Genomic DNA, 54,744 nt, shown 5'->3' on the forward strand with positions numbered 1-54,744 from the left:
CGCGCCCGCGGCCGGGTCGCCGAGCTGGTCGGCCATGGGCGCGCAGATGCGATGCAGCGCGGCGGAGGTTTCGTAGTCGCCTTGCCCGAAGGACACCAGCCCGCGGGCCCACAGGGCCCAGAAACGCTCCTGGCCGGGCCCTGCGTCCGGTTCCTTGCCCAGGGCCCGGTCCAGGTAGTGGCGGCCTTCGCGCAGGAAGCCGCAGCCGAACCAGAAGAACCACAGATTGCCCGTCAGCTCCAGCGCGTAGCGCGGGTCCGGGTCGGCGAGGCAGTGCTCCAGGGCTGTGCGCAGATTGGCGTGTTCGGCGGACAGGCGCTCGGACCACGCCACTTGGCCGGGGCCGAACCACTCCCGGTCGCCGGTGCGGGCCAGCCAGCGGTAGTAGTCCCGGTGCCGCTCCTGGGGTGCGGGCCGTTCACCGAGCCTTGCCAGCCACTCCTGGCCGTACTCGCGCACCGTGTCCAGCATCGAATAGCGCGGGCCTCGGGCGGTGGCCACCCGCCGCAGCACCGACTTGTCCGCCAGGGCGGACAGCAGACCGGCCACTTGCCGGGTGCCGAGCGGGCCGCCGGCGCAGACCCCTTCCGCCGCTTCCTGCTCGAAGCCGTCGGCGAAGACCGACAGGCGGGCCCAGGCCAACCGCTCCAGCGGGGTGCACAGTTCGTGGCTCCAGCCGATCGTGGTCCGCAGCGTCTGGTGCCGGGGCAGCGCCAGCGGCGACATGGGTGCCGACTCTGCGGTGAGCACCTCGAAGCGGGACTGCAGCCGCTTGAGCAGTTCCGGCACGGACAGGATGGCCAGCAGGGCGGCGGCCAGCTCCAGGGCGAGCGGGATGCCGTCCAGGCGGCGGCAGATCTCTTCGACCTCCGCCTGCTCGGTCTCGGTCAGCGCGAGGCCCGGTAGGGCGGCCGTGGCCCGTTGGAGGAACAGGGCCACCGCCTCGCTCGGCTCCTCCCGCCCCTGCTCCGTCCCTGCCGCGGAGGGCGGGGGCAGGGCCAGCGGAGGCACCTGCAGTACCTGCTCGCCGCGGGCCATCAGGGGCTGGCGGCTGGTGGCCACGATGCGCAGGTGGGGCGCCTCGGCCAGCAGCACCTCGACTGCCTGCGCACAGGCCGGGAGCAGTTGTTCGCACCCGTCCAGAAGCAGCAGCAGGCGCCGCCCGGCCAGCCACTCGCACAGCACCACCCGCTGTGGACGCGTGGTCTGATCGGCCAGCGGCAGCGCCTCGGCCACCACGCCGTACACCATCTCGGGCTGGCGCAGGTCGCCCAGCTCGACCAGCCAGACGCCGTCCGGATACTCCTCGCCCATCTGCTCGCACGCCTGCCGGGCCAGGCGGCTCTTGCCCACCCCGCCCACGCCCGTCAGCGTCGTGAGCCGGGACGCGGCGAACAGGCTACCCAGTGCTGCGAGTTCGGTGCGGCGCCCCACGAACCCTGTTGGCTCGGGACGAAGATTTCCCCTCGCCCCCGCCGCGTCCGCCACAGCCACCGAAGGCACTCCCCGCGTCAGAGGAGGCCAGTGTGGCGGATACCGGCGTGGCACAGGGGCTTTGTCGGAGCTCGCACACAACAGAGGAGGAATTGACCGCACGGGACCGACTCATGACTGGCTTTGTGCTCCGGTTCGTGGATCTCGTCGATCATTACCAGGCGCATGCCTGCCTTGTTGTAGGTGTGGCAGACGGCGTCGGTGATCTGGGTCTGGGCCATCCGGGTAGGCTGCCGATCAGGTGCCGTCCGACCAAGAGCCAACAGAAACGGCCTAGTCCTGGGCTTCGCAGGTCGTTGATGTGTATGGCGTGACCGGCTTGGGGCGTCCCCAAGCCGGGGTGTGACGTCGGCCGGGATGCGTCGTAGTCCGCCGACGGCGCATCCGGGGGAGTGCGACCCGCTGGTGAGTGGCCCGGATCGCCTTCCTCGGGCGTTGCCGCGCCTGCCTCAAGTGCGCTGATTCGTCGGGGCCTTGAGGGACCTGAGGACCGAGGCGGCTTGGTGCTCGGCTCCCAGTTCATTGGGGTGAAGCGGGACGGCGAGGCCCGGAGGGTTGACGGTCAAGGGTGTGAAGCCTTCGACCCATTTGGTGCCGGGCTTCTGGCAGGCGTCATGGCCGATGCTGCCGGTGTAGGTGTCGACCAGCCGTACGTCCAGGCCGTTGACATCGCGGTCGGCGCGGGCGACGGCTTTGGCGAGGGCGGCGTTGATCTCTTTGAGCTTCTCGCCGATCCACATCAAGTCGCCGTTATTGGCCTGCACATAGGGGTAGCAGCCGTGGTCGGTCGGCGCCCCCGCGAGGTAGTCCACCACCAGCACCGTGGCATGAGGGGACAGTTCATGTACGCGCCGTACAGCGGCGTAGACCTTGTCTCCGGCCCGGGCGATGCGCTGGGACATCGTGTCCACACCGCCCTTGACCCATTTCTTCTTGCACTGCCCGCCGAACGGTGCCGGTAGCTCCGCTCCCGGGAGCAACCGCAGCGAGGGCAGCAGGTTGAAACAGTCAGCGGCGGCCCCGCCGAGGCCGGCGTCGTTGCCGCCGATGCCCATGGTGATCAGGTCTGTGGTGGGGGTGAGCCGGTCGAACTGCGGCGGGTTGTGCCCCCTGAACACGCCCAGGCGGCTGAGGTTCTGGGCCTTGGTGAAGTCCTCTGTGGTGGCGCCACCACAGGTAGCGTCACGGAAGGTGGGGACGTTGAGTTCCTTGGCTACTTTCTTCGGATAGTTCCATGTGGACTGAAAACAGGCGTACGGGACGTGCTTCCTCGATACGTTCGTCAGCAATGCGACATCCGCGGACCAGGAGTCGCCGAGGGCCACGTACTCCTTGTAGGTCCTGTGCGGTGCATCGTGCGTCGGTTCGGTTGCGGCCTGGGCAGGCAGCGGGGTGGCAAGCAGCGCGCTCAGCAGCGCAGCGGTGGATGTGGCCAGGGGCGGGCGGCGCAATCTCACGAACACTCCGGACGGTGGGTGGGAGGGGGTCGGTCACCTCCTATCCAGGCATCCGCACGAGGCTCCGCCGAGTGTTCGCCGTGTCTTTCACCCCAGGGAACAGGACCTGGCGGCCAACTGTGCGATCACCTCATTCGGCCCCCTCCTTTGGGGCTAGGTGTATTGCCCTGTGAGGTCGCTTCTGGTGGCTCTCGGACGGTGTCGCGGAGCCAGATGAGGATCGCGGCGGCGGCCAGGGCGTGGGCGCTTCGGCGTGATGGCCAGGGCCTCGCAGGTGTCGCGCCAGAGGAAGGACCGGTACGCGCCTCCGTTGTCCGACAGAATTCGCTCGATGGTAACGCCGTGTTCGGCGAACCACGCCACTGCTCGATGCAGCACCCCGACGGCGGTGATGGCGGTCTCGTCGTCGTGTACCTCGGTGTATGCGACGCGTGAGTGGTCGTCGATGATCGTGTGCATGAAGGCGTAGCCGAGTTTCGGGTTGCCCCACTTGCTCTTCAGCTTGTCGGGAGTGGCCGAGCGGTTCTTCTCGCCTTGCCGTCGCCCGACGTAGCGCCATCCACCGCCGTCAGGGATGTTCCCGAATTTCTTAACGTCCACGTGCACCAGCGAGCCGGGGTACGGGTGCTCGTAAGCGCGGATGGGTTCTCCAGTGGCACGGTCGAGATAGGACATCCTGTTCAGCCGCGCCGCGGTGAGGATACGGTGGACTGTCGACGCGGCGATGCCGAGTCGTGTCGCGAGTTGAACTGGGCCCTCCCTCAATCGCCTCCGCAAGCTGACGCATCGCATCGATACTGCCTTGGGCGTCTTCTTCGGCGAGGTCTTCGGTCGGGACGAGCGGTCTTGCATTGACTCGCCAGCAAGGTGGCGGGTTGTCCCAGCGCTTCACGGTGGGCCAGGAGACCTGGAAACGGGCCGCCACTTCGCTGATTGGCCAGCCGTCGTCAACGACGCGTCGCGCGAGTTTCAGACGGTGGCGCGGGGTGAGGGCAGCGTTCGGATGTGACATGTCTGAGCTCCTGGACAGGTTGAAGGGCCGGCCATCGTGTGGGGCCGGCCCTTCGAGAACGAACATAGTGGGTAGGGGTCGTGCAGCTCAGTCCACCGGGGAGACCCGGATGAGGTTGCCGTCGGGGTCCGTGATCACGAACGTGCGGCCGAAGACAGCGTCGTACGGCTCCTCCACGACATGGACTCCCTTCGAGACCCAACTCGTGAAGATCTCGTCAACTGCGGACGCTGCTCCCGGCACCATCAGCCCGACTTCGCTCGTGCGAGGGGTGCTCGGGACCGCGTGTTCGCTGCCCCCCGTCCACAACGCGAACAGGACGCCGGGGGCTACCTCGAAAGCCACGTAGTGGGGACTGGTGAAGGTCGGTTCGATCTCGAACAGGTCGCTGTAGAAGGCCGTAGCGGCCTCGGCGTCGCGGACGTAGATCAGGAACAGGTTGGGGGCGGGCACAGAGCGCTCCTCAGATCGTTGAATTCTCGGTACCGCTCCAGTTGATCGCCTAACCGCGACAGAACCTGTCACCTTTTTTGCGAACACTGGTCAGCATGAAGGCTTCGAGGCTGTTGCACCTCTTGCTGCTCCTGCAGACCCGTCAGCGCATCACCACCACCGAGCTCGCCAAGCGTCTGGAGGTGTCCCGGCGGACTGTGCTGCGGGATGTCGAGGCGCTCTCTACAGCAGGTGTGCCTGTTTATGCCGAACGCGGGCGGAACGGTGGGATCGTTCTGCTCCCCGGTGCACGGCTCAACGCATCCCATCTGGAACCACCAGAGCTGGAGGTCCTCTCCGTGGCTGGTTTGGACAGCGCGCAACTTGAGCGCATGGGCCTGTCTGCGGTGCAGGAGTCGGCCGCGCGCAAGATCGCCGCCCGTCAGGCCGCAGCACCTGAGTCGCCGAGCCTGCTGCGACTGGCGGACCTGGTACTGGTGGACAGCAACGCGTGGCTTGCTGACTCAAAGCCAGCGGTGGACGTATCGGATCTAGCCTCGGCCCTGCGACACCGACGCCGGCTGCGAGTCCAGTACCGGCGCAGCGCCGAGAAACAGGCCTCGGCGCGGGTGGTCGACCCGTACGGGATCGTGGCGAAATCAGGCCGCTGGTATCTCATCGCCGACGATCAGGGGACCGGTCGGCTGTTCGCTCTGGAACGGCTCTCGGCCTACGAACAACTCGACGCGCCAGCTGTTCTCCGACCAGATGAGACCCTCCGCACCAGGTGGGCTGCGTTGAAGGAACGCACCGAGAGGCCAGGTCGCGTGAGCGTGACCGTCCGTCTGCGAGAAAATGGCCTCGACCTGGCACGGCGCATCCTCGGCACCCGCATCCACGATGTCTCCGACACGGAAAACGGCTGGTGCACCGTCGTCGTCCGTTACCCCGACATCGAGTCAGTGCGTCAGCTCCTCCAGTTCGGCAACCACATCGAGATACTCACCCCAGAGACAGCCCGCAAACGCATCAGCCAGCTTGCCAAGGACCTGGCTGAAAGACACTCGGCCCCAGCCTCGTGACTGCTAAGCGGCACGCCCTGCTCTCGATCAATGTGCCCGGTCGGTACAGCCGTGTCTGGCTCTGACGTTGTTCAGCGGACTCTGGCACCGATGTTGGGGACCGGTCGCGGAGCGCCACCCATCAGTTCGATTTCGTTGGGCTGCTGCCGGGTGAGGCCGCGTGCGCCTCGTCGCCGAACCGAGGTTGGTGACGCTCCATCAGGTGACCGCCGAAGCGCCTCTGGGTCGGGTGTCTCCGATGACGGTGCTGTTCATGGAGGCCAACGCATCGTTCTGGGAAACGCTGGTGTTCGCCGGTATCGACGAGGTGGCCGTCGAGACGGCGGGCGCCGTCTTCGGCACGGTCGACATCATGGTGAGAGGACGGGCGGCCGGCGCGGCATGCCCGGACTGCGGGCAGTTCTCCCAGCGGGTGCACGACGCCTACCGGCGCCGACTGCGGGATCGCTCGGCGGGCAGTATGTCGTCATCCACCTGCGGAACCGCCGCTTCATCCGCTTCATCTGCGACTCACGGCGCTGTCCGCGCCGCACTTCCGCGGAACGGTTCTCCCACTCCGCACCGACCCCGCACGCGCCACCCGACTTCTACGCGCTCTGCTCGTCCTGGCGAACCTCGAAGTCAACCGCTGACGGATGATCTTTTCCGTGGGCTTACGCACGCGACCAGCAGGAGTATCCAAGAACCGATCACACCAGCCCTGCGACCTGCGTCTTCAAGTTGGCGGAGGCTCACGGTGACCTACTCCACGAGTGCGTGCGGGAGGTCCGGTGCGCAAGGATGGGTAACCAACGAGGCCCCCGGGCCGGTGAGTTGAGACGTCAGGCATCTCGCTCAACCGTCCGAGGGTCTCACTCGTTGCGCAGCTGCTGCCCATCATCGATCGGTGGAACGCCTGAAGAAGCTGAGTGCGTGTCAGCAACCGCTGGGTTGGGGTCTCGTGCCGCGCTCTTCAAGTGGTCTCGGTACCACCTTCCCCAGGTCTCAAGCTGGTCGATCGTCTCTCGCAGGCTTTCCCCGGCCTCGGTGAGCGAGTACTCCACCCTCGGGGGGACTTCTGGGTAAACCGTGCGTGATACGAGGCCGTCGTCCTCCAATTCCCGAAGCTGCCGGGCGAGCATCCGGTGAGTGACGGTCGGCATATGGCGTTGGAGTTCGCTGAAGCGGTGTGTTCCTGACAGGAGATACCTGACGATCAGTAGCTTCCATTTCCCGCCGAGGACCGACAGAACGACCTCGGTGTTGCACCAGTCGGCCATCTCGTCCACGCGCTCGCGTACTCGCCTCATGACCAACACTGTAACCAGGTATACCGAGCGACACTATGGGGCCGGAATGGCACCGAAGCACATCAAAGACCGTACTTGTGTCACAAGTTTCATACGGCACACAGTGGTTGTGTGCTGACAGAGACTGAACAGACGACGCCGCACCGGTGGGCAGCGCTAGGTGTGCTGTGTGCCAGCCTGCTCATGGTCGGGATGGACCTGACGGTGCTGCATGTGGCCGTTCCGACGATCTCCAGAGAGCTCTTGCCGAGCGGATCCGAGCTCCTTTGGATCGTCGACAGCTATGCGCTTACCGTCGCCGCCGGGCTGATCACCTGCGGAACGCTCGGGGACCGGTTCGGCCGCAAGCGGATGCTGATGTGTGGCTTCGCGGTCTTTGGTCTCGCGTCGGTGGGGGCAATGCTGTCCGTCACGCCGGTGCAGCTGATCGCCGCTCGGGCGGCGCTTGGTGCCGGGGGCGCGATGATCATGGCGAGTACGCCTGCGATCATCAGGGCTGTCTTTCCCGACAGCCGCGAACGGGCGCTGGCCATCGGCCTGTGGACCGCTGCGAACAGCGTGGGAGTGTCGGTGGGCCCGCTGTTGGGTGGCGTGCTGGTCGAGCTTTTCTGGTGGGGTTCGGTTTTCCTGGTCAATGTGCCGGTCGTGGTGCTCGCCTTGGTCGGCGGTGCCCTGCTGGTCCCGGAGTCGCGCAATCCCCGCCCACACCGGTGGGACGCAGTCAGTGCCGTGCTGTCGGCCGCCGGACTCGCTGCCGTGGTGTTTCCTTTCAGCAGTTGGGAGAGCATGACGGGGTGCCGTCGGCGGTCTGGGGGGTCGGGCTCGTCGGAGCAGCGCTGCTGGTCGGTTTCGTCGTACGGCAGCGCCGGATCGCCGATCCGCTGCTGGATGTCACACAGTTCACCGACCGTCGCTTCTCGGTATCGGCGCTGTGCATCATGGGGTGTTATGGCGCGTACACCGCACTGTTGTTCCTGCTCACTCAGCGCTTCCAGCTGGTGGACGGCTATTCCCCTTTGAGCGCAGGGCTGGCGCTGGTGCCGCTGGCGGTCGCCAACGCCGTCGGCGCGGCCCTCGCGCCGCGCTTCGCGGCGCGGTTCGGCCACCATCGCGGCTTGTGCAGCGGACTGCTGCTGTGCGCGCTGGCGCTGGCGGCGTTCGCGGTGTTCGGCGCCACGGGCAACTACGCGGCCCTGGTCGTCGCAGGGCTCGGTTCCGGGATGGTCATGACGCTGGGGTCGGACTCCATCTTGGGTGCGGCGAAGCCCGGGCGTACCGGTGAGGCCGGAGCCGTTCAGGAGACGGCCTTCTCTCTGGGGGCGGGGCTGGGACTCTCCTTCTTCGGGACCGTGCTGTCCCTGGTGTACCGCTCCGACTTCGATCCAGTGGCCGGCGCCTCGGCGCAGCAGTGGGATACCGCTCGCAGCTCGGTGGGGGCCGCGTCCGAAGTGGCCGCGCGCGTCGGGGGACGGGTCGGCGATGCGCTGCTGAACAGTGCGGAGCACGCCTACGACACCGGCTTCGCAGTGGCGACCGGAAGCGCTGCTGCTGCCCTCGCGCTCCTGGGCATCCTGGCCTGGAGAGCATTGCGCGTGCCCGGCAAGCACGCTCCCGAGTGAGCGAGCGCGCGGGTAGGGTACGGGGCTGGATCACCGCGTCGCGTTTTCCCTTTCTCGCTGATTCCGCTCATTAATTCTGGCCGCTTCACTGGCTGGTTAATCCATCACCCCTGACCGCCATTCGGCATGCCCAGGTGACTTCATTTCTGAAAGATGAACGTTCCTCTTGGGGGTGTTGACAGTGAGTTGATCACCGTGTTTCAGCGATCTTGCCGTTGCCTGCGGTTCCCGGGATTTCACCTGCCCGAGGAAGCAGGAACGAGAAAAGGGTTCGAGGGGTCGAGAGGACAGATCGCACATGACGACTTTTGAGCAGGCTCCGGTGCACGAAGAGAAGTCCACGGTAGAGCGGGAGACCGTATACAGCAGTTCCCTGTGGGAGCCGCAGATGGGGTACGCCTGCGGCGTATGTGTAGGCAACCAGATCTTCGTCGCCGGCGCGGTCGCCTCCGATGGCGAGGGGCGGGCCCAGGGTGACAACGTCTGCGACCAGACCGACTTCAGTCACTTCGACGACTACTGCCGCGCCCACAAGGAGCACTTCGGTGACACGCCGCCGGTCCTCGGTCCCGTCGGGTGCGCGGTCGGCGCTCAGGCCCAGCGGACCGGCAGGCGGTGCGGGCCGCGGAGGAGCATGCCGGTGCGCCACGACAGCGCCCCGGCATCGGAGTCCAGGGCCAGACCGGGGCAGCGTTCCAGGAGGGCGCGCACGGCGATACGGCCCTCCAGCCGGGCCAGCGGGGCGCCCAGACAGTAGTGGATGCCATGGCCGAAGGCGATATGGCCGCGGGCGTCGCGGGTGATGTCGAAGCGGTCCGGGCCGGGGAAGCGGCCGGGGTCACGGTCCGCGGAGGCGAGGGCGATCAGCACGAACTGCCGGTCGGGGACGACCGTGCCGGCGATGTCCACAGGACCGTCCGTGAAGCGCCAGGTGGCCGACTCGATCGGCCCGTCGTAGCGCAGCACCTCCTCCACGGCCCCCTCCAGAAGGCCGAAGTCGGCCCGCAGGGCGGCCAGTTGGTCGGGGTGGTCGAGCAGCGCCCGGACGCCGTTGGTGATGAGGCTGACGGTCGTCTCATGGCCGGCGACCAGCAACAGGGAGGCCATGCCGATCAGTTCTTGCCGCGAGAGCCGGTCGGGGTCCGGGCCGCTGCCGTCCCCGTCGCCGCTCCCGTCCCCGTCCCCGTCGCCGCTCCCGTCCGCGGTGCGGACCAGCGCGCTGAGGAGGTCGTCGCCCGGCTCCCGGCGCTTCCGCTCGATCAGGCCGTCGAGGTAGCCGGCCATGCCCAGGACGGCGGCCCGGCCCGCCTCCTCGCTCGTCGGGGCGACGAGTTCGTTGGACCAGCCGCGGAACTCGGCCCGGTCCATGTCCGGGACGCCCAGCAGTTCGCAGATGACGATGAGCGGGAGCGGGAAGGCGAGCGCCTCGACGAGGTCGGCACGGCCGTCGGGGGCGGCCAGCATCGCGTCCAGCAGCCCGTCGGTGATCTGCTGGACGCGGGGGCGCAGCGCCTCGACCCGGCGGGTGGTGAACTCCCGTGCCACCAGCTTGCGCAGGCGGGTGTGGTGCGGCGGGTCGAGCTCCAGCAGGTTGCTGGACAGCGGGGTCTGCTCCTCGCGCACGTCCCACATGCCGGTGGCACGCCAGTCCTTGGCGAGGCGGGGGTCGGCGAGCGCGGCCCGCGCCGCGTCGTGGCCGACCACCAGCCACACCTCCTTCCCGTCGGGCAGCCGCACCTGGTGCACCGGGCCGCGGTCGCGCAGCTCGGCGTAGTAGGGATACGGATCGGCCGTGAAGTCCTCGCCGTACGCGCCCAGATCAACGATGACGGCCATGCGCTGCCCGCCCTTCCGGCCCGGCCTCTGTCACGGCCCGGGCCCGCTTTTCGGTCTGACTCGACCTTAATCGGCCCGCGCCCGGACTGCATCGGCCGCCAGGAGGAGGCGAACCGGACGCAGGACTCATCGCGTCTCCGCCGTCATAGATACGGGCGTCATAGACACGGGAGACATAGACACGGACGACATGAACAAGGACGACTTGGACACGGGCGACATGGTCACAGACGGCCGATCGGCGGACGGGGCTCAACATGCGGTGCGCATACGGGACGCCGGGAAGCCGGACCTCGACGCCTTGGTGGAGTTGCACAGTCAGGCCCGGGCCCGATGCTACGCGGCCGGGGGCGTGCCCGCGGCCGTGCTCTTCGACCCGGTGGAACGTACCGCACCCGTCCGCTGCCGGAAGAGAACGCCGTTGATCACTCTGCGATGGCTCTTCCAACGCCCGCCCCGTCCCACGTTCTTCGGAAAGTGCGGCTCCAGACGGGGCCACTCCTGATCCGGTAGATCGCCCCGCCCCACACCGAGCGGAACGGCGCGAACGCCAGCAGGTCACACGACCCATCGGGCCGTGCCTAGGCCAAGGCCACCTCCACCGGCAGTTCCTTCAGGCCGTTGACGAAGTTGGAGCGGACCCGGCGGGGGCGGGCGGTGAGGCGGATGTCGCGGAGGCGGGGGAGGAGCTCTTCGAACATCACCCGCAGTTCCAGGCGGGCCAGTGAGGCGCCCAGGCAGAAGTGCGGGCCGCCCTTGCCGAAGGTGAGGTGGTCGTTGGCGGTGCGGGTGACGTCGAAGCGGTAGGGGTTATCGAAGACCGACTCGTCGCGGTTGCCGGAGGCGAACCAGACGACGACCTTGTCGCCCTTCGCCACCCGCCTGCCGCCCAGTTCGGTGGCGCGGGTGGCGGTGCGCCGGAAGTGGTAGACGGGGGAGGACCAGCGCAGGAACTCCTCGACGGCACCGGGCATGAGGGCGGGGTCCCGGCGCAGCCACTCCCGCTGTTCGGGGTGGTCGATGAGGGCGAGCATGGTGTGGGAGATGGCGTGGCGGGTGGTCTCGTTGCCCGCCACGACCAGCAGCAGGAAGTAGTTGTCGAAGTCCCGTGCGGAGAGTGGGACTCCGTCGCAGGGCGGCTGGTTGACGAGCCGGCTCACCAGGTCGTCGCCGCCGGTGCCCTTGCGGCGGGCGGCCAGTTCCCGCCCGTACGCGAAGACTTCGAGCGTCGCGGGGCTGCGGAAGGGCAGATCGCGGTAGCGCTCGCTCTCCTCGCTGCCGAGCAGGACGTCCGCGTAGTCGGGGTCGGTGTTTCCGATGATGCGGTTGCCCCAGTCGATGAGCCGCCGGGTGTCGTCACGGGGGACGCCGAGCATCCGGGCGAGGACGTTGATGGGGAAGTCGGCCGACACCTCCTCGACGAAGTCGAAGCGGCCCTTGGCGAGCGCCGAGTCGAGGGTCTGTGCGGTCAGCCCGCGCAGAAACACCTCGTACGCGGCGACGGCGCGCGGGGTGAACTGCTGCTGGAGCAGCCGGCGCATGGCCCGGTGGCGCAGCCCGTCGGTCTCCAGGAGGGAGCGGCGGATCGCGCGGTCGGGCGCCTCGACCTCTTCGAGGTTGGTGAACTCGGTGGAGGTGAAGGTCTCGGGGTCGCGGCCGACGCGCACGATGTCGGCGTGCCGGGTGACGGCCCAGAAGCCGCTGTTGGGCGCGGGCTCGGGCTGCCAGTGGACAGGGTCCTCGCGGCGCAGGGTGTCGAACATCCGCCAGGGGAGCGCGCCGTCGGTGAAGTTGTCGGGGTCGGCGAGGTCGATCGCGTCGAGGGGCAGCGGTTCGGGGGCGGTGGGGGCGAGGGGCATGGTCGGCTGTCCTTCGGGCCGGGCGGATGGCGGGGCGGCGCTCCTGCGTTGGGAAGGCCCTCACAGGAGGAAGGCGTATTCCTTGAACTCCCAGTCAGTGACGTACTGCCGGAACCGCTCGATCTCGTTGCGCTTGTACGCGAGGAAGGAGCGGGTGAAGCCGGCTCCCAGGACCTCGGTCAGATCCGTGTCGGCCTCCAGCGCGTCCAGCGCCTCGTCGAGCGTGCCCGGCAGCCGCGCCGCGGCGTCCTCGCGGTAGCCGTACCCCGTCAGCGGCTCGGGCGGCTCCCGCTTCTCGCGCAGCCCGAGCCCGACGGCCGCGATCGCGCCCGCGACGGCGAGGTAGGGGTTGGCCGTGGCGTCCCCGAGGCGCAGTTCGAGGCGGGTGCCGGCGCCGCGCTCGGGCGGTATGCGCACCATCGCGCTGCGGTTGTCCAGCCCCCAGTCGATCAGCCACGGGGCGAGGGTGTCGGGGCCGAAGCGCTTGTAGGAGTTGACGGTCGGGTTCATCAGCGCGGTGAGCGCGGGCGCGTGGGTGAGCACTCCGGCGATCGCGTGCCGGGCGGTGGTGGACAGCCCGTGCGGATCGACCCCGTCGCGGCCCTCGAAGACGTTGCGCCCGTCGGCGCCCACCATCGACAGATGCAGATGGAAGCCGGAGCCGCCTTCCTCGTTGAAGGGCCGGGCCATGAAGGTCGCCAGCCGGCCTTCGGTGCGGGCGATCTCCTTGACGGCCGACTTGAAGCGGAAGGCGCGGTCGGCGGCGTCGAGGGCCTGTGAGTGGTCGAGGTTGATCTCGAACTGGCCGCTGCCGAACTCGCGGTTCCCGGCGGTCGCGCCGATCTCCAGCTGCTTCAAGTGCCGCAGCGTACGCAGGAGATGGCCGTCGGGGTCGCCGCGCAGCCCCGCGCTGTAGACGTTGCCGGGGGCGCGTCCGTAGGGCGACCAGCCGGCGGCCACGGCCTCGTCGCGCTCGCACAGGTAGTACTCCAGCTCGGGGCCGATCACCGGGCGCAGGTCCGTGCCGCTCCAGTCGATGACGGCGCGCAGCAGGTCGCGCGGGGACTCGGTGGCCGGGCCGCCGGTCACCGGGTCCAGGGCGTCGCCCAGGCACCAGGCGACACCGGGCTCCCAGGGCAGGCCGCGCAGGGTGTCCAGGTCGGGCCGGACCGAGATGTCCGGCATGCCCGCCGCCAGCCCGCCGGGCATGGGGATCACATCGCTCTGCGGGCTGGTGTGGTAGACCGCGCGACAGAACGCCAGGCCGTGGCCGGCGGCGGTCGGCAGGTGGTCGAGGAGGATGTCGCGGGCGCGCTCGGCGCCGAGCAGATCGGGGTAGACGACGCGTACCACGTCGATGTTCTGTGCGCGCAGCGCCGTGACGGCCTGACGGGCCTGGTCGCGCTGTGCCGGGCTGCTCTCTTCGTTCACCCTGTCCAGCCTTCCTGCGGGGCCTGTACCGGGACCGGTGCGCGGGCTCGTCCGGGACGTCGCCGGGATGTCGTTTGGGATCAAACAATAGAAACGGTCCGGGTGGCGCGCAAGGGGGTGTGGCGAATCGCCGGCCGATCCGGCCCGTCCCGGCGGTAGTCGAGGCCCGTGTCGTGACAACCCGGCGCCGGCGGGCATATCGTACGGGCCCAAATGAAAAGTCGAACGAAGCGCCCGAGGAGTCCGCTGTGTCCACCGTGCCGACCGCGCCCACCGTCCAGGGGTTCTTTCCGCCCAGGACCGCCACCGGCCGGGCCGCGCTGATCCCGGCCCCGCCCTGGTACTACTCGGGCGATCTGCTCACCGTCGAGTACCGCACCGACCCCGCGCGGGTGCGCGAACTGCTGCCGGCGCCGCTCGCGCCCGCCGAGGAGGATCCCGGCGCCGTCGCGCTGATCTGGGCCGACTGGCAGTCCTGCGGCGCGGGCAGGGAGGAGCTGCTCGACCCGGTGCGCGGCCAGTACAAGGAGTGCTTCGCGGTGGTGCGCTGCGGCTACCGCGGCCGCACCTACTCGCGCTGCGTCTACATCTGGGTCGACAAGGACTTCGCCGTCGCCCGCGGCATCCACCAGGGCTATCCGAAGAAGCTCGGCTCCATCCACCTGACCAGGCCCCACCCGTACGGGCCCGCGCCGCGTATCGAGCCCGGCGCCGTCTTCGGCGCGACGCTCGCGGCGGGCGACCGGCGGCTGGCGCAGGTGGTCGCCACGCTGCGCGAGCCCTCGCGGAGCAACGGCTTCGTCAACGCCCATCCGATGGCCCATCACCGCTGGCTGCCCGCGATCGACGGCAGCGGGCTCGCCCTGGACGAGCTCGTCGAGAGCGGAGCCGCGTCCTTCGAGGCGGGCCCGGCGTGGGCGGCCGATGCGGAGTTGGAGCTGTTCTCGTCGCCGACGGAGGAGCTGGCGGCCCTCGGCGTCGAGGAGCCGATCGGGGCCTACTACCGCCAGGTGGGGGTGTGCTGGGACGGGGGGACGGTGCTGGAGCGGGGGGGGGGGGGGCGCGCCCCCGCCCCCCCCCCCGCGCGCTGACGCTCTGTCAGCCACTCGCCGTCACCGTGAAGTCGAAGGGCACCCGCCCCGCGTCGACCATCGTCATCCCGCCGTCCACCGTCAGTGCCGCCCCGTTGACGTACGAGGACCGCGGGCCGAGGAGCCACAGCACGGCGTCCGCGACCTCCTCGGCCCGCGCCGCGCGCCGCTGCGGCACCAGTGCGGTGGCCCGGGCGTACGCCGCGTCCAGGGGGAGGTCCTCGGCGAACTCCCGCATCTCCTCGTCGGCCATCTCCGTGCGGGTCCAGCCGGGGCAGACCGTATTGGCCCGCACCCCGCTCGGGCCGAACTCCGCCGCGATGACGCTCGTCAGCATGGCAGCGCCCGCCTTGGCCGCGGCATAGGCGCTCGCGCCGACGGCGGCGCGCAGCCCGGCGACCGAGCCCACCGTCACGAACGCGCCCCGTGCGGCGGCCAGATGGGGCAGCGCGGCGCGGGCGAGCAGGAAGACGGAGGTGAGGTTGGTGCGCAGGGTCAGGTCCCAGTCCTCGTCGCTGAGTTCGAGCAGTCCGCCGGGGCGGATGACCCCGGCGTTGGCGACGACGCCGTCCAGCCGGCCGTGGTCGCGCACCACGGCCGCGACCAGCTCCTCGACCTGGCCGCGCACGGTCACATCGGCGACGTACGCCGTGGCTCCGCAGCCGTCCGCGACCGCGCGCAGCGCCTCGGCGCGTCGGGCGCACACGGCGATCCGCGCTCCGTCGGCCGCACCGCGCGCGGCGACGGCCGCTCCGATCCCGCTGCTGGCCCCGGCCACGAGCAGGACGGGCCGGTCGGACGGGGCGGGGGAGCCGGGGGCGGGGCGGCTGGTGCGGTCGGGCTGCTGCATGGCGAACTCCCTTTCGCGAGAGGGTACGGGCCGCTCGGGCCGGGAGCCGTAGGGAGCTTCCCGCGGGGGCGTCCCGTGGGGGAGGGCCGGAGCGGTCCGGGTTATCGTTTGAGTCCGTAAGGGTCGCAAACGGCAATGCTCGTACAGAAGTGAGCGGGACCCGGCAGGGGCTTGCTGCAGACGGCGAGAGAGGCGGGAGAACCAGACGTGACGGGGCACCGTTCCATCCGGGAGACCGAGAAGGCCGTACAGGCCAAGCTGGGCGACACACCGATCCAGCACGTACAGATGGTCGCGGTGGCGAACATCTACCGCGCCGCCGCCGCGGTGCGCCAGCACTTCGAGAACTCCGTGCTGCGGGGCGCCGAACTGACCTGGACCTCGTTCGTCGTGCTGTGGGTCGTGTGGATCTGGGGCGAGATGGAGACCCGCCATGTGGCGGAGGAGGCGGGCATCTCCAAGGGCACTCTGACCGGCGTGGCCCGCACGCTGCAGAGCCGCGGCCTGCTCGAACGCAACGGTCACCCCTCCGACGGCCGCCTGGCACTGCTGCGCCTGACGGACAAGGGCGAGGAGCTGATGGCCGAGGTCTTCCCCGCGTTCAACGCCGAGGAGGTCTTCGTCGCCGACCGGCTGACCGAAGCGGAGTGCCGGACGCTGGCCGACCTGCTGCGCAAGATCGTGATGCAGACCGAGGAGCACGGGGAGGAGCGCCGGCTCGCCCTCCTCGACGGCGCCGACCCGCGGCCCCGGCGCAGCGGCCGCCGCCCGTCCAAGGGCTGACCGCGGCCGCCGCCCCTCCAAGGGCTGCGCCACGGCCGCCGCTCAGCGCGCCCGTGCGCGGCTCGCCGCGACCAGCGCCTCGAACAGGCCCTGCTGGGCCGGGTCCGCGCCCGCGGTGTCCTCGGGGTGCCACTGCACCGCCGCGAACCACGCGCCGTGGCCGGGCAGTTCGAGGGCCTCGACAGTGCCGTCCGCGGCACGCCCGGCGACCGTGAGCCCCATGCCCAGCCGGTCCGTGCACTGGTGGTGGTAGCACGAGACCTCCACGTCGCGGGGGCCCTGGGCGCCGTCGTGCCGGGGCGCCGCCATCGCCGCCGCCACCGCCGACCCCGCCGTGAGCGCGACGCGGTGGACGCGGTGGCGGTGGTCGCGGTCCGAGCCGCCCATGTCCTGGCGGAGCGAGCCGCCCAGCGCGACATTGACGACCTGGAGCCCGCGGCAGACGGCCAGCAGCGGCAGCCCGGCCGCCAGCGCGTGCCGCGCCACCGCCAGGTCGAAGGCGTCCTGCTCGGCATCGACGTCGTAGACCCTGGCGTGGACCTCGGCGCCGGTGTCGTACAGGTGCGGTGCCAGGTCGCCGCCGCCCGGCAGCAGCACGCCGTCGCACCGGGCCAGCCGCGCGGCGGCCTCCTGCGGCGGGCCCGGATGCATCATGAACGGCTCGCCGCCCGCGCGCAGGACGGCCTCCGACAGTGCCCGCGCGCTCACCACGGCGCCGTGCCGCAGCGCCGAGGCCGAGGCGGAGAAGCGCTGGGGCAGGGCGATGAGCGGGCGGAGGGCGCGCCGGGCGCCGCGCGGCGGCGGGTTCCGCGGGGCGCCGAGTGGACGGCGGTGCGCGACGGCGCCGGTGCCGTTGGCCGGGGCGGCGCTCACCACTGCCTCCACGTCGTCTTGAGCTCGGTGTACTTCTCCAGCGCGTGCACGGATCTGTCGCGGCCGTGGCCCGACTGCTGGCAACCGCCGAAGGGGACGGAAAGGCCGCCTTCCTCATAGCGGTTGACCCAGACCGTGCCCGCGCGCAGGGCGCGCGAGAGGCGGTGGGCGGTGCCCAGGCCGGCGGTCCACACGGCGGCGGCCAGGCCGTACTCGGTGTCGTTGGCGAGCGCCACCGCCTCGTCCTCGGCGTCGAAGGTGAGCACCGGCCCGAAGCTCTCCTCGCGCGCCAGGGGCATGTCCGGTCTCACCCGGTCGAAGACCGTCGGCTCCAGATAGCTGCCGCCCGGGACCCGCTCCAGTCGGGCGCCGCCGGTGCGCAGCCGGGCGCCCGCCTCCCGCCCGGCCCGTATGTGGCCGAGCACGGCCTCGGCGCGGGCCTCGCCCGCCACCGCGCCCATCTGCGTCGCCGGGTCCAGCGGGCCCCCGACGCGCAGCTTGTCGGCGAGCTGTCCGTACCAGCGGAAGGTGCCCGCCGCGGCGCGTAGTTCGACGCCGTACGCCTCGCTGACCGGCTTGCCGTTCTCCAGGCTGACGGCCAGGGCGAGTTCGCTCCGGTGTCCCTCGATGAGGTCGGCGAGCCGGAGCAGGGCCCGGCGCGGTCGGCGGGGGAGAGGCGGGGCCAGGGGCCGGTGCCGAAGGCGCGGCGGGCCGCGGCGACCGCGCGGTCCACCTCCTGCTCGCCGGCGTCCGCGACGACGGCGAGCACGCGGCCGTCGCGCGGTGAGCGGACGCGGAAGGACGCGCCCGAGCCGTCCTCGTCCGCGCCCACGATGCGGTGGCGGGTGGGCGGCGTCCAGCGCTCCGCCCGGCGCAGCCACGCCGCGTGGCCGCTGTCGCTGTCGTTCTCGCGGTCCGTCATGGGCACTTCTCCTGGAGGGAGACGGGGATGACTCGGCTGACTGGGATGGCCCGGCGACGGGGATGGCCCGGCTAACGTTTGGGGTCAAATGATAACCGTACGGCCCCGCCGGGGAAGGGGGTTGACCACCTCGATCGCGGCTGCCTATTTTGTTTGGACTCAAACGAAATGGAGGTTGTGATGGCTCCCCCCGCGCCCGCACCAGGCCCCCCCGGCGCACCCGGCAGCCCCGGCACCGACGGAGCGCCGGGACCCCGCGCCCACCGCCACCGTGGCCGGGGTCACGGTCGACACCCGCCACTGGATCGGCGGCGAACGCCTGGCCTCCGCCTCCACCTTCACCGACCGCTCGCCCATCGACGGCACACCGCTCGCCGAGATCGCCCGGGGCGGCGCAGAGGAGGCCCGTGCGGCCGTCGCGGCGGCCCGCGCCGCCTTCCCCCAGTGGGCCGCGACCCCGCCCGCCGAGCGCGCCCGGCTGCTGCACGCGATCGCGGACGGCATCGACGCCCGCCGCGCCGAACTCGCCGCCGTCGAGACCGCGGACAACGGTGCGCTGCTGCGCTCCCACCGCCGCGGCGTCATGCCCCGCGCGGCGCACAACCTCCGCTTCTTCGCCGACCGGCTGCTCGCCCTCGGGCACCCCGACTTCGCCACCCGCGGCCACATCAACCGCATCGCCTGGGACCCGGCGGGGCCCGCCGCGCTCATCACACCCTGGAACGCCCCGCTGATGCTGGCCACATGGAAGATCGGCCCGGCGCTGGCCGCCGGCGACCCGGTGATCCTCAAGCCCGCCGAGTGGACCCCGCTTACCGCTTCGCTCTTCGCCGACATCGCCGCCGAAGCGGGGCTCCCGCCGGGGGTGTTCAACCTCGTCCAGGGATACGGCGACGAAGCCGGCGCCCCCCTCGTCGCCGACCCCGGCGTCCGCCGCATCAGCTTCACCGGCTCCGTGCCCACCGCGCGGCTGATCGCCCGGGCCGCCGCGGCGAACCTGGTGCCCACCAGCTTCGAACTCGGCGGCAAGTCCCCGCTGCTCGTGTTCGCCGACGCCGACCTCGACCTGGCCGCCGACCTCGCCGTCGAGCAGTACGACAACGCGGGACAGGTCTGTCTCGCCGCCACCCGGCTGCTCGTCGAGGAGTCCGTGCGCGATGCCTTCCTGGAGCGCTTCCTGGACCGGGCCCGCGCCCTCGTCCAGGGCGACCCGCGCGAGGAGTCCACCGGCATCGGCCCCTGTGTCCACCCCCGGCACCTGGAGCGGGTCGACGGCTTCGTCCGGCGGGCGCTGGCCGACGGCGCCACCGCGCTGCTGGGCGGCGGCCCGCACACCGCCCTCAACGAGCGCACCGGCGGCAGCTATTACCGCCCGACCCTGCTCACCGATGTCGCACAGGGCTCCGAGATCGTGCAGGAGGAGGTCTTCGGCCCGGTGCTCACCCTGCAGACCTTCACCACCGAGGACGAGGCGGTGGCCCTGGCCGACGACACCCGCTTCGGGCTCGCCGCCACCCTCGCCACCGGGGACCGCGAGCGCGCGGACCGCGTCGGCGCGCGGCTGACCGCCGGGACGGTCTGGGTCAACTGCTTCTTCGTCCGCGACCTCGCCGCGCCCTTCGGCGGCGCCCGCGAGTCCGGCATCGGGCGCGAGGGCGGCGACTGGAGCTTCGACTTCTACTGCGACCTCAAGAACACCGTCACGGCGCCGCAGGGGTGGCAGCGCCATGGGTGAGGTCGTCGGGGCCGGACTCCTCGCCCACGTCCCCACCATCGTCCTGCCCGAGGCGGGCCGGCGGCAGCTGAACGGGGGCCGGGAGGTCAGCCTGGTGCCGGGGCTGCGCCGACTGCGCCAGGACGTCTTCGAGAGCCTCGACTACGACACCGTCGTCGTCCTGGACTCGCACTGGGCGACCACCGTCGAGTTCGTCGTCGCCGCGCACAGCCGCAGGGCCGGGCTCTTCACCTCCGAGGAGCTGCCCCGCGGCATGTGCCGGATGCCCTACGACTTCCCCGGCGACCCCGAACTCGCCCGCGCCACCGCGGCCTTCGCCGACAAGCACGGCACCTGGATCACCCCCATCGACGACCCCTGCCTGCCGATCCATTACGCCACCGTCAACCTCTGGACGTATCTGGGCCGGGGCCTGCCCGACAAGCGGTGGCTGTCCGTCGGCGTCTGCCAGACCGGGGACGCCGAGGACCACCTGCGGCTCGGCCGCGCGCTCGCCGACGGCATCGCTGCCCTGCCCGGCCGCAGGGTCCTGCTCATCGCCTCCGGCGCCCTCTCCCACACCTTCTGGCCGCTGCGCGAACTGCGCGAGCACGAGGCGAGCGACCCCGTGCACATCCGCACCCCCCAGGCGCGCGCCGCCGACGAGGAGCGGATCGCCTGGCTGCTGCGCGGCGACCACGCCCACGTGCTCGCCACCATGCCGCAGTTCGCCGCCCACAAGCCCGAGGCGGGCTTCGGGCACTACCTGATGATGGCCGGCGCCCTGGGCGAGGAGCGGCTGACCGCGCCCGCGCGTGCCTACAGCGCGTACGAGAACTCCGTCGGCACGGGACAGATCCACCTGTGGTTCGACCGCCCCGCGGCCGGCTGGACCGCCCAGCAGCCGCCGTCCGACTCCTGGGAGGACACCCCGACATGAGCAGCGCCGCACCCGCCACCGAACACCGCCGCATCCTGCTGGACGGTGCCGTCGTCCACACCGTCCGGGAGGGCGACGAGCTGATCGCCGGCGACGGCCGCCGGATCAAGGCCGCCCAGGCGCACCACCTGCCGCCCGTCGAGCCGACCAAAGTGATCGCGGTCCACCTCAACCACCGCAGCAGAGTGGAGGAGTTCGGCGTCCCGCTGCCGCCAGCCCCCACGTACTTCCACAAGCCCCTCTCCGCGCTCAACGCCCACGGGGGAGCCGTGGTGCGCCCCGAAGGCTGTCGGTACCTCAACTACGAGGGCGAGATCGCGCTCGTCATCGGCAGGGTGTGCCGCAACGTCGCACCGCGCGACGCCGGGCACTACATCGCCGGGTACACCGTCGCCAACGACTACGGACTGCACGACTTCCGCGACACCGACGCCGGTTCGATGCTCCGGGTCAAGGGCTCCGACACGCTCTGCCCGCTGGGCCCCGGCCTGGTGACGGGGTGGGACTTCCGCGGCAAGTACCTGCGGACGTATGTCAACGGCGAGCTGGCACAGGACGGTTCGACCGACGAGATGACCTGGGGCATGCACTACCTCGTCGCCGACATCGCCCGCACCATCACCCTCGTCCCCGGCGACGTCCTGCTGACCGGCACCCCCGCCCACTCGCGCCCGGTGCGCCCCGGCGACGTCGTGGAGGTCGAGGCGGAGGGCCTGGGGCGGCTGACCAACCACATCGTGACGGGCCCGGTGCCCGTCCGGGACGACTGCGGGGCCCAGCCGACCGCCTCGGAGGAGGTCCTGTCCACCGCCCTCGGCGGCGACTGGGAACTGCGCGGCATCCGCCCTCCCCGCAAGTCGTAGCGCCCGCCGGTCCCGCGGCCGTCAGCCGCCTGGCCGTCCGCCGGCCGCCCCGGCGCACGAACGCCGGGGCGGCTGACGCCCTTTCGGCGCGCCGGGAAATTCGATCGCCCGGCCCGGGGCGCCTCCCTACACTCCCGGGCATGGCATGCCGCATCAGTGAACTGATCCTCGACGCCGCCGACCCCGAACGCCTCGCCGCGTTCTGGAGCGAGGTCCTCGGCTATGTCGAACTGGGCCGCGAGGACGACGGAAGCATCGAGATCGGACCGCCCGACACCGGCTTCGGCGGCCCGCAGCCCACGCTGATCCTCAGCCCCACCAACGACCCGCGCAGCGCGAAGCTCCCCCTGCACATCGACGTCAGCGCCACCGACCGCGACCAGGACGCCGAGCTGGAGCGGCTGCTCGCACTCGGCGCCCGGCACGCCGACGTCGGCCAGGACGGCACCGAGAGCTGGCACGTCCTGGCCGACCCGGAGGGCAACGTCTTCTGCCTGCTGCGCGCCCGGCTCCAGCCCCTGTGAGCACGGGCGGACCCGGTCACGCCTGGGTGGGCTCCGTCGGCACGACAACCGGGCTGCCCGGCGCGGCCGCCGTGCCGGGGGACCCGGCCGTGGCGGCGAACAGCCCCTCCACCCGCTTCTTCTCCTGCGCGCTCTGCGGGAAGAGATACGCACAGGCCACGTAGACCACGAGGTTGAGGGCCATCCCGAGGACCCCCGACGTGAGGCCGCTCAGCCAGGGGATCGAGGTGGGGTAGACGGCGGAGAGCCCGGCGGCGGTGCAGAAGCCGGCCACCGTACCGGCGACCGTGCCGACCCGGTTGCCGCGCTTCCAGAACAGCCCGAGGAACTGCGGGACGGCGAGCTGCACCACACCCTGGTACGCCATGATCGACAGCGTGATGAGGTTGCTGAGCCCGATATTGGCGACCAGCGCGGAGGCCACGGTGTAGACGGCGATGGAGATCTTCGCCGTCAGCAGCCGCCCCTTGTCGTTCATCGGCCGGCAGACCGCCACCAGGTCGTTGGAGATGAGCGTGCCCACGGACTGCAGCACCCCGTCGGCCATTCCGATCTGCGCGGCCAGCACACACAGCGCGAGGGCGATGATGATCCACGGACCGCCGATCTGCTGACCGAGGGTGAACAGCGCGTGGTCGGGGTTGTCGGAGACCCCGGGCAGCGTTCCGGTCAGCAGCGCGGCGGTCAGCAGCAGCCCGGCGAAGATCAGCGAGCAGGGCATCGCGAACACCGCCGAGCGCTTGACGCCGCGCACCCCGTCCGCGGTGAACAGCCGGACGAACATCCCCGACAGACACCAGCCGCCCACCGCCCCGGTGAAGGTCAGCGCGAAGAGGTAGAGCCCGCCGCTGCCGCCGCCGTCCACGGGCAGCGTCAGCCGCTCCACAGGCAGCTGCGCGAACCCGTGGCCGTTCATCGTCAGATAGAAAATGAGCCCCAACAGCAGTGCGGAGCCGAAGACATAGGCGATGATGCCCTGGTAGAAGTCGGTGACGACCACGCCGCGCATCCCCATCCGCACGGTCCAGAACTGGCGCGCCACCAGCACGAGCACCCCCGCGAGCACCGACTGCGAGTAGCTGAGGTGCCCGAAGGAGATGTAGTAGAAGATCAGTCCCATGGCCTGCATCCCGATCACGGTCATCGGGAAGTTGACCAGGACCTGGATGAACGCGGGAATGGTGCGTGAGGCCGTTCTGCCGTAGCGCAGCCCGAACAGATCGGACTGGGTGCGCAGTCCGTGCCGCTCCCCCCCCCACATCCACACGCGCCGGGACATCAGATACATCAGCAGGTAGGCGAACAGCCCGTAGACCAGCAGATGGAAGCCGATCACGCCGCTGCCCGCCGCCAGACCGGCGTCGGCGATGAAGACCGAGCCGGGGAACCAGGTGTTGAGCACCGACATGGTCTGGTAGCCGCTGCCGAAGCTGCGCCCGCCCACGGCGTAGTCGGTGAAGTCGGCGTCGCGCCGGCGGTGCATGTACAGCGTCAGGAGCACTCCGGCGAAGAAGAGCACCACCATGCCGTAGCCGAGGAACACATTCACTGGGGGCGAACCCCTCTCAGGTCCGAGGTGGTGTCGGTCGGTCCCGCACCGTCAGTCGATCTCGCCGCGGGCCGCCTCGACGCAGTACAGCGCGACGACACCCGCCGAGATGTGCGCACCGAGGGCGAGGAAGTAGCAGACGGAGAACGGAAATCCGCCCTGGATGCGTGGATCGCCCGCGGCCCAGTACACCGGCGGCACCAGCGCCAGGGCGGCGTCGAGCGCGAACCAGGAGCCGAACAGCGCCCACTTGCGCCGCGGGGTGAGGGCCATGGCCCAGCGGGCGAACCGCGAGGACAGCGGCCCGTCGAACCCAGGGGCGGCAGCGGGGGCGGGGGACCCGGTGAGCGGCGCTTCGGGCGGCCGGGGGAGCGGCCGGGCCGGCCCCTCACCGGGCGTCATGGACGATCTCCCCGTCGAAGACGGTCAGCACCACCGGCATCTCCGCGATGTCGTGCGGATCCGCGCGGAGGAGATCGCCGTCCACGACGCAGATGTCGGCCGCCTTGCCCGGCTCCAGCGACCCCTTCCAGCTCTCCGCGAAGTCCTGCCACGCGGCGTGCGAGGTGTAGGCGCGCAGCGCGGTCTGCAGGTCTACGCACTGCTCGGGCCCGCTCTGCCGCCCGCTCGCCCGGGCCTCGCGCAGCATCATCGAGGCCACGCCCCGGCGCCAGTCGGGGTAGGTGATGGGCGCGTCCGAACTGGCGGTGACCGGGATCCCGGCCTCCGCCGCACTGCGCACCGGCCACTGGTACGCCGAGCGCTCGGGCCCCACGATCCCGTCCATCATGTCCGCGGTGGCGTCCTTGACCCCGGGGTTCATATTGATGCCCCAGCCGTGCCTGGCGAGCGTGGCCAGGGAGCGGGCCGAGGCGAAGTCGCCGTGGATGACGTAGTGGCGGGCGTCGGGGCGCGGGGTGTCGGTCTGCGCCGCCTCGAAGGCCTCGACGACCGCGTCGATGCCGTGGTCGCCGGTGATGTGCACCCCGAGCTGGTGGCCGGCGCGGTGCGCATGGCGCACGATCTCGTTGAGCTCCTCGACGCGCTGGGTGTGGGGTGAGCCGCTCCACCCGCCGCATCACCTCACGGCAGAAGTCCCCGACCCCGTCCGGGTCGTCGGTGAACTGCGACGGCTTGATGCAGAACGTCGTAAAGCCCTGCTCCATCTGCTCCGGCACCGCCTCCAGCGCCCGCTCCAGGCTCGCCACCGACGTCCCGTCGGGGAAGACGGCCCGGGTCCCCCCGACCATCTCCAGCCCGGCCATGTCGCGCCCGGCCTCCGCCATCGCCGCCCGCAACTTCTCCAGCTCGCCCGGCGCGGGCCGCCCCAGCGGGTTGAACCCGTGCCCGTACTTCACCAGCCGCCGCAGCACCGCACCGTGCAGCGTCGAGCCCCCGAACCACAGCTCGGGCCCGCCCGCCCGGTACGGCTTGGGCTCCAGCCAGGCGTCGCGGAAGCGGTAGTGCTCGCCCTCGAACGTGGCGGGGCCGGGGCGCCACAGCAGCTCCCAGGCCGCGAGGTGTTCGTCCAGCAGCCTGCCGCGCCGGGCGAACGGCACCTGCAGCGCGGCGTACTCGTCCTGGCTCCAGCTCACCGTCGGCAGCACGACCAGCCGCCCCCGGCTCAGCAGGTCGAGCGTGGCCAACTCCTTCGCCAGCAGCAGAGGGTGGCGCAGCGGTGCCAGTACGGCAGCGGCGGCCAGCCGGATTCGCTCGGTGACGGCTGCCATCGCCGAGAGCAGCACGACGGAACTGGGCCAGGGCGTGTCCGGCGCCTGATTGCCCGGCAGTGCGTACTCGCGCGGGTTGGGCATCGGCCCGCCGGCCCCGGCGTCCGGCCCGAGCACGATGTGCTCACTGAGCATCACCGAGTCGAACCCCGCCTCCTCCGCCTCCCGGGCCCACCGCACCAGGGCCGCGAGGTGGCAACGCCCCCCGGTCATGGTCCAGTTCTCGGTCAGTACCAGCGTCATACGGGGGTGAGGTGTCCTCATCCGAACTCCAGACTCCGCTCGAACCCTTTTGTTTGACCCCAAACGATATGCGGAATGGGCACCCGGCCTCAAGAGCGGAGCGCCATCGGGCCGTGGATGGCACTGCGTGCCAAGCGAGTTGACGAAGCCCGGGGCGCTGGGTTCGGAGGGGGCGGTGCCGGGCCGCCATTTCTCAAGCGCAGCCGCCTCCCGCTTCGCCCCCCTCCTCCTTCGCGGAGATCCGCACTCCCTCAAGGAGAAGCGCTGTGCTGAGCCGAACCCCTCTCCCGCCGCCCCGCGCCGCCCGTACGCTCGGTGCCATCGGCGCGGGCGGCGCCACCACCGCGCTGCTCCACTGCCTCGCCGAGCGGGCCGAGGACGGCAGCGCCGTGCCCGACCACATCCTCGTCTTCGAGCGCACCCCCACCCCGGGCCCCGGCGCCGTCTACCGCGACGACCTGGCCTCGGCCCGGATCGACCGGGAGGCGGGCCAGATGTCGGTGTCGGCCGCCGTCCCGGGCACGTCACCTGGCAGCGGGCGGGCCGGGCGCTCGACCTCGGCGCGGGCTCCGGCCCCTGCCATGCCAGGCGCACGACGCCGACTGCGTCCAGCAGGCCTTCCCCGGGCGCTATGCCTTCGGGCCCTACCTGGAGGACCAATTAGCCGTCTCCACACGGCAGTTGAGAAGAGCGGGCACCAGCGTGGAGATCGTCCACGAAGAGGCGGTCAACCTGCTGCCCGCGTCCCCGCTCCGGCTGGTCACCCGCTCCCCGCGCGACCGGACCGTCGACGAACTCGTCCTCGCCATGGGCACCCCGCCCCAGCCCGACCTCTACCGGCTCGGCACCGCCCCGGCTGCCACGCCGACCCCTTCCCGCTCACCCGGCTGGCCGAGGAGAACCCCGAGGACGCCGCCGTCGCCGTCCTCGGCACCGGGCTGACCGCCGTGGACATCGCCGTCGCGCTCTGCGCGTCCGGCCGCCGGGGCCCGCTGCACCTGCTGTCCCGCACGGGCATGCTGCCGCGGGTGCGCGCCGAGGCATTTGCCGCCCCGCTCACCCACTTCACCGTGCAGAACCTCATCCGGCTCGCCGCGGAGAACGACGGGCTGACCCTCGCCGACCTGGCCGGGCTGCTGCAGCGCGACGCCGGTCCCGGCCGGTCCCGACCTGCCCCGGCTCGTCGACGTACTGGAGCGGGCCCGCGGCAACGGCGGCCCGGCCGCCGCCCTGCGCCACCAACTGGCGGGCAGGAAACCGGAGATCACCGCCTGGCAGCAGCTGTCGGCCGCCACCCACCCGGCCGTTGCCGCGTTCCGCACCCTGTGAAGTCGGGTGGTCCCGGCTTCACGGCCTGCGCACGACCACTTTCAGGGTGGGGACGTATCGCTGTACCTCACTGACCACGCGTGCATACGCCGTCAGTGGCGCGCGAGTTGGAGGTCTTCTGCGGTCGGGCCGCCGCGATATCCGAGAGAACGGGGTGAGTCCCTCTGATTGGTCACGGTCCGTGCAGGCTTTAGTGGTGTCCGTTGTTCTGGTCGTCGGGGTTGTCGGCCGGGGCGTTTACCGAGCCGGTGCCTTCGCAGGCGTCGCAGTCAACGGTGTGCCCGTCGACCGTCACGGTCCCTTGGCCCAGGCAGTTCGTGCACGTCACGGCGTGCCTCCCGGGCAGCGGCGAGCCCGGTGGCCAGTCGTGCCAGCAACTGCCGGCGCACTTTCGCCTCGGACAGCTGCACGAGGCGCTGGTACATCCATGAGGGGTAGGGGCCCGGCAGGTCGTGGCTCTGAGCGACAGCCGGCAGGTGCTCGCGGTCGATCCACCCCATGGCAGCCTCCCTCGCTGTCCCTGCTCTGCCAGCGTAGTACTGGGCCGGGCGGTGAGGGAGAGCGGTCACGGCGCGGGCTCGGTCCCGGGAACGGGCAGAGGCCGCCGCTGAGCACACACAGGGATCGACCAGGCTGGCACGGCACTTGGGGACGCGGAGCATGCGCTCGGGCCGGTCGGCGCGGGCGTAGCGTTTGACGGTGTTCAGGGCCAGTTGCAGGCGGCGAGCACATTCGAGCAGGCCCACGCCCTGGTCGAGCAGGCTGTGGACCTGGTGCCAGCGGTCGAGGGCACATGCCAGCGATCCGCGACCTGGACCGCGTCAGGCCGAGTGCGCCGGATGGGCCGTGAAATCTCCTCAACGCCTCGCCTCACTGCTTGCCCCCGCCAGCATCAGTCCAGGTCAGCCGCCTATCACTGCAGGGTCACCGGGGTGGCCCAGGCCGGGCATCGGCCGGGCCGGATGCCCTGCGGCCTGGCGCTGTTACGAGCGGCCACCCTGTACCGCCGTACCCGGTAGCCGTCCCGGCGGGTGTGCCGGGTGGTCAGCGGAGCTGGTTCCACCACCAGGCCCTGAGCCACAGACATGCGTCCACCGCGGCCGACACCCGAGGCTGTGGTGTCAGGACAGATGCGTCAGCAGCAGTTCAGTGAGTCGCTCAGGGGCGCGCAAGGGGAGGTAGTGGTCGGCATTAGAGATCATCTGGCCGTGGGCGCCGGGGATGTCGGTGCTGAGCCGTTTCGCAATGACGCCGATCTCAGGGTGATCGCGGTCGCCGTGGATGACCATCGTCGGCACGGCGATGTCACCAAGTCGCGCCTCGGCATCGCGGTTCGCTGAGGGCGCGAAGTGCTGCTCGCTCTCGATGCGCCGGTGCGCGTTGTCGGTCACCATCGCTTCGATCAGCTGCCCTCCGGGAGCCGTGCGGCCCATGGACGCCCAGACGGACATCTCCAGTTGGGCCAGCGTCTCCGCGTCCCGCTCACGACGAGCCGTGGCATAGGCCAGCGACTCGGGATCCTCCGGCCAGACATGACCACTGACAGAGGTGGCGACCAAGCCCAGCGCCTTGACCCGATCCGGGTATGCAAGGGTGAAGTCCAGCGAGGTCTCCCCGCCCATACTCAGGCCCACCAGAGCAGCTCGGCGCAGACCGAAGTGGTCGAGTACGGCCCGTAGATCTTCGACATCGTCGAACGGCTGTTCCGGGATTGTGGAGCGTCCCAGGCCGCGGGCGTCGAAGCGGATCACCTGATGGTGTCGGGCCAGCTCTGGAGCGGTGGCATCCCACAGTCGAGAATCCATCCCGGCGCCGTGCAGCAGCACCACCGGGCTGCCGGAGCCACTGTGCTCGGCCCACAGCCAGCCGCCTCTAGGAGCGGGAATGCGGACTTCGTCTGCCGACACGACTACTGGGTCGGTGCTCGAATTCATGTGGCAATCATTTCAGGGCCTGGCGAAGGGACGACCAGCACATCGCCCTGAGGGCACGTACCGCACGCCAACGTCCGGGTGCGTTCACCGCCCCCAACCTCTTCCCGCATCCCTACAGAAGAGCCGCACCCATTGTCGATTGCCAAGGTTGTTGGCCTCTCTCTGCCAGTGAAGTGGAGTACGGCACAGTGGGTTCCCGCCTGGTAGAGGCGGCTGGAACTGGCAAGGGGGCGCGACCCGAACGGACGGGTTCAGTAGCAAGCCGCAGCGATGCGTGCGGCATCAGAGAGTGAAGCGGGAACGCGACGGCGCCGACAAGTGGGCATAAGAGGTGCAAGAGGTGCAAGCGCAGCAGGGCAGCGCCTTGTGCGCGAGACCGCGTGCCCACACCACAGTCCACGCGCCGGCCCCGCACCCGCGTGCTGGGCGTCGCTCGTCTCGGCCACTTCGTAGACGACACGGGCGAGTCGGGTGATCGAGGTCAGCGGCGGAGCGCCGTCGATGGCGCTGGGGTGGTCGGGGCCGAGCAGCCGTGTCCGGTCCGGAAGCCGATCAGAACCAGGGTGTAAGGGTGCCGTCGAGTCGGAGAGATTGGGGGACGGGGTTCCAGGGCGTGTTCAGGGTGTCTGGGACGTCGCGGTTCTCGTCGCTGAAGGCGTAGTGGGCGCCATCGGCTGCAACGGTCACGGCCTCGTCCAGCCCCCTTACCTCGGAACACTGCTCGCACCTGCCGGTGATCGTCGGCTCCACGCAGCTCGGCCCCGCCTGATGCCCCGCTTCCCGCCACGCCTCGTCATGGCGCCGGCCCTGCTGTTCGCTGCGGACGGCATGGTGCTCCTGACTCGACTGGAGGGGGGCTCAGCGTACGCGGGTCTGCGTCTGCCCGCGCAACTGATGTTCGGCCTCGGCGCGGGCACGGCCCTCACGCCCGCCACGTCACTCGCCACGCACGGCATTGAGCCGCACGACGCCGGGGGCGCCTCCCTCATGGTCAGCGCCTGGTCGGCGGCGCTGTCGGCACCGCCCTGCTGAACACCGTCGCGGCCTCCGCCACGGCGGCCTATCTTTCCGCTCACATGGCAGGGGCAACCACTCAGGCCGCACACCAGCTGCTCCAGGTCCAGGCCATGGTCAACGGGCTGCACCCGGGCCAACTGGTGGGCGACCGGCATCCTCGTTCCGGCTGCTCTGACGTCCGCCATGCTCGTCAACACCGGCGTTCCCCAGGGCAGTCCGTCCTCCTCGCCCGGCAATGCGACCAGCACCACGGACACTGAAGGCGCGGCGCAGACGCCCGAGCGATGAGATTCCCGATCGGTGGGGAACCGGGATCAGCGGGCTGACGGCAGCACGGAGTCGCGCAGCGCTGGCGGTTCGGCGACCACCGTGCGCGAGCCCGGGGCGATCTGGGTGAAGCCGGCGTCCCGCACCTCGGGCAGTCCGCCGGCAGTGAGCGCCGTCCACGCCGCGGGCTTTGGCTCACGTAGCGCACCTGCTCAACGTTCTGGCGGATCCCGTGCGGGCGGGTGTGCCGCCCGCCGTCGTGGTCTGGGTTCCCGGTGGGGATTCTCGTGCCCTCTGCCGCGCTCGGACCACTGTCGGCTGGGGTGGGGCTGGTGGCTGATCGGCCCGAACGCGTCTTCACATAGGAGGGTTCGGCTGGACGGCTGACCGCGTGCGTCGGTTCTGGCCGGGCTCGTCCGTCACCGGCTTGGCTCGTCCGGCACTGGGGCGTGCCTGCCTCGCCTTGCGTACCGGTGCGGGACAGGCAGGCCACCCCGGCCGGGGTGGGACAGGGGCGGGCCGCATTTTTCGTAACGAGCGTTGCGTTAATTCGTGCGACTCGGTACGGTGCCGCCATCTTCTGTACTCAAGACGGGAAGCCGGGACCAACATGTACGACGTTGCAGCGAGCGGGGCCGGCTTCGCCGGCGTGACGTATTCGGCGTTCAGCGGCTGGGCCGACCGGCCCACCGACTTCGCGCCGATGCTGGAAGGGGAGCTCACGTGCGACATCGCCGTGGTCGGGGGCGGTTACGCCGGCATGGCGGCGGCACTGCGGCTGGCCGAGCGCGGTGCCGATGTCGTCCTGCTGGAGTCCGGGTTCTGCGGATGGGGCGGCAGCTCGCGCAACGCCGGCTATCTGTCGAACGCGCTGGCAGGCGACCCGCAGCTGCTGAAGACGCTGTACGCGCGCCGGCTGCCGCATCTCGTCCGTTACGCGGACCGGGCGGCCCGTTTCACCGAGGAACTGATCGGACGGCTCGCCATCGACTGCGAGTACGAGCCGACGGGCAACGTCATCGCCGCCGTCTCCCCGGGACAGCTCCGGCGCACCCGACGGAACGCTGAGATCCTCCGAGGCGCGGGGGCGGACGTCGAGTTCGTCGAGGGCCGCGGCTTCGGCCTGCCGAAGACGTTCCTCGGGGGCGTCTTCGAGCGGGCCGGTGGGCTGCTGAACCCCGGGAAGTTCGCGCTCGGTCTGCGCGAGGTGCTTCTCGCGTCGGGCGTGCGGGTGTACGAGCGGACCGCCGTGCGCGCGGTCGAGCCCCATGCCTCGGGAGCCGTCGTCAGCGTGCCCGGCGGCCGCGTCCACGCCGAGCGTGTGGTTCTGGCCACCAATGCCTACTCCCGCGACCTGGCGATCGCCCCGAAGCGGATGGTCACACCGATCTGGACCAGCTTGGTCGAGACCGAACCGATCGACCCCGAACGCCTGGAGGCGACCGGCTGGACGCGGCGCCTCGGCATCATCACCCCGCACGCGATCCTGGAGAACTACCGGCCCACGCCGCGCGGTACGGTCATGTTCGGAACCCGTCGGCTGCGGACGGCACAAGGAGCGCTGGGCGCCCGTGAGCCGGACGACGCGGTCGTGGCGGACCTCGTCCGCGGCTTCCACGAGCGGTTCCCCTCCCTCGGTGATGTCGCACCGCAACGCGCCTGGGGCGGGTGGATCGCGATGACGCCGTCGCTGCTGCCGGTCGCCGGCGGGGCGACGAAGAACGTTTTCTACGCCATCGGCTGCAACGGTCACGGCCTCGCCCAGTCCCCTTACCTCGGAACACTGCTCGCCGACCGGCTCGCCGGCGACCCGATGCACGAAGACCTCGCCGCCGTATGGCGTGCGCGGCCGCGGTTCGCTCCGCCCGTCTTCAGCGCGCCGACGCTGCACGCCGCCTGGACGGTCGACCGCGTCTCGGACCGCTGGCACCGCCGCAGCGCCTGAAGACCGGCCGCGCCCCGAGCCTTTCGCCGCACCCGGTGTTTCAGACCGGTCGGGCCGGTGAACGTGAAGGGGGCCTCGAGCGGGTGCGCGTACAAGGCGGCGGCGAGGCCCCGGCTCGCCGCCGCCGTTGGCCGAGGGCCATCCGGTCATGGACCGCCCACGCCGTGACAACGGCTGGGGTGTGGCTGCTGAGCAGCGGGAACCAGCGCGGGCGTGCTGTGTTGCGCCGCATCGCTGTCGCTTGAGCGTTAGCGGCCGCCCAGTGCGGATACCAGGCTTGCGACCGTGACGGTGTTGAAGACGAAGGCGATGACCGTGTTCGCCGCCACGGTCCGTCGCATGTCCCGTGAGGTCACGTTGACGTCGGTGGTGCCGAACGTCGTCATCGCGGCCAAGGCGAAATAGACGTAGTCGGCCCAGGCCGGAGCCCGCTCTGCGGGGAAGTCGAGTGCCCGTTCGTTCTCCACGAGGTTGTCGGCCTGGAAGGTGACGGCGAAGGCTACGACCACGCAGATCCAGGCGACGACGACCAGAGCGAGAGCCACCAGCGTGCGCGGGAGGGCGGAGAAGGTGGTGCTGAGGTGGCCGGGAAGCCACAACACTGCTACCACCAGCGCGGCAGCCGCGATGAAAAGCGACGCCCCGGGTCCAGGTGCGGTTCCGAGGAGGTAGCGCTGCAGGAACGTGCCGCGGGCTTCGCGATGCGCCCAGGTGCGGACCTGCTCCGGAACAACGCTCAAGAAGGTGGCCAAGGTGATGGCGAGGTAGGGAAGCAGGTAGGCGAAGAGTACGAGTACGCCGACATCTGCTGCCGAAATCTGCGCCACGCTGTCGTTGGGGAGGACTGCTGCCGCGCACGCCGCGATGGCCAGGCTGACCGCCGATCGGCGCCGTTCGGAAAGCCAGCGATGCACGGACGAGCCTCTCTTGCCGGTCGTCGTGTGACGGGGGCGCTGAATGGAAAGGTCGCGGTTGATCTTATGGGGTGGCTCCGGCTCCTGGGCGGTGGCGTGGAGGGCGTGTCTCGGTGGTGATCCGAAGGGGGGCCGGGGCCAGCCGGCAGGGCCTTGCAGTGGTTCTCGTGCTGCCACCGAAGAGGAAGGGGATGCCATTCGGGGCTTTCCTGCCGAGGGCAGGTTTGGTCCTTGTCCTGAAAGGGTTGCGTGAGGGGTTCCCAGGGGTGGTCGGGCGCAGGAAACCGGCGGCGGGTGATGGCCGAGTGGTCGGGTGCCGGGCAGATGACCCGCTGCCGCGCCGGCCGGGGCGCGGTGGCGTGGCGCGGCGCGGCAGCGAGCGCCGGCCGGGGCGCGAAAGGGTCAGCGGCGAAGCCACCCACGTTTTCCGCGGCGGCGCTCGTCTGCGTGTCAGTCGGCCGGTGAGTGGTCGAGGCGGCTGCTGTCGGTACTGGTGTCGGTGTGGTTGCCGCTGCCGGCCACGGCGACGGCGCGGATTTCGACCAGCAGGCCGGGGAGGGCCAGTTGGGCCACTCCGACCGCGGTCCACGATGGGTAGGGGGCGGTGATGTACTCGTCCTTGACCCGGCTGAATGCCTCCATGTCGCCCCGGAGATCGGTGTGGAACGTGGTGAGCTCGACGATGTCGTCCAGGCTCGCTCCCGCGGCTTCGAGGACGGCCCGCACGCCTTCGAAGGCGAGCCGGGCCTGGGCGTCCATTCCGTCGGCGGGCGTCATGGCGGAGGCGTCGGTCCCGACCTGGCCCGACACCCAGATCATGTCGCCTGCGCGGGTCGCCTGCGAGAAGTGCAGCCTGTCGTACAGCGCTCCGGTGGGGGGCGGGTTGACCGATCGGCGTTTCACTGCGTGGGACCTCTTCTCGGGACTGTCAGAGGAGCTGACGGAAGACGGGGGAGCGGAACGGGTCGCCCGCGTTCAGCTTCGCCATCTCCTCGACGAAGAGAACGCCGTTGCGGGCGAAGTGCTTGTTCTGCTCCGGGAGGGGCCAAAACGTCGCGTCGTCGCCGAAGAAGCGCAGGACCAGCGTGTGGCGCTCCGGGCACGCGGCGTCGACGTGCGCGCCGCCGTGCAGCGCGCGGGGGTGGAGCACGATGACATCGCTGGGCTCGGTCGCCCAGGAGAGCACGTCGTAGGCGTCGGGGTCGCGCGCGAGTTCGGCGTCGATGTCCGGCAGGCGCGGCATTACGCCGCCGCCGTGCAGGGGTTCGGTCGGATCGTCGGGGTTGGCGAAGGTGGTTCCGTCGTACTGGGTGCCGTGGCGGGAACCGCGGATGATCTCCAACGAGTTCGCTTTCGGGAGTGCCTGGAAGCTGATCCACGCATTGGCCCAGTGCTCGCCGGCCCAGGGCAGGTACGCGGTGTCCTGGTGCCAGGCGGTGCGGCCGCCTCGCCCGCCGGCCTTGAGGAATATCTCCTCGGCGAAGTACCACACGTGCTGCGAGCCCCAGAGGTCGGCGAAGAGCCGGCCGAACGGCAGTGACGAGACCATCGCGTCCAGCCGGGACTTGGCGCGCGGGTTGGCGTTGTCGACGTGTGACTGCTGCTCGGTCCCGTTGAACATCCGGGTGGCGTTGGGCCCGGGGTGCTCGACGGCCCAGTGGTACGCCTCCTGGCACCGCGCCAACTGCGCTGCGTCGAGGCAGTCCTTCATGAGGACGGCGCCGTCGTTGCGAAAACTCTCCCTTAGCGACTCCTGCATGGGTGTTCCTCCCGTAGGTCAGGTGGTGGCAGCACCGTAACGAGCCCTCAGTATTTAACGCAACAGTCGTTACGTTAATTGTGTGGCAGAATCACAGGGTGTCCGACAACCCGACCCGACAAGCGAACGACGATGGCGGAACCGGGCCGGCCGTGCGGCGCGGCCGCCCGACGGGCGACCGCGCGGCGAAGCGGGCCGAGCTGCTGAAGGCGGCGGCCTCGGTGATCGCACAGGAGGGCTACGCCAACACCTCGCTGCGCAAGGTGGCCCACCGCGCGGGGTGCTCCACCGGGGCGGTGACGTACTACTTCGCGAACAAGGAAGAACTGGTCACCGCGTTGGCCGAGAGCCGGTTCGACGGCTTCGACGCCATGCTCGCGGCCGGCCAGGATCAGCCCGACGTCAGGGCGATCCTGGAGCGATGGCTGTTGCGGACCACGGACGATCCCGAGTTCTGGCCCGTGATGTCCCAACTGCTCGTCCACGCACGGTACGAACCGGCCTTCGCCGCCGTCATCGAGGAGCGTTATGCCCGCCACCGCGACGTGCTCGCCTCACTCCTCGCAACCGGGCAGGCGCGGGGAACCATCCGCGACGACATTCCCGCCGACCTGCTCGCCGACCAACTCGGCGCCATCGGCGACGGCTGGATGATGATGTTCCCCATCGAGCCGGAGAGGTTCACACCGAGCAGGGTCCAGGCTCTCCTCGATGCCGCCATCACCTTGATCGCCCCGTCTCCGGGTGCCCGCCACACGTCCGGCTCGTAATTGACGATCCCGCCGCCCGTCGCATGGGTAGCGGATGACGGGCGCCGGTCGGTCGCGGTCCGTCGGCGGCCTGTCCCTCGTCGCGCGAACGGGTGCGGTCAGGCGCCATCGCCGGCCAGGGTGCGAGCGATGTCCTGGGCCGCCTCGGCTCTGGTCTCGATGGCGCCGTCGATGCCGCCGACGCCGGTCGCAGCGATGTCACCGCCTGCGAAGCGGATGCGTCCGTGGGGCTCGCGCATGCGGGGCGCGACCTGGGTCAGGTTCCCCGGCCGGTGATGCGCCCAGGCGCCGCGGGAGAACGGATCGGTCACCCAGTCGTGGCAGGCGGCGACGCCTCGGCGCTCAACGGCGGAGACCGAGTGGCGGTGCAACGCGCCCAGCGGACCTTCGTCCCCGGTATCGAAGTGGTCGACCGTGATCTCCAACCGCGAAAAATCCTCCCTCGCCTTCTCCAGCCGGGTAGCCAACTCCGCAGCCTCAGCCTGAAGTTCCTCCACCCTCTGCCGAGCCGCGGCCTCCCGCGCCCGAAGCTCTTCCGGTAAAGACACCGTGGCGCCCCACTTCCACCCCGCCACGGTAGGAGTGCGACGGCGCCACCACACACCAATCAGCGTCTTCCCAGCTCAGCCATCCCCCGAGTGAGGATCCGCACCCAGAGGCGATTGCCTCTGATGATGTGCCGGCCAGCAGCTTCTCGTCCGGACGCTCCCGTACGCAGGGTGTGGCGGGTACCTGCTGCCGATGCGGTGCGAGGGTGCCGAGCTCTCTGCTCGAGCGTCGGCCCCAACGGGGGGGCTCGCGGTCCTCCTGGTTCACCGGCGGTATCTGAATCGTTGCCGCTACGTCAAAGGCTGGGTCGGCTGGGGCACGCCCCCCCATTCCGCACCGGGCGGGGGGAGTGGGTGCGCTGCTCGGGGCGGGGTTGTGAGGTCGCGGTAGTGGTGTTGCCGATTCGGTGTGGCGCGGCACCGGCTGATGCGTGGTCACTGAAGATTCCCGGCAGTGCCAGCCGCTCAGGAACCCGGGGGAGCGTACGTGGCGAGATAGGCGGTGATGACGCGTCGCGCCTCGTCGATCGTGGTGTCGTCCCCGGCCGGGGTGCTGCGGAAGGCGATGTCGAGAAGCCGGTTGCCTATCTCGAAGGCCAGGTGCAGGACGTGGCGGGGGGTGTCGGCGCAGATCAGGTCTCGCTCGATGAGGAAGTGCCGGAGCCGCTCGGCCTGTGCTCCGTCGAAAGCCAGGACCAGGTCGCCGGCGGCCGTGCTGCGCCGTGCGAACCACAGTTCGGTGCAGCACGGATGCGTGCGGAAGTAGTCTCGTACGGTGTCGAGGACGGCGTCGGCGGTATCGCGCAGCGTGCGCGGCCCGGGGTCCTTGAGCGCGGCACCGATGCGTGTGTCGAGCTCCCGCACATGGCGCTCCAGCAGTTCGGCTTCGACCCCGTGCCGGTCGGGGAAGTAGTGGTAGAGCGAGGCGATCGGGATGCCCGCCCGCTCACCGATCGCCTTGAGCGTCGTGGCCTCGTAGCCCTTCTCGACGAGCAACGCCTCGGCGGCGTCGAGAATGGCATGCCTGCGTGCCATCCCGCGGCGCTGCACCGCCGGGCGGGACGGTGCCTGGCTGGTCGGTTTTCCCTCGAACACGATGCCAGAGCGTATCAACCGTGCCCCGTCCCCTTGCTGACGATGAGTTACGGCCGCTGCCCGCACACCATACTCGAACTCGAATCTAGTTCGAGTATGGTGTGCGGGCACGAGCGAACCGACACAAGGAAACGGAGAGGTTCATGGCCAACTGCTCGTACGACGTCGCGGTGATCGGTGCCGGATTAGCCGGAGTGGCCGCGGCACGGGACCTCAGCGCCGCAGGCCACTCGGTGGTCCTGCTCGAGGCCCGCGACCGGGTCGGCGGACGGACCTACACGGGCGAAGCCTTCGGCCGCCAGGTCGAGTTCGGCGGCACATACGTCCACTGGACCCAGCCGCACGTATGGCACGAACTCCAGCGCCACCGCATCCCGTTGGCGCCTCCGCTCGCCATTGAGACGATGTACTGGCTGGCCGACGGCACGGTGCACGTCGGCAGCCCGACCGCGTACACGGACGCTGTCGCCCCCCTCGCGGCCCGGTTCTTCGCCGACGCCCGGACACGGTTTCCGATGCCCTTCGATGTCACCGCGGTCGACAACCGCGCGCTCGAGAAGGAGACCCTGGAGAGCCGCCTCGACTCGCTGAATCTGTCCGCACACGACAGGGACCTCCTGGAAGGCGCGCTGGCCACACTGGTCCACTCCTACAGCGAACAGGGCCTCGTACAGGCACTGCTCTGGGCGGCCACGACCTTCGGAGACTGGGGCGCCTTCCTGGAAACCGCCGGCTTCTGGCCGATTGAGGGCGGGACCAAGCGGCTCATCGAAGCCATCCAGAGCGAATCGAAGGCCGACCTGCGCCTGTCGACACCCGTCAGCGCCGTCGAGGACGAGGGGCCCGCGGTCGTCGTCACCACACGCGCCGGCGAACGGATCCGGGCACGCGCTGCCGTCGTCGCGCTGCCCCTCAACACCCTGGGCGACCTCACCATCTCCCCCGACCTCGCCCGGCCGGCACGCACGATGATCGACCAAAAGCACCCGGTGCGCACCGCCAAGATCTGGGCGAGGGTCAGGGGCGAGGTCGAGCCCTTCTGTGCCTTCGCCCCGGTCGGCAAGAATCCCGTCAATACCGCGAAGGTGGAGTACCGGCACGACGGTGACACCCTCATCGTGTGCTTCGCCTCCGGCCCCTCGGCCGTCGACGCCGGGGACCGCGCGGGAGTCGAGGCCGCGCTGCGTACCTTCGTCCCCGGCATCGACGTGCTGGAGACGGCCGGCCACGACTGGGTCGGTGACTTGTTCTCCCAGGGAGCCTGGGCCCACCACCGACCCGGGAACCTGACCCAGGCCGCCCCGCTGCTGCGCGAGCCCCACGGACGCATCCACTTCGCCGGAGGCGACATCGCGGCGGTGGGCGTCGGGAGCATCGACGGCGCCCTGGAGACGGGCGCTGGCGCCGCCCGACGCGTCGCCGCGACGCTGGCGGCCGCCCCTCTCTCCTAGACCCGCACCTCGTGTGAGCTTGCTGCTTCGCGGCAGTGGTTGGCCAGCAGCGGGACGGATCACTCAGTGCGGTGTTCTGGTGCTGGCTGGACTCGCTGAAGCCGTGATGGTGTCGACCGCTGCGCAATGACCGTCTGTCTGCCGCATAGCGGCTGGCACAAGAGCCCTTTCCTGTCGTGGAGTTGCCTCTTGCCGCGTACGTGATTTGGGGTGCGGCGTGTGCTTGCGGGTATGTCGAAGAGCCGTCCGTCGTCGCCTGCGACGGAGTTGCCAGCGGATTCTGTGCCTGTGGTGTTGCGGCAGATGGTGGTGCGCCGTTTGCTGGCGGTCGATGAGGTCCATGGTGTGTCGCGGGTTCATGTACGGATCTCTGCTGAGGCTGCCGGGGAGATCTGACCCACGTCCGGACACACCACGGGCCCCGGGGAGTGAAGGAATCCCCGGGGCCCGGTGTATGGAGTCGTGTTGTTCAACGACGACGGGACGACGCCGTCACGTCTCGGGTTGTGAGAACCCATCTTTGAACCCTTGTGAGTGTCTGTGGCGATGAGCGATTGGGATCCTTGGCCTTTCGGCTGACGAGGGGGACGCGTGACTGTTGAGGAGTCCTGGGAAAGAATCGAGCGCTGGATAGACCAGCACGCCCCGGAGGAGCCCCCGTTGCCGGGCCCTTGTACCCGAGCAGCCTTGGAGCGCCTCTGCAAAATTCTCGGAGGTCGGCTGCCGCAGGATGTCGAACGCTCGCTACTACGGCACGACGGGTCGGGTCTGACCGACATTCTCCCGCCGGGATACACGCTTCTGAGCGTCGAGGAGATCATCCGACACCGCGCGATCTGGTTGAAGTACGGGGCGCGTGATGATGCAAACCTGGAGGCGGGAGATAGACCCTTCCTCGTCCCGTTCGCAGCGTTGAGTGTCACTCAGCTCCTGGTCGACACCAGGACCGGCCGCCTCGGCTGGTGGGACATCGAGCAGTGCTTCGCCTGGGAAGATGATCCACTCTGGCACTCCTTCGCCAGTGCTCTGGACTTCGTCGGGAACCTGCTGGCCTCGCCACCTCCCTGGATCGCCATACTGCCGGGCGATGAGGAGTGGGAGGTCACCGACAGGGACCCGGATTTCCCCGGGACGCTCGTATGGACCGAAGATCCCGTCGACTGACGTCCAGTGGGCCTGAAGGAATGCCTGGTCTCAAGGCAGACTCATCTTCCGAGTCACGGGCAGACGCCGTGCGATCAGACGGCCTGAACTGCTGGGACCGGCCGGAGAATTGCGGCCGTCGGGTGAGCTGCGGCCGAGCAATCCGGCGGGTCATGAGCGCGACGGCCGCGAGGGAGAGCATCTGCTCGGAGCGCTCGGGCCGGGGATGTCTGCCCGGGGCGCCGCCAACACAGTGGTGCTCCTGTGCTGGAGGTCCTCCCTGGACAGGACGGCCCTTGCGGGCGTTGGCCCGGGCCGGGCGAGGACGACAAGTCCATCGTGGGAACCGAGGAACTGGAGCCGGGCGCCGTGGTGCCGGCACGACGGGACGGGAGCGGGCGGTGACGCTGTGGTGGCGGGTCCTGGCCGCTCTCACCGACGACACCGAGCGCGAGGCCATCGTGGCCCGTGGCGCCGCCCAGCTCGCGATCCGCCGTACGCCCGAGGGTCAGCGGGTTGCTTCCGGCGCGGTCATGGACACCGCCTTCCACGAGTTCAATCTGCTCCTCACCGCCGACCAGGCCCGCGCCGCCCTCCGCGAGGTCCGCGCTCGTGGGTAACCCGGACGGTACAGGCTCCGTTGAACCGGGAGTGAGAATGACGATGCGGTTCACGCCGCCTGTTATCGGCGGACAGCGCAGCGACAGTGAAACGGTTCCCCGCCCTGAGCTGGAGCCGGTCTTTACCGCGCTCGCCGTGCGGTGGGACTCCGACGGCCGGGCCGTGCCCGGCCGCGCGGATGAGGAGTGGGCGGTCCTCGCCCGCCGCTACCCCTGGCCTCGCTGATCGCGCGGCGCGGGCACGGCCCCCACCGTCACCTGCACCGCACCCCCAAGGAGCCTGCCGGCGCCGTACAGCGCCGCGCTCCCGGTCTGCCGCACCGCCACCGTGGTCGGGCCCGGTCCGGCAGCCCTCCCAGTCCACCTCCGGCCGCACGCAACGGCGCCCGACAGCACGAAGGCCCTGACCGCTCGGGGCAGGCCAGGACCGTCGTTGCCTCGGGGAAGCTGACGCGGCCCCGACGCCAGAGCGCGGAATCGGGGGCCGTGGACCGCACCGGCCCGACGCGGGGCGTCCAGACCAGTGCACGCGTCACCATCTCAACTCCACCCCGGCCGCAAGGTCACGCGCTGCGCGAGAGGAAGAGGCCGGTGGCGCGCGGGCGGCGATGGGCGTAGACCGGAGGTATGGCTGGCACGCAGCGAGCCTGCGCGATGTGCCACGAGCCGCTGCCCTTGGGACCTTCGGAACATCGCTCACAGCGTCCGGCCCTGGCTTTAGGCGATCAATCCGGTGTATTCAGTGATCGAATGCGGCCAGCTATCGCGTTACGCGGAACTCGCTACCGGGTCCAGCGGTGTGCCCTGCCCGGTCGAAGGCCCCCGCCCCTTTTCATAGACGGTCAGCCCCCGTGAGAGCCGTAGTGGGACGAGTACCAGTTCCACGAGTACCGCCTTCCACGCGTAGCAGAGGTTGACGATCTTTGTCGGATAGACGCAGGGGATGTGGAGCAGCACCCTGCCCAGCGGTAGTCCTCTTCTGCGCGCGGCGTAGATCAACGGCGGTACGGTGAAGCCGAGTTCAGCCGCCGTCCACCACAGGAGCGTGGCCGCTACGGGGCGGTCCATGACCAGCGGCAGCACCAGCGGTGCGCTCCACCACAGCGGTGCGGTGAGAATCTCCAGCATCGCCAGCAGCACCCAGAGCGCCAGCATGGGCTTGCGGGCCACCATCTGCCGTGTGTGCAGGCGCACGTTCTGGCAGAAGCCTGCCATCCACCGCCACACCTGCTTGCGCAGGTACACCAGCGTCTCCGGATCGGCCGCCCACGCCACCGCCTCTGCGACATAGCGCGCCCGCCGCCCCGCGATCTGCTGTGACCAGGTGAAGTCCATGTCTTCCACGATCGTGCGCTCGGGGAAGCCGCCGGTACCCACCAGCACCTGCGTGCGGAACATGGAGCAGCACCCCGAGCACACCATCGGGCTGTTGGCACCGGACTGAATCGGCCGGTGCCAGTGGAAACCGAAGAGGTACTCGACGGAGCGGCCGCGCTCCCAGACCGTTCGCGTATACCTCGTCTGCACATTGCCCGCCGCCACCACCACTGACGGGTCGTCAAAGGCGGGCACGACCCGCTCGATGTAGTCGGGCGCCAGAACCGTGTCCGCATCCACGGCCAGAACGAGTTCCGTGGAGCAGTGCGGCAGCGCATAGTTCTGTGCCCGCGCCTTGCTCCCCTGGCCCTCAGCAGGGCGCAGCACCTCGACTCCGCGCCGCGCGTATGACTGCGCGACCGCGCCGGTGCCATCGCAGGAGGCGTCGTCCACGACAATCACGCGCTCCGCGGGCACCGTCTGCGCCAGCACCGACTCCAGTGTCGCGGGGAGCCCCGCCTCTTCGTTGTGCGCCGGGATGATCACTGTCACACCACTGCGTCTGTGCCTCTTCCCGTGCCCGAAGCGAGGCACGAGACGCCTCGCGGGGGCGATTCGGCCCGCCATCCTTCCCAGTGCGACGACTGCTCCCACCACCCCGTACACGAGCACGCTGACTCCGATAATCGGCAATCCCCCGTGCATTAACGCTCCCTCCAGGACACCGACACCTACGTCGGCTGAGGGGGCAACACTAGGGGAGTCGTCACTTAGAGTGTTGGAGGCGTACCCTCTGTAAGCTACTTGGGGGTTGTGGATATCCGCCCCAGCCGTCTGTATGCCGGTGGGCATGCCCCTACCGGCCCATCTCCGGGCGGGGGCGGTGCGGCGGACAAGCCCCGGAACATCGTCAGCGTCCAGGCGATGCCCACGAGGTCCTGGACGGCGAGTGCCTCATGTGCTTCCAGCACTGTGATCTCGGCATCCAGGGCGGATTGAATCGATCGTCGCAACACCTTGATCGAGAGGTGCAGCGATGGGTGTCTTGGAGCGCCAGCGGCGGGTGTGTGCGTATCGCGGGCAGATTCCGTCGCCGGGTAGGCCGACGGTGCCTGGCGTGAGGACTGGGTCAGGTTCTGGGCTGCGATTGCCCGTGGTGCCAAGACCGAGGACGCGTGTGTGGAGGCCCGTGTGTCCGCGCCGGTGGGGTTCCGCTGGGTCCGGCACGCCAGCGGGGTGAGTCCGCCTCTTCCCGCCGAAGTCTCCGGACGGTACCTGTCGTTCGCCGCACGGGAGGACATCGCGATCGGCATGCCCGGGGTGTCAGTGGCCGCGAGATCGCCCGCGGACTGGGGCGTGCCCCGTCGACGATCTCGCGCGAGCTGCGCCGTTACGCCTCTACCCGCACGTACAAGTTGGACTACCGGGCGTCGACCGCGCAGCGGCACGCCGAACGCGGTGCACGATGACCATGCTGCCCGAACAACTCCGTGGATCACTGACTTGGGACCGCGGCAAGGAACTGTCCGCACACGCGGCGTTCAAGGTCGGGGCCGGCCCGGGGCGGCTCGGCGCCGTACGGGTCGTGTAGCTGAGGTGAGATGGCTCGGGCTCGTGTCCGCCCCTGTGGGCGGTCACGAGCCCGCTGTCTGTGCTGAGCTGTCAGCGCTGCCGGTCGCCCTGGCGCAAGTGCCACTCGACCGGATGGAACACCGGTTCGCTGGTGCCCGTGCGCTCGAAGGCCGCGTGGTAGTCGGCGATGGTCGGCCGGTCTCGGTTGACCCACGTGGACGTGGGCGGTCAGGGCGTCGCCGGTGCGTTGGATCCAGGCGGTGCCGCGGCCGGAGACGTGGAGGCAGGCCATGCTGAGGGGCCTTGCGTTTCCCGGACAGGCATCTGCCGATGACTTCACGCTGCGATGCGCAACCTCCGGTATTCGGCGTGGACTTCGCGCGGAGGGCGGTAACCCACTGCCGAGTGAAGGCGCTTGTGATTGTACCAGAATTCGATGTACCGAGAGAGTCCGCCCCTCCGCCAGCCGGGCGGCTGGCTCGCCGCGATCGGCCTCCTGGTCGCCTACATCGCGGCGCTCTCCTGGCTGTCCGCCGCAGTGGGCCTGCTCGTCAAGTCCCCCGAGGCAGCCGGGGGTTTCACCTTCTTCGTGAGCTTCCTGCCCTACCCGAGCAGCGCCTTCGTGCGGACCGACACCATGCCGTCGTGGCTCCAGGGCTTCGCCGCCCACCAGCCCGTCACCCATGTCATCGAGGCCGTACGCGGACTGCTGCTCGGGCAGCCGTTGGGCTCGACGGGGTGGGTGGCGCTCGCCTGGTGCACGGGCATCCTCGCCGCCTCGGTTGCCGCTTCGGGAGCGCTGTTCAAGCGGCGCACGGCTTAGGTGTGTTCTCGGGCCCGCCGACCCGGCGTCCACAACGGCAACGGATGATGGCAATGGCTTCGCATATCCGGCAGCTCAGGGCCGTCGGCGTACAGTCGAGCGGACTCGGTTCAGTGGCGAAGCGACTGGGTTGGTTGTCAGAGGACAGCAGTGTGGTCGAGGCGGCGCAGTGACCGCCGGTGTCCGGTCTCAGTGCAGCAGAGCCGCGGAGTGACGGTGACCAGCAGTGGTGCAGGTTGGCTGAGACGACTGGGGCACCCTCCACTGGTATGGACCCCCAGTTCTAGAGGAGTTGTCAGTGACGGCTGTCACCATCCGGCCTTGCCCATCAGCCGTGAGTACGCCCGGTCACTCTTCACGGACCTGATGCAGAGCAGCTATCCCACTGGACCCTGACGAACTCTTTCACATGCCGGTCCTGCGGCAGCACGGTCACGTATTCTTCGGCGACATAGAGGAGACGTGTGGGCGACTGCGCGGGGGCAGTCGGTGCCCGCATTGGCCAGGGCCCACACGAAGTACCACTTGTCACGCTTGAGGGCGTGCGCGTCGTTGGCGATCGCCTGGACGGCCTGCCGTCCAGACCTGCGGGGCGTGATCGAACATGTCGTGCATGGCGCCGAGCGTACTGACGGCCGCCGGGCGGCGGCCGTTCCCACGCCGGAGCCAGGGCCACGCTGAATCGTGGGAGGTGCCGTTCCCGTTCTCAGGTTCGGACGGACCGGTCCGCGCAGGATTGCGTGCATGCCCGTGGGTTGCGGATGTCTCGGCCCCGGCCGTCTGCGCGGCACCTGGCGGATCGCGCCCGTGCGCGCAATGGGCCACCCGCCGGGCGCGGGGCTTGAGCCTGCCCGTGCGCGGCACGCAGGTCTCGTTCCCGCCCGGCAGAGAAGGTCCCGTACACCGCGTGTACGGGACCTTCACCGCATGGAGCGCCCGGCAGGCCTTGCACCTGCATTTCCCACCGGCAGGTGGGCGTCGTTCCTTGGACCACAGACGCGTGACTCCCGTGCTGTGCACCGGAGTTACGTAAACGATCATACAGGCTTCACCGGCTCCCGGTGACCGCGGCCGCCCGGGAGGCACTATCGCCGCCCTGCACCTGCCCGCGCTCGTGGGCCGGGCGCAGCCGCGGCTCTAAGCGCGGATCCAGAAGTTCTGCGCGTAACGGAGGTGGGCCCTGCGCAGGCACACGCGGGGTCTTGACATGGCCCTCGCCGGGCGTTCGATCGAAGTGTCAGCATCGTCCGACCACCCGGCGAGGTCGTGGTCAGTGTGCGCCCACCCATCGTGCTCGCCATGCCTGCGGGACCGAACCGGCCGTACTGTGCGCGAAGTTACGTGGCCCCTGGCGGGTGGCAGTGCGAGCGGTGATGGTCCAGCTGTCCCTCCACGGCCTCTCCCCAGCTCAGATCGCCGCCGTGCTGGAGTACGACCCGGCCACGGTCCGGTGCTGGATCGGCCGGTTCAACACGCATGGGGTAAACGGGCTGGCCGACCGGCCCCGCAGCGGACGGCCCCGCCTGGGCAGCCCCCGGCTCGGCGCCCGCATCAAGGCCCTGCTCACCCGCCCCGGGCCATGGTCCGTGCCCCGGCTCCTGCAGCACCTCGGGCGACCGTACGTGAGCCGCCGCACGCTCTATCGACCGGTGCGGCAAGTCGCCTTGTGGTGGCGGCCCAAACTCATCGCCAAGGGCGATCCCCGGCGCGATGCGACCCTGGCGGCCCTCGCAAAACGCCTGCGACTGCTGCCGGCCGGAGCGGTGGTGTGGCCACCGACGAAACCCACCTGCACCTGCTCCCGCACATCCGCGCCGGCTGGACCCTGCCCACCGCGCGGCCGCACATCACCACACCGGGCAAGAACCGCCAGCTCACCGTGCTGGGCGCACTCGAAGTCACCACCGGTACCTGGTGCTACCGTCTCGGCCGCCGCCGCGCGGCCGACTTCGTGAGCCTGCTGCAGCAGCTGACCACTGCCTTCCCCACCGCACCCGCGACCGTGGTGATCTGCGACAACGACCAGATCCACCACGCCCGCACCGTGCGGGACTTCGTGGCTGCCCAGCCAGGGCTGCACCTGTGGTACGGCGCCCGCTACAGCCCCCACGACAACCCCGTCGAACGAATCTGGGCCGCGCTGAAGGCATACATACATCGCCAACACCCCCTCTCCTGGCCGGCCCGGCAACGACAGATCCACGCATTCTTCCGAGCCCGCTCACCCGCCTGGAAAGGCGCTTAGCTCTCGGCCGCGACACCGCGGCGCGGGCCTGCCCGAGGCCGCCTCGGTCGGTTGCGGCTTTTCGGGATAGGTGACACCAACTGCGCCGACGGTTCGGGGGCGAGGCTGATCTGGTCACGTTGCTTGACACCAGAAGGCCGAGATTGTTGATGCCTGCTCCCAGGTTTCGTACCAGTTGACACCGACGGTCGGGGGCGCATTAGCGTCCCGGCAACTCACAGTCCGCAGCGAACTGGTCCGCCACTGAGAGACCTGTTGCGCAGTCGGGGCAAGTGGCGTTCCCGAAGAGGAAGGTCACCGCGGTGGCGAGCGCGTGCTGGCCATCAGCGACTGCAATGTCATGGAGGTGCAGGCCCAGGCCGTCCAGGCGGTCGAGTTCGGCCGGGCGAAGCGGGGTCTTGTCTACGTCGTCGTCCAGGGCGTAGTCGCTGCTGGAAGCGAAGAAGCCGTGCTCACCGATGGCGATGAACAATCTCGTACCGCATCCCGGGCAGGGGAGCTCGAATTCTCCATCGACGAGCCCGTCCAGGTACTGGCTCCAGACCGGGACACCCTCAAATCCCAGGATGGCTTGCAGCAGATAGATGTACTCGTCTGGATCCGAGAGCGTCCGCAGCTGCGCGTTCGACATCCGCAGCAGTGCCTCGATCTCCGCCGAATACCTCTCGCGGACATCACCGGCACCATGACGCTGTCCGGCACCGGCCATGATCGACCCTGCCAAAATCAGCGAGTCCATGCATTGCTTCGCGCTGCCTGCGGCTGCCCTGGCCGTCAGCCAGGGCAGTGCCGCGAAGCTGGCCGAGTAGACGCTGCCCTGATGACACAGGGCGGACCACAGGTCATTCCAGAGCTCACCGTCCGGGCTTTCTTCTATCCGGTTCATCAAGGCCGGTATGTCTTGTGCGGAACCGTAGGCATGGCTGAGCTGCGACCAATCTGTCATACAAGGATCAAACCAGGTCACGGGAACGGGCCTTCACGCCGCCTGGGACACGCATGACGCATACGCCGCGAGATCTCCCGCGAACCCGCGAGCCGAAGCGCAGCATCACGACTCTGTTGGTGACCCGGGACGTGGCCGGTGTCAACTGCTCGAGCGAAGTCATCTATACGGTTGGGCCCGCTGGCCCGTTACTGGGGCGAGCCCTTCGAACTTGCCTCGCCCGCCCGGAAGTTCACTGCGTTCAAGGGGCAGAAGAACTTCACAGGAGAGTATTGGGCAGCAGCCTCACGTTCCCTGGTTCGCAGCTTCCCGCTCTCCGGGTCCATCGCCCCGGGCGTCCCGATGACGGCCCTGTGCGACTGCTCCCGATCCAGCCCCGCCTTGCGCAGCGCCCCGTCCACGGCGTCGGCGGCCAGGCGCGCGGTCCGGTGCGGGACGTCCTCGCCCAGCGCATCCGCCGCGACGTACGTCTCGCCGCCCCCCCCCGCCCCGTGATGTCGGCGACCACCGCGGCGATCCCCAGCGGGTCCACCGCCAGCGCGGCCGCCGGATCGACCTCGTACAGCTGCGCGTTGGGCCCCGGCCGCCCGGTCACATTCCCCGTCGTACGCACCAGCCCCGCGGCCTCCAGCCGCTCCAGCAGCTGCCGGGCGGTGGGCTTGGACAGCCCCGTCGGCTCACCGCGGCCCGTGCGACACCAGCAGATCGAGCGCGGCCCGGTCGTTCATGGCCCGCAGCACCCGCGGCGTCCCGGGCGTCCCCTGGCCTCCCGGCGCTCCGGCCATGACTGCCCACCCCGGATATGTTCCTCCCGTGACCCCACTCGACGCCACCGACCGCTTCCTGTCCGCCGCGGGCTGGCACCCGAAACGCGATATGTCCGCCCGGATCCCGGAACTGTCCCACTTCGTCATCACCGACCTCGCCCGCCGCAACTGCGAGGTCTCCCTCTTCCCGGCCGCCGAGGCCCTGCTGCGTTCCTATGGATTTCTCGATGTGCACTTTCCGTACGGCCCGGGACGCACCGAACGCTTCAACACCTGCGCGCGGTACTGCGCCGACAAGGCGGCCGACATCACCGAACTCGCCGCCGACTTGGGCGAGCCCGTATGCCATCGGCTGGGCCAGCATCGAAGGCGGCCTCGCCCTGGTCTCACCCGACGAGCGGATCCACTACATCCACCACACCGGCTTCTTCTTCCTCGGCACCGGGATCCGCGCGGCCATCTTTGCTCTCCACACGGGACAGGTGCGCCCGCTGGACCGGCGCCCATAAGGTGGTCCCTGATGCGAGGGATGAAGAGATGAACGGCGAAGAGATCCGGCAGTGGCTGGCCGGGAACGGCTGGAGCCCGGACCGGGACATCGGGGAGAAGGCCCGCGAGTTCATTGCGGAGGCCACTGCCGATTCGGTGGCGGAGGGATATCCGGTCGTCCGCACGGAGCCGGCGGAGCGGTTCATCCGTTCGTACGGACTGCTCGAACTGCGGGACCCGCGCGACCCGTCGGCCAAACTGGTCACCAATCCGACGGGCGGTTTCGACGGCGACTTCGCCGAGATTGCGGAACTCGCCCAGGAGTTGGACAAGCGGCTCTTCCGTATCGGCTACGACCTGCCCGAGGGCGGAATCCTCGCAGTGGCCGAGGACGGCTGCTTCTACTACCTCCACTCCACCGGGACCTTCTACGCCGGCGCCGACGCCTACGAGCTGTTCGGCAACTGGATGAAAGGTACGTTCCGCAGCCTATGGCTACGAGTCGAGGGGTGAACGAGATGCTGTGATGGCCCTCGACTTCGATCCGGCCGTCGTCGCTGTGGCCTCGCAGCCATTTTGCCTGGCCTGGTCGGACGGGGAACGGGATCGCGAGCACACCCGGACTACTTCGCGCGGCTTGCCGACGGCACTGGAGTGGTCGTCGATGTCCGGCCCCAGAATCTGGTCGACGCGGAGGCCCCCGAGGTCTTCGCTTTCACCGCGCGGATCTGCACCATGGTGGGCTGGCAGTTCCGGCTGGGCGGGGACCTGGACCAGCCCTTCCGGGCGCATCTGCGCTGGCTGGCGCGTTGCCGTCATCCGCGCTGCCACCGAACGTCGGCGGCGGACCGGCTGCGGGAGGTGTTCACCGAACCGCAGCTGCTTCTCGCCGGGGCCGAGCGGATTGGGGACCGGCTGGCAGTGTTGCCAGTGCACTACCACTTGCTCTGGCGGCACGAACTGACGGCGGACTTGGTCTCGGCTCCCCTTGGCGCCGCCACGGTAGTCCGCCTGGCGGCCCGGAGGCGGCCGTGAGGCCCGCGCGTCCGGGTCGGCTGCGGCTGGGCGACCGCGTCCGGTTCCAGGAACACACCTGCACGGTGGTCGGGCTGACCGGAATACGGGTCCGCCTGGCCGACGTCCACGGCACGGGCATGCTCGTCAACGTCGCAGGCAGGCAACATCGTCCTATGACACTGCTCTCATCGTGATCAGTCGCCGCGCAGCCGTACGTAGCGTGCGGTGCTGTGCCATCCGGTGCCCATCTGGAGTTCGACGCGCAGGGTGGTGTCGGGCTGTACGGGATGGAGGAGCCGGCATCGATGTCGAGGACCTGCTCGCCGAGGTGTCCGTCCAGCGCGTCGGCGAGCTGGCGGGCCTGGAGCGGGGCCAGCTGGGGCGAGGTCAGGACGCGGGTGCCGTCGTCGAGTTCCACGAGCAGGGCGTGCGGGCGGCGAGGGGTGCCGGTGATGCCCAGGAGCCGGGCATCAGCGGTGTCGCTGTGCCGGACCTTGAGCCAGCCGGCGCGGCGGGAGTAGGGCATCCAGGGCGCCCGCCGGCGCAGGCGCCGGTCACTGACACGGCCGGACAAGAAGGCCAGGCCGGCCCCGGACCTGATCGGCCGCGACTTCCATGCCGAGGTGCCCGGCACGAAGCTGGTCGGCGACATCACCTTCCTGCCCACGGCCGAGGGCTGGCTCTACCTCGCCTGCTGGCTGGACCTGGCCACCCGTGAAGTCGTCGGCTACTCGATGGCCGACCATCACCGCGCCACCCTCGTCATCGACGTCCTGAAGATGGCCGCGGGACGCGGACGGCTCCAGCCCGGCTGCATAGCGCATTCGGACCGCGGCAGTGAATACACGTCTGACCAATTCCGACGTGAGATACGCGAGTTGGACGTCAGGCAAAGTTGTGGGAGCACCGGGGCCTGCTTCGATAATGCCGCCGCGGAGAGCTTCTGGGCCCTGCTCAAAGAAGAGATCGGTACCCGCGTCCGGCCCGACCGGGCCACCGCTCGCGCCGAGGTCTTCGCTTTCATCGAAACGTTCTACAACCGTCGCCGCCTGCGCAAGCACAAGGTCTTCGGCTATCTCACTCCAGCCGAGGCCAGGCAGCGGCAAGTACTGGCGCAAGTAGGTCGCCAGCGACTCCGACTGATGGGCAGAACGAATTGCAGGAACCATCGCCATCCTCCTCGACAAGAACCGACGCGGTGACCCGCCCGGCGATCTTCGATCGTCCCAACGCAGCCCCAGCCGCGCCCCCGCATTGCTGTGATTGGCCGATAGCTGCTCCCTGACGGTGCCGAAGGCGGACCCGCCCTGCGCCCTCCAGGGCACAGAGGGTGGGGAAGGGGCAGCGGTACGCCCCGTCCCAGCGCTACCGTGGACACGACGCCACGCCACCGCCAGGAGCCCGCCATGAGCGACCACGAGCAGCAGCCGGCCCCCGACCGCCAACCGGTCACCGCCCAAGGCGCTGACGCGCTGCGCGCCTACGCGGCCAAGACCCGCTCCAGCGCCGACCAACTCGCCGCCTTCCTGGAAGACGTCGCCACCAACGGGCTGCCCACCCCAGACTCCACCACCCCCTGGGAAGTCGTCCGCGACCGCCGTCTCACAGAACTCAACACCCAGCGAGGCCACGTCGCCTGATGGGCAAGCACAGCGGCCGCCGCGCCCGCATCGCCTTCACCGACGGCGCCATCGACCAGATCAACAAACTCTCCGAAGCCGAGATCCACGCCCTCGACCGCGCCCTGGCCGCCCTCTCCGTCGACCCCGACATGGGCACCCCCATCCCCGCCTCCGACCCCGAACTGCGGCGCTACGACGACGACATCGAAGACGTCACCGTCATCTACTACGTCACGGCACTGCGCACCGTCATCGTGGTCGCATACGTAGAAGCCTGACCGGCCGCAGGACGACGTCTCCTTCAAGCTGCCCGAACAAGGCCCGATAGTGACGGTGCGTTATGTACCAGGGGCTATGGCACAACAGTCTGAGCCCTATGACACAGGTGGCTTTCTACCCCGTTTGCGCACTCTTTCTGTGACACGGGACGGGCTGTGAACGGCGGCGATTTTCCCCATTCCCGACGTCACGGAATGGGCCCTGGGGATCGCGGAGTTGGCTCCGTGGTCCCCAGGGGGATGCCGGACTTCCCAGGCCGCCCGACAGGCAGCCGGGTCGTCAGGGGCGGGGCGGTCTGTCAAGGAGGAGCGCAGCTCACCGCCTTGGCGGCGCCGAAGCCGTCCTTGACTGGCCGGCACGGCCCGCACACTTCGAGGTCGGGCGGCCTCACTCGCGCCCAGATCCTTCGTCCCCACGCCCGACCCTGGTGACGAAGGCGTCGCGATGGGGAAAATCGCCGCCGCTGACACTTCCATCGTTCGTCCCTCTGCTCCGGGGCCGGGGTGGCCCTCGTGCCCTACAGGCGTCGCGGGACAGAAGAGTGGGTTTCTTAACAAAGTTGAGGCGGACGTGATGCCTGGGGCGGCGATTTCCCCTTGGCGGAGTCGCAAGGCCGCCGGCTGCCGGCAGCGACAACCCACCACGACGATCCCACTCAGGGAGAGCTGAACCCATCGAACTTTGACGGATGCGAGTTGGTGTCGTCGGAGATTGATCGTGCGGGCCAGAGGCGCTGGTCGAGCCGGTCCCGGCATCGTCCTGAGGGCCTTCGCAGATGCATAGCAGGTGCGTGCTGAGCACCCTGGTCAGGGGTGCGGGTGGATGGTGTAGGGCGGGGTCAGGGTGTCGCGGGGATCGATGAACCTGAAACCGGCCGAGCGGACGGCGTCGATCAGCTGCGGGAGTGCGGCGACGTCCAGAGGTGGTCCGGTGGTCCCGGAGGTGCCGACGTGCATCTGGAGAATCGCTCCGGGGCGCAGATGCAGCAGCGCCTGCCGCAGGACGCTGGCCGTCGACTGGCCGCCTTCGGGGCCTTTGTAGCCGAGGGTGCCGGTGACCCACTCCAGGGCGACCTTCCCTGCGTGGTTGACGGTGCGCAGGCTGTCCCTGTCGTACTGGCCGTACGGGAAGCGGAAGAACGGCGCGAGCGGCCGGCCGGCGGCCTTTTCGATGGCCCGCTCGGCGGCGTGGATTTCGTGCAGTTGGGCCGATCGGGGCAGGAGAGGGAAACGCGGATGGGTGTGGGAGTGGTTGCCGATCACATGGTCTTGGGCCAGTGCCCGCACCGCTTCCGGGTGCCGTTCGGCGAAGTCGCCAGTGGGGAAGAAGGCGGCGGGCACCTGCTGCTCCCGCAGAATGCGGAGTGCGGCGGCGATGCCCTCGGTGTTCCAGGCAGCGTTGAAGGTCAGCGCCACGGCTTTGACGTCGGTGGGGAGAACGCGCACCGCCTTACCGAAGAGGCGGGGGTCGGGAGGAGGTGGCGGAAGGTCAGTGCCTGCGCTCTCGAACGCCGGGGCATCAGTCGCCGTCGTCAGGGTTGCGGTGACGGCGGCGAGGCCAAGGGCTGCGAATCGTCTGCGTCGCATGGCACTCCTGGGTCGGATGTAGACACCCGAAGGCTATTGCAGGGCGAGTGGCCTGCCGGTGACGCGCCGCCGGGTGTCCATGGACAGCTTTGAGCCGGACGACGAGACCGCCCCGGCGGCTGTCCGCAAGTTCTACGCCGCCTGCCGTCAGGTCACCGACGCCGAGGCAGACCGCCCCCCGGTATCCCCTGCTACGAGCTGAGCAGCAGTGACGGATGGCTCGTCACCCCACGTGAAATCATCGCAGCCCTCGGCTGGTGGAGCGTGACACCCACCCCGGCCCGCAGCGCAGTCGCCAGCCAGCTCACTTGGTGGCCCGACTGGATCCGCTACCTCAAGCGCGCCCGCCACCAAGGCGGGTTCCGCGTCCACTGATCCTCTCCCACGTCCGGCGCGGGACATGCGACGTGAGCCTCACGGCTTGCTGCATCGCATCCCGCGCCGGGACTTCTCATGCCCGCACAGGAGACGCCGTGGCCAGCCCCCGGCACGCCGAGGAATGCCGTCGAGCAGCGTTGCCCGCAGGGCGGAGCCGAAGGGGGCACGGCGAGCGCATCACCCTCGTATCCTGTACCGCATGGCAGAGGACAGGTTTCTCGACATGGCAGGCATCGCCGAGAAGACCGGTCTGGCGTACGCCACGGTGCGCTTCCACCACAACAAGGCCGAGGCCCGGCGCCGCGAAGGAGCCTCCAAGCGCGGCGACTTCCCACCGCCGGACGAAACCTTCGGCCGCTCCCCGGTCTGGTACGAGTCCACCATCGACACCTGGCTGGCGAACCGGCCCGGCCGCGGCGCCGGCGGCGGCCGTCCGCGCAAGAGCCCCCAGGAGTAGGCCATGACGCTGCGCGTGCTGTCCGTCCGCAGCCCCTGGGCCTGGGCCATCTTCCACGCCGGCAAGGACGTCGAGAACCGGACGTGGAGCACGCCCCACCGCGGCATCATCGCCATCCAGGCGGGACAGGCCCCGCAGTGGGCGCGCGGGTGATGCTGCGCGCGATGGGTATCGACGTCCCGTCCGACCTTCCCGTCGGAGTCGTGCTCGGGGGCGTCGACCTCGTCGACGTCGTACGGGACTCCGACAGCCGGTGGGCCGTCGAGAGCCTCTGGCACTGGGCGCTCACCGACCCCCGGCCGCTTGCCACACCGGTGCCGTTGCTCGGGAAGCAGTCGCTGTTCCGGGCGCCCGAGGACGTCGAGCAGGCAGTCAGAGCTCAGCTCCAAAGAACTCCTAACAGAACGATCTTTGAGGCGGCTGGATCACTCCGAGCTGATGATCCGGGTGTGCGGGGTGGCAAGGCCGAAGCGGGCCTTCCGAGCCCGTCGCCCTATCCCTTCTGCTCCCCGCTGCCCCCGAAGGGCCCGCACGGCAACCGGCTGCGCACAAGCCGCACGCCCTGACCGCGACGAGCGCCACCGCGAGGTCGACGAGCAGCATCACCGGGGTGCCCGCGTGGACGGGAGGGAGCGGAGCGGGGTGACCCTCTGCCACCCCACGACACGCTGAGCCGCCTGCCGCACGGAACCCGGAGCCAGGGGCCGGAACTATCGAGTCATTTGGGGCATGCCTTAACTAAAGCATCATTGAATGCCAAACTAATCATTTCATGCTTAGATTCCCTCTATTCATGCTTGGCCCAGTGGCGATGGGCGCTGGGGCGCGGTGGGGGGGGGGGGGGGGGGGGGGGGGGGGGGG

General features: G+C 69.9%; 49 protein-coding genes and 12 pseudogenes. 31 read left to right on the top strand and 30 right to left on the bottom strand.

All coding sequences use genetic code 11. From position 1 onward, the window contains the following. From AC4IJH_RS31900 to AC4IJH_RS31915, 4 genes and pseudogenes are all read right to left on the bottom strand, one after another. Window positions 1-1,434, bottom strand: a 1,434-nt coding sequence (locus AC4IJH_RS31900) for an ATP-binding protein (RefSeq protein WP_490855418.1), incomplete at its 3' end; no start/stop codon positions are given. Between the two features lie 509 nt (window positions 1,435-1,943). After that, window positions 1,944-2,945 carry an SGNH/GDSL hydrolase family protein gene (locus AC4IJH_RS31905; RefSeq protein ID WP_490855419.1) on the bottom strand — a complete coding sequence of 334 codons (1,002 nt, stop codon included), beginning with the start codon at window positions 2,943-2,945 and terminating at the stop codon, window positions 1,944-1,946. A 234-nt stretch (window positions 2,946-3,179) separates the two neighbouring features. Then, window positions 3,180-3,963 (bottom strand): annotated as a pseudogene (locus AC4IJH_RS31910) (DDE-type integrase/transposase/recombinase); the annotation flags it as partial. Window positions 3,964-4,050: 87 nt separating this feature from the next. Next, window positions 4,051-4,416: a VOC family protein gene (locus tag AC4IJH_RS31915; RefSeq protein WP_262036924.1), complete on the bottom strand. Its 366-nt coding sequence runs from the start codon at window positions 4,414-4,416 to the stop codon at window positions 4,051-4,053. Window positions 4,417-4,511: 95 nt separating this feature from the next. On the opposite strand from AC4IJH_RS31915, the gene AC4IJH_RS31920 reads away from it, so the two are divergent. Beyond that, complete coding sequence (locus AC4IJH_RS31920; protein WP_490855420.1) at window positions 4,512-5,477, top strand: helix-turn-helix transcriptional regulator; 966 nt, start codon at window positions 4,512-4,514, stop codon at window positions 5,475-5,477. An 851-nt stretch (window positions 5,478-6,328) separates the two neighbouring features. On the opposite strand, the gene AC4IJH_RS31925 is transcribed toward AC4IJH_RS31920, so the two are convergent. Beyond that, on the bottom strand, window positions 6,329-6,766 hold the full coding sequence (locus tag AC4IJH_RS31925; RefSeq protein WP_490855421.1) for a winged helix-turn-helix transcriptional regulator: 438 nt from the start codon (window positions 6,764-6,766) through the stop codon (window positions 6,329-6,331). A gap of 192 nt (window positions 6,767-6,958) precedes the next feature. Between AC4IJH_RS31925 and AC4IJH_RS31930 the strand changes: the two are divergent. Together AC4IJH_RS31930 and AC4IJH_RS31935 are read left to right on the top strand one after the other, a co-directional pair. Beyond that, a pseudogene (locus AC4IJH_RS31930) lies at window positions 6,959-7,396 on the top strand (MFS transporter); the annotation flags it as partial. 164 nt (window positions 7,397-7,560) lie between these two features. Continuing rightward, window positions 7,561-8,385: an MFS transporter gene (locus tag AC4IJH_RS31935; protein WP_490855422.1), complete on the top strand. Its 825-nt coding sequence runs from the start codon at window positions 7,561-7,563 to the stop codon at window positions 8,383-8,385. A 591-nt stretch (window positions 8,386-8,976) separates the two neighbouring features. On the opposite strand, the gene AC4IJH_RS31940 is transcribed toward AC4IJH_RS31935, so the two are convergent. The 4 genes and pseudogenes from AC4IJH_RS31940 to AC4IJH_RS31955 all read right to left on the bottom strand — a co-directional run bounded on the left by AC4IJH_RS31940 (window position 8,977) and on the right by AC4IJH_RS31955 (window position 13,511). Then, window positions 8,977-10,221, bottom strand: a complete 1,245-nt coding sequence (locus tag AC4IJH_RS31940) for a cytochrome P450 family protein (RefSeq protein ID WP_490855423.1) — start codon at window positions 10,219-10,221, stop codon at window positions 8,977-8,979. A gap of 393 nt (window positions 10,222-10,614) precedes the next feature. Continuing rightward, window positions 10,615-10,749 (bottom strand): annotated as a pseudogene (locus tag AC4IJH_RS31945) (transposase); the annotation flags it as partial. 53 nt (window positions 10,750-10,802) lie between these two features. Further along, a complete protein-coding gene (locus AC4IJH_RS31950; protein ID WP_490855424.1) occupies window positions 10,803-12,080 on the bottom strand; it encodes a cytochrome P450 in 1,278 nt (425 codons plus the stop codon). Window positions 12,081-12,140: 60 nt separating this feature from the next. Then, a complete protein-coding gene (locus AC4IJH_RS31955) occupies window positions 12,141-13,511 on the bottom strand; it encodes a glutamine synthetase family protein (protein ID WP_490855425.1) in 1,371 nt (456 codons plus the stop codon). A 248-nt stretch (window positions 13,512-13,759) separates the two neighbouring features. On the opposite strand from AC4IJH_RS31955, the gene AC4IJH_RS31960 reads away from it, so the two are divergent. After that, a complete protein-coding gene (locus AC4IJH_RS31960) occupies window positions 13,760-14,602 on the top strand; it encodes an acetoacetate decarboxylase family protein (RefSeq protein WP_490855426.1) in 843 nt (280 codons plus the stop codon). Window positions 14,603-14,609: 7 nt separating this feature from the next. On the opposite strand, the gene AC4IJH_RS31965 is transcribed toward AC4IJH_RS31960, so the two are convergent. Beyond that, window positions 14,610-15,452, bottom strand: a complete 843-nt coding sequence (locus AC4IJH_RS31965; protein ID WP_490855427.1) for an SDR family NAD(P)-dependent oxidoreductase — start codon at window positions 15,450-15,452, stop codon at window positions 14,610-14,612. Between the two features lie 207 nt (window positions 15,453-15,659). Here AC4IJH_RS31965 and AC4IJH_RS31970 point away from each other — a divergent pair, with 207 nt between their 5' ends. Beyond that, window positions 15,660-16,235 (top strand): MarR family winged helix-turn-helix transcriptional regulator, encoded by a 576-nt coding sequence (locus tag AC4IJH_RS31970; RefSeq protein WP_490855428.1) that lies wholly within the window; start codon window positions 15,660-15,662, stop codon window positions 16,233-16,235. A 42-nt stretch (window positions 16,236-16,277) separates the two neighbouring features. Here the strand turns inward: AC4IJH_RS31970 and AC4IJH_RS31975 are convergent, their stop codons facing one another. Further along, the gene (locus AC4IJH_RS31975) at window positions 16,278-17,000 is read right to left on the bottom strand and encodes a gamma-glutamyl-gamma-aminobutyrate hydrolase family protein (RefSeq protein WP_490855463.1); all 723 of its coding nucleotides are present in this window, start codon (window positions 16,998-17,000) and stop codon (window positions 16,278-16,280) included. Window positions 17,001-17,104: 104 nt separating this feature from the next. Then, a pseudogene (locus AC4IJH_RS31980) lies at window positions 17,105-18,030 on the bottom strand (aldehyde dehydrogenase family protein). A 271-nt stretch (window positions 18,031-18,301) separates the two neighbouring features. On the opposite strand from AC4IJH_RS31980, the gene AC4IJH_RS31985 reads away from it, so the two are divergent. From AC4IJH_RS31985 to AC4IJH_RS32000, 4 genes are all read left to right on the top strand, one after another. After that, complete coding sequence (locus AC4IJH_RS31985; RefSeq protein WP_490855429.1) at window positions 18,302-19,765, top strand: aldehyde dehydrogenase; 1,464 nt, start codon at window positions 18,302-18,304, stop codon at window positions 19,763-19,765. Then, entirely contained in the window at window positions 19,758-20,684 is a 927-nt protein-coding gene (locus AC4IJH_RS31990) for a DODA-type extradiol aromatic ring-opening family dioxygenase (RefSeq protein ID WP_490855430.1), read from the top strand. Before AC4IJH_RS31985 ends, AC4IJH_RS31990 begins: the two co-directional genes overlap by 8 nt. Then, on the top strand, window positions 20,681-21,547 hold the full coding sequence (locus AC4IJH_RS31995) for a fumarylacetoacetate hydrolase family protein (RefSeq protein WP_490855431.1): 867 nt from the start codon (window positions 20,681-20,683) through the stop codon (window positions 21,545-21,547). Before AC4IJH_RS31990 ends, AC4IJH_RS31995 begins: the two co-directional genes overlap by 4 nt. Window positions 21,548-21,687: 140 nt before the next feature. After that, a complete protein-coding gene (locus tag AC4IJH_RS32000) occupies window positions 21,688-22,071 on the top strand; it encodes a VOC family protein (RefSeq protein WP_490855432.1) in 384 nt (127 codons plus the stop codon). Between the two features lie 16 nt (window positions 22,072-22,087). Here the strand turns inward: AC4IJH_RS32000 and AC4IJH_RS32005 are convergent, their stop codons facing one another. The 4 genes and pseudogenes from AC4IJH_RS32005 to AC4IJH_RS32020 all read right to left on the bottom strand — a co-directional run. Next, complete coding sequence (locus AC4IJH_RS32005) at window positions 22,088-23,620, bottom strand: sodium:solute symporter family protein (RefSeq protein WP_490855433.1); 1,533 nt, start codon at window positions 23,618-23,620, stop codon at window positions 22,088-22,090. Window positions 23,621-23,671: 51 nt separating this feature from the next. Further along, window positions 23,672-24,022: a hypothetical protein gene (locus tag AC4IJH_RS32010; RefSeq protein ID WP_490855434.1), complete on the bottom strand. Its 351-nt coding sequence runs from the start codon at window positions 24,020-24,022 to the stop codon at window positions 23,672-23,674. After that, a pseudogene (locus AC4IJH_RS32015) lies at window positions 24,009-24,662 on the bottom strand (amidohydrolase family protein); the annotation flags it as partial. The pseudogene AC4IJH_RS32015 and the gene AC4IJH_RS32010, both read right to left, overlap by 14 nt. Before the next feature lie 154 nt (window positions 24,663-24,816). Next, window positions 24,817-25,614 (bottom strand): annotated as a pseudogene (locus AC4IJH_RS32020) (TIGR03619 family F420-dependent LLM class oxidoreductase); the annotation flags it as partial. A 294-nt stretch (window positions 25,615-25,908) separates the two neighbouring features. Here AC4IJH_RS32020 and AC4IJH_RS32025 point away from each other — a divergent pair. Further along, window positions 25,909-26,535, top strand: a complete 627-nt coding sequence (locus AC4IJH_RS32025) for an FAD/NAD(P)-binding protein (protein WP_490855435.1) — start codon at window positions 25,909-25,911, stop codon at window positions 26,533-26,535. Between the two features lie 577 nt (window positions 26,536-27,112). On the opposite strand, the gene AC4IJH_RS32030 is transcribed toward AC4IJH_RS32025, so the two are convergent. From AC4IJH_RS32030 to AC4IJH_RS32045, 4 genes and pseudogenes are all read right to left on the bottom strand, one after another. Further along, window positions 27,113-27,250: a hypothetical protein gene (locus AC4IJH_RS32030; protein WP_490855465.1), complete on the bottom strand. Its 138-nt coding sequence runs from the start codon at window positions 27,248-27,250 to the stop codon at window positions 27,113-27,115. A gap of 292 nt (window positions 27,251-27,542) precedes the next feature. After that, window positions 27,543-27,793, bottom strand: a pseudogene (locus tag AC4IJH_RS32035) (ISL3 family transposase); the annotation flags it as partial. Between the two features lie 42 nt (window positions 27,794-27,835). Then, on the bottom strand, window positions 27,836-28,009 hold the full coding sequence (locus tag AC4IJH_RS32040; protein WP_490855436.1) for a hypothetical protein: 174 nt from the start codon (window positions 28,007-28,009) through the stop codon (window positions 27,836-27,838). A gap of 34 nt (window positions 28,010-28,043) precedes the next feature. Beyond that, the gene (locus tag AC4IJH_RS32045) at window positions 28,044-28,856 is read right to left on the bottom strand and encodes an alpha/beta fold hydrolase (RefSeq protein ID WP_490855437.1); all 813 of its coding nucleotides are present in this window, start codon (window positions 28,854-28,856) and stop codon (window positions 28,044-28,046) included. 768 nt (window positions 28,857-29,624) lie between these two features. Here AC4IJH_RS32045 and AC4IJH_RS32050 point away from each other — a divergent pair. Next, window positions 29,625-29,888 carry a hypothetical protein gene (locus AC4IJH_RS32050; RefSeq protein WP_490855438.1) on the top strand — a complete coding sequence of 88 codons (264 nt, stop codon included), beginning with the start codon at window positions 29,625-29,627 and terminating at the stop codon, window positions 29,886-29,888. A 299-nt stretch (window positions 29,889-30,187) separates the two neighbouring features. Here the strand turns inward: AC4IJH_RS32050 and AC4IJH_RS32055 are convergent. After that, window positions 30,188-30,334, bottom strand: a pseudogene (locus AC4IJH_RS32055) (peptidyl-tRNA hydrolase); the annotation flags it as partial. A gap of 416 nt (window positions 30,335-30,750) precedes the next feature. Between AC4IJH_RS32055 and AC4IJH_RS32060 the strand changes: the two are divergent. Next, complete coding sequence (locus AC4IJH_RS32060) at window positions 30,751-32,085, top strand: NAD(P)/FAD-dependent oxidoreductase (protein ID WP_490855439.1); 1,335 nt, start codon at window positions 30,751-30,753, stop codon at window positions 32,083-32,085. Window positions 32,086-32,333: 248 nt separating this feature from the next. Here the strand turns inward: AC4IJH_RS32060 and AC4IJH_RS32065 are convergent, their stop codons facing one another. The 3 genes from AC4IJH_RS32065 to AC4IJH_RS32075 form a co-directional block, all read right to left on the bottom strand. Next, window positions 32,334-32,999 carry a DUF1345 domain-containing protein gene (locus AC4IJH_RS32065; protein ID WP_490855440.1) on the bottom strand — a complete coding sequence of 222 codons (666 nt, stop codon included), beginning with the start codon at window positions 32,997-32,999 and terminating at the stop codon, window positions 32,334-32,336. A gap of 450 nt (window positions 33,000-33,449) precedes the next feature. Further along, window positions 33,450-33,902: a RidA family protein gene (locus AC4IJH_RS32070; protein ID WP_490855441.1), complete on the bottom strand. Its 453-nt coding sequence runs from the start codon at window positions 33,900-33,902 to the stop codon at window positions 33,450-33,452. 25 nt (window positions 33,903-33,927) lie between these two features. After that, complete coding sequence (locus AC4IJH_RS32075) at window positions 33,928-34,758, bottom strand: phytanoyl-CoA dioxygenase family protein (protein ID WP_490855442.1); 831 nt, start codon at window positions 34,756-34,758, stop codon at window positions 33,928-33,930. 98 nt (window positions 34,759-34,856) lie between these two features. Between AC4IJH_RS32075 and AC4IJH_RS32080 the strand changes: the two genes are divergently transcribed. Then, window positions 34,857-35,528: a TetR/AcrR family transcriptional regulator gene (locus AC4IJH_RS32080; RefSeq protein WP_490855443.1), complete on the top strand. Its 672-nt coding sequence runs from the start codon at window positions 34,857-34,859 to the stop codon at window positions 35,526-35,528. A 98-nt stretch (window positions 35,529-35,626) separates the two neighbouring features. On the opposite strand, the gene AC4IJH_RS32085 is transcribed toward AC4IJH_RS32080, so the two are convergent. Together AC4IJH_RS32085 and AC4IJH_RS32090 are read right to left on the bottom strand one after the other, a co-directional pair. Next, a complete protein-coding gene (locus tag AC4IJH_RS32085) occupies window positions 35,627-35,995 on the bottom strand; it encodes an FAD-dependent oxidoreductase (RefSeq protein ID WP_490855444.1) in 369 nt (122 codons plus the stop codon). Window positions 35,996-36,541: 546 nt separating this feature from the next. After that, window positions 36,542-37,111, bottom strand: a complete 570-nt coding sequence (locus AC4IJH_RS32090) for a TetR/AcrR family transcriptional regulator (protein ID WP_490855445.1) — start codon at window positions 37,109-37,111, stop codon at window positions 36,542-36,544. 203 nt (window positions 37,112-37,314) lie between these two features. Here AC4IJH_RS32090 and AC4IJH_RS32095 point away from each other — a divergent pair, with 203 nt between their 5' ends. The 4 genes from AC4IJH_RS32095 to AC4IJH_RS32110 all read left to right on the top strand — a co-directional run bounded on the left by AC4IJH_RS32095 (window position 37,315) and on the right by AC4IJH_RS32110 (window position 40,611). After that, on the top strand, window positions 37,315-38,622 hold the full coding sequence (locus tag AC4IJH_RS32095) for a flavin monoamine oxidase family protein (protein ID WP_490855446.1): 1,308 nt from the start codon (window positions 37,315-37,317) through the stop codon (window positions 38,620-38,622). Window positions 38,623-39,213: 591 nt separating this feature from the next. Then, on the top strand, window positions 39,214-39,786 hold the full coding sequence (locus tag AC4IJH_RS32100) for an SMI1/KNR4 family protein (protein ID WP_490855447.1): 573 nt from the start codon (window positions 39,214-39,216) through the stop codon (window positions 39,784-39,786). A 380-nt stretch (window positions 39,787-40,166) separates the two neighbouring features. Further along, window positions 40,167-40,385, top strand: coding sequence for a hypothetical protein (locus AC4IJH_RS32105; protein ID WP_490855448.1), 219 nt, complete (start codon window positions 40,167-40,169; stop codon window positions 40,383-40,385). Window positions 40,386-40,422: 37 nt separating this feature from the next. Continuing rightward, a complete protein-coding gene (locus AC4IJH_RS32110; RefSeq protein WP_490855449.1) occupies window positions 40,423-40,611 on the top strand; it encodes a hypothetical protein in 189 nt (62 codons plus the stop codon). A gap of 542 nt (window positions 40,612-41,153) precedes the next feature. Here the strand turns inward: AC4IJH_RS32110 and AC4IJH_RS32115 are convergent. Next, window positions 41,154-42,554, bottom strand: a complete 1,401-nt coding sequence (locus tag AC4IJH_RS32115) for a glycosyltransferase family 2 protein (RefSeq protein ID WP_490855450.1) — start codon at window positions 42,552-42,554, stop codon at window positions 41,154-41,156. Between the two features lie 184 nt (window positions 42,555-42,738). On the opposite strand from AC4IJH_RS32115, the pseudogene AC4IJH_RS32120 reads away from it, so the two are divergent. The 4 genes and pseudogenes from AC4IJH_RS32120 to AC4IJH_RS32135 all read left to right on the top strand — a co-directional run. Next, a pseudogene (locus AC4IJH_RS32120) lies at window positions 42,739-43,168 on the top strand (helix-turn-helix domain-containing protein); the annotation flags it as partial. Continuing rightward, window positions 43,168-43,293 carry a hypothetical protein gene (locus AC4IJH_RS32125; protein ID WP_490855451.1) on the top strand — a complete coding sequence of 42 codons (126 nt, stop codon included), beginning with the start codon at window positions 43,168-43,170 and terminating at the stop codon, window positions 43,291-43,293. The pseudogene AC4IJH_RS32120 and the gene AC4IJH_RS32125, both read left to right, overlap by 1 nt. A 447-nt stretch (window positions 43,294-43,740) precedes the next feature. Further along, window positions 43,741-44,097: pseudogene (locus AC4IJH_RS32130) on the top strand (ABC transporter permease); the annotation flags it as partial. 1,275 nt (window positions 44,098-45,372) lie between these two features. After that, window positions 45,373-46,324 (top strand): annotated as a pseudogene (locus tag AC4IJH_RS32135) (IS630 family transposase); the annotation flags it as partial. A gap of 217 nt (window positions 46,325-46,541) precedes the next feature. Here AC4IJH_RS32135 and AC4IJH_RS32140 read toward each other — a convergent pair. Together AC4IJH_RS32140 and AC4IJH_RS32145 are read right to left on the bottom strand one after the other, a co-directional pair. Next, on the bottom strand, window positions 46,542-47,288 hold the full coding sequence (locus AC4IJH_RS32140; RefSeq protein WP_490855452.1) for a hypothetical protein: 747 nt from the start codon (window positions 47,286-47,288) through the stop codon (window positions 46,542-46,544). A 299-nt stretch (window positions 47,289-47,587) separates the two neighbouring features. Continuing rightward, a pseudogene (locus AC4IJH_RS32145) lies at window positions 47,588-48,073 on the bottom strand (helix-turn-helix domain-containing protein); the annotation flags it as partial. A 28-nt stretch (window positions 48,074-48,101) separates the two neighbouring features. On the opposite strand from AC4IJH_RS32145, the gene AC4IJH_RS32150 reads away from it, so the two are divergent. From AC4IJH_RS32150 to AC4IJH_RS32175, 6 genes are all read left to right on the top strand, one after another. Then, window positions 48,102-48,596, top strand: a complete 495-nt coding sequence (locus tag AC4IJH_RS32150) for an SUKH-3 domain-containing protein (protein WP_490855453.1) — start codon at window positions 48,102-48,104, stop codon at window positions 48,594-48,596. After that, complete coding sequence (locus tag AC4IJH_RS32155) at window positions 48,593-49,057, top strand: SUKH-3 domain-containing protein (protein ID WP_490855454.1); 465 nt, start codon at window positions 48,593-48,595, stop codon at window positions 49,055-49,057. The genes AC4IJH_RS32150 and AC4IJH_RS32155 overlap by 4 nt, the downstream gene beginning before the upstream one ends. Window positions 49,058-49,198: 141 nt before the next feature. Next, the gene (locus AC4IJH_RS32160) at window positions 49,199-49,579 is read left to right on the top strand and encodes a TnsA-like heteromeric transposase endonuclease subunit (RefSeq protein ID WP_490855455.1); all 381 of its coding nucleotides are present in this window, start codon (window positions 49,199-49,201) and stop codon (window positions 49,577-49,579) included. 506 nt (window positions 49,580-50,085) lie between these two features. Then, the gene (locus tag AC4IJH_RS32165) at window positions 50,086-50,763 is read left to right on the top strand and encodes an IS3 family transposase (protein WP_490855464.1); all 678 of its coding nucleotides are present in this window, start codon (window positions 50,086-50,088) and stop codon (window positions 50,761-50,763) included. Window positions 50,764-50,967: 204 nt separating this feature from the next. Continuing rightward, window positions 50,968-51,201, top strand: a complete 234-nt coding sequence (locus AC4IJH_RS32170) for a hypothetical protein (RefSeq protein WP_490855456.1) — start codon at window positions 50,968-50,970, stop codon at window positions 51,199-51,201. Then, entirely contained in the window at window positions 51,201-51,461 is a 261-nt protein-coding gene (locus tag AC4IJH_RS32175; protein WP_490855457.1) for a hypothetical protein, read from the top strand. Before AC4IJH_RS32170 ends, AC4IJH_RS32175 begins: the two co-directional genes overlap by 1 nt. 807 nt (window positions 51,462-52,268) lie before the next feature. Here the strand turns inward: AC4IJH_RS32175 and AC4IJH_RS32180 are convergent. Next, window positions 52,269-52,907: a polysaccharide deacetylase family protein gene (locus AC4IJH_RS32180; protein ID WP_490855458.1), complete on the bottom strand. Its 639-nt coding sequence runs from the start codon at window positions 52,905-52,907 to the stop codon at window positions 52,269-52,271. 220 nt (window positions 52,908-53,127) lie between these two features. On the opposite strand from AC4IJH_RS32180, the gene AC4IJH_RS32185 reads away from it, so the two are divergent. The 4 genes from AC4IJH_RS32185 to AC4IJH_RS32200 all read left to right on the top strand — a co-directional run bounded on the left by AC4IJH_RS32185 (window position 53,128) and on the right by AC4IJH_RS32200 (window position 54,449). Beyond that, the gene (locus AC4IJH_RS32185; protein ID WP_490855459.1) at window positions 53,128-53,250 is read left to right on the top strand and encodes a hypothetical protein; all 123 of its coding nucleotides are present in this window, start codon (window positions 53,128-53,130) and stop codon (window positions 53,248-53,250) included. Window positions 53,251-53,625: 375 nt separating this feature from the next. Beyond that, window positions 53,626-53,883, top strand: a complete 258-nt coding sequence (locus AC4IJH_RS32190; protein WP_490855460.1) for a helix-turn-helix transcriptional regulator — start codon at window positions 53,626-53,628, stop codon at window positions 53,881-53,883. A 3-nt stretch (window positions 53,884-53,886) separates the two neighbouring features. Next, entirely contained in the window at window positions 53,887-54,036 is a 150-nt protein-coding gene (locus AC4IJH_RS32195; RefSeq protein WP_490855461.1) for an ASCH domain-containing protein, read from the top strand. An 11-nt stretch (window positions 54,037-54,047) separates the two neighbouring features. Further along, window positions 54,048-54,449, top strand: a complete 402-nt coding sequence (locus AC4IJH_RS32200; protein WP_490855462.1) for an ASCH domain-containing protein — start codon at window positions 54,048-54,050, stop codon at window positions 54,447-54,449. Window positions 54,450-54,744: the final 295 nt, after the last annotated feature.

This window comes from Streptomyces sp. UF-297 (assembly GCF_058245575.1).

What these genes read in the sequence shown, in the direction of transcription:
- AC4IJH_RS32075 (WP_490855442.1), bottom strand. Translation starts at nt 34,758, where the DNA reads ATGCAGGAGTCGCTAAGGGAGAGTTTTCGCAACGACGGCGCCGTCCTC.
- AC4IJH_RS31965 (WP_490855427.1), bottom strand. Translation starts at nt 15,452, where the DNA reads ATGCAGCAGCCCGACCGCACCAGCCGCCCCGCCCCCGGCTCCCCCGCC.
- AC4IJH_RS32170 (WP_490855456.1), top strand. Translation starts at nt 50,968, where the DNA reads ATGAGCGACCACGAGCAGCAGCCGGCCCCCGACCGCCAACCGGTCACC.
- AC4IJH_RS32000 (WP_490855432.1), top strand. Translation starts at nt 21,688, where the DNA reads ATGGCATGCCGCATCAGTGAACTGATCCTCGACGCCGCCGACCCCGAA.
- AC4IJH_RS31995 (WP_490855431.1), top strand. Translation starts at nt 20,681, where the DNA reads ATGAGCAGCGCCGCACCCGCCACCGAACACCGCCGCATCCTGCTGGAC.
- AC4IJH_RS32050 (WP_490855438.1), top strand. Translation starts at nt 29,625, where the DNA reads ATGCCCCGCTTCCCGCCACGCCTCGTCATGGCGCCGGCCCTGCTGTTC.
- AC4IJH_RS32110 (WP_490855449.1), top strand. Translation starts at nt 40,423, where the DNA reads ATGACGATGCGGTTCACGCCGCCTGTTATCGGCGGACAGCGCAGCGAC.
- AC4IJH_RS32200 (WP_490855462.1), top strand. Translation starts at nt 54,048, where the DNA reads ATGGGTATCGACGTCCCGTCCGACCTTCCCGTCGGAGTCGTGCTCGGG.
- AC4IJH_RS31940 (WP_490855423.1), bottom strand. Translation starts at nt 10,221, where the DNA reads ATGGCCGTCATCGTTGATCTGGGCGCGTACGGCGAGGACTTCACGGCC.
- AC4IJH_RS32090 (WP_490855445.1), bottom strand. Translation starts at nt 37,111, where the DNA reads ATGGCACGCAGGCATGCCATTCTCGACGCCGCCGAGGCGTTGCTCGTC.
- AC4IJH_RS31920 (WP_490855420.1), top strand. Translation starts at nt 4,512, where the DNA reads ATGAAGGCTTCGAGGCTGTTGCACCTCTTGCTGCTCCTGCAGACCCGT.
- AC4IJH_RS32115 (WP_490855450.1), bottom strand. Translation starts at nt 42,554, where the DNA reads ATGCCCACCGGCATACAGACGGCTGGGGCGGATATCCACAACCCCCAA.
- AC4IJH_RS32045 (WP_490855437.1), bottom strand. Translation starts at nt 28,856, where the DNA reads ATGAATTCGAGCACCGACCCAGTAGTCGTGTCGGCAGACGAAGTCCGC.
- AC4IJH_RS32155 (WP_490855454.1), top strand. Translation starts at nt 48,593, where the DNA reads ATGAACGGCGAAGAGATCCGGCAGTGGCTGGCCGGGAACGGCTGGAGC.
- AC4IJH_RS31950 (WP_490855424.1), bottom strand. Translation starts at nt 12,080, where the DNA reads ATGCCCCTCGCCCCCACCGCCCCCGAACCGCTGCCCCTCGACGCGATC.
- AC4IJH_RS32140 (WP_490855452.1), bottom strand. Translation starts at nt 47,288, where the DNA reads ATGACAGATTGGTCGCAGCTCAGCCATGCCTACGGTTCCGCACAAGAC.
- AC4IJH_RS31925 (WP_490855421.1), bottom strand. Translation starts at nt 6,766, where the DNA reads ATGAGGCGAGTACGCGAGCGCGTGGACGAGATGGCCGACTGGTGCAAC.
- AC4IJH_RS32195 (WP_490855461.1), top strand. Translation starts at nt 53,887, where the DNA reads ATGACGCTGCGCGTGCTGTCCGTCCGCAGCCCCTGGGCCTGGGCCATC.
- AC4IJH_RS32185 (WP_490855459.1), top strand. Translation starts at nt 53,128, where the DNA reads ATGGACAGCTTTGAGCCGGACGACGAGACCGCCCCGGCGGCTGTCCGC.
- AC4IJH_RS32095 (WP_490855446.1), top strand. Translation starts at nt 37,315, where the DNA reads ATGGCCAACTGCTCGTACGACGTCGCGGTGATCGGTGCCGGATTAGCC.
- AC4IJH_RS32125 (WP_490855451.1), top strand. Translation starts at nt 43,168, where the DNA reads ATGACCATGCTGCCCGAACAACTCCGTGGATCACTGACTTGGGACCGC.
- AC4IJH_RS32175 (WP_490855457.1), top strand. Translation starts at nt 51,201, where the DNA reads ATGGGCAAGCACAGCGGCCGCCGCGCCCGCATCGCCTTCACCGACGGC.
- AC4IJH_RS32010 (WP_490855434.1), bottom strand. Translation starts at nt 24,022, where the DNA reads ATGACGCCCGGTGAGGGGCCGGCCCGGCCGCTCCCCCGGCCGCCCGAA.
- AC4IJH_RS32190 (WP_490855460.1), top strand. Translation starts at nt 53,626, where the DNA reads ATGGCAGAGGACAGGTTTCTCGACATGGCAGGCATCGCCGAGAAGACC.
- AC4IJH_RS31990 (WP_490855430.1), top strand. Translation starts at nt 19,758, where the DNA reads ATGGGTGAGGTCGTCGGGGCCGGACTCCTCGCCCACGTCCCCACCATC.
- AC4IJH_RS32060 (WP_490855439.1), top strand. Translation starts at nt 30,751, where the DNA reads ATGTACGACGTTGCAGCGAGCGGGGCCGGCTTCGCCGGCGTGACGTAT.
- AC4IJH_RS32040 (WP_490855436.1), bottom strand. Translation starts at nt 28,009, where the DNA reads ATGTCTGTGGCTCAGGGCCTGGTGGTGGAACCAGCTCCGCTGACCACC.